We start from the raw sequence: 57671 nt of genomic DNA, 5'->3' as shown, positions 1-57671 counted from the left end.
CAGGAAGCAGAAGACCGACCCGGTCTGGCCGAGCCCGGACAGGGTGGCGACCGGGGCGTCGACCGCCGGGGTGCGCAGGCCGCCCTTGACGTTGCCGTGCGCGTCGAGCACGAAGGCGGGCAGCAGGCCGGACGTGTCCACCTGGAGGCGGGGCGCCCGGGGCGGCGCCTGCCCGGTCGCCACCCACCGGTTCAGCCAGTACTGGGCCGTGTTGAGCACGTAGTGCTGCTGGCCGGTGTTGATCGGGGAGGTGCAGCTACCGGCCTCGCCCAGTTCGGTGGGGGGATCGAGCATCAGGTTCAGCTCGCGCAGGGCCGTCTCCCGGGTGCCGGTGTCGCCCCGGCCGACGATGGTGATGTAGCTGTCGGCGTGCGCCGTACCGGCCAGTTCCCAGAGCCGGAAGCGGGCGGTGTCGTCCTGCCGGGCGCCCAGCGAGCCGAACATGACGTCGGTCTCGGTCTCCAGGGACAGGACGGGCACGTCCAGGTCGGTCCGGGAGCGGACGACCGACGGCGGCAGGACGATCTGCTGCGGCGGCTCCGACAGCGGCGCGCCCCGCCCGCCCCGGCTGTGCACGAAGTACCCGTCGTACACGTTCACCAGGGGGTGGACGGCGTTGATGTACGTGGCGAGCCGGAAGCCGGACTGCGACTCGCCCTCACCCAGGACCCTGCGGGGTTCGAGACCACCGAGGACCTTGGCGGCGGAGTCCCGTACGGCCTGGCCGGCCTGGGAGAAGATGTCGTAGGAGTAGCTGTCGCCGGGGTGGGACACGGCCGCGTACCGGGCCGGGTCCAGGGACTTGGTGTTGTTGGCTCCGGCGGCCTGGGCCGAGACGCCGACCCAGGCGTAGCCCTCCCGGATCAGTTCGGTGTGCGAGAAGATCCATTCCGCCCCGGCGTCGGCCCCCGCGGAGACGTTCAGCCATTCGACGACGACGGTCCCGTTGAACCGGGCGGCGTCCGCGGGCCGGTAGACGACGATCCGGGTGGTGTAGGGCGCCGTGGTCGCGGGCTCCGCCTGCCAGCGCCCGTCAGAGCCGAGGGGAACCGCCGCCGTGTAGGAGGCGGCGGTGCCGGAGACGAGGAACTCCGACTGCGTGTAGCCCACGGCACCCAGGTCGAAGGTGGTGGTCCCGGGCAGCACGATGGCGCCGTTCCCACCGGTCACCGGGCCGGTCACGGTCGGGCTGGCCGCCGAGGGGGCCGGCCGCCCCCCGGCCTGCGCACCGGCCGCCGGGGCGGCCCCGAGCAGCGCGAGGGGGAGGGCCGTCACCGCCACGACCAGTGCGACCAATCTTCGTCCGAGCGGGGTCGGGGACATGCGTCTTGATCTCAAAGCCGCCACCTTTCAGGACGGGCCCGGCCGCGGCGACGCGGCCGGGACAGGTGCCCAGAAGGTAATGCCGGCCAACTTAAGCATCAATAGCGATTCTCACAACTGCCATATGTAATTCTCACAAGCCAAACAAGTGGTTTTTCGCGCCAGATGGAGAACTGCGTGAACTCCTGGGCCGATGTGGCACGCGCCGGAGCCGGGTCCGGCCGGGGCGTGTCGTGAACCCCGGCCGGACCCGGCCGGCGTGCCTCAGGCCCGCCGTCCCAGATGCGCGAGCAGGGCGGTGAAGGGGGCGGCGGCCGGGTCGACGGGCACGGCCGCGGCGAACATGCCGTCCCGGCGCCGGTCGTCGCCGACGGTGTCCCGGGCGAACGCCCAGGCGGCCGCGACGACCTCGTCGTCGGCCGGATACCGCAGGCCCGCCCCCCGGGCGATGTCCCAGCCGTGGACCAGCGATTCGAGCAGGCTGACCGAGGCGAGCGTCGCCCCGCTCGCCGGCCCGGTGATGAAGGGGAACTCCCGGTCGAGCGCGCCGGGCTCGCCGAACACCGCCAGGGAACGCCCGGTCACCGCGCGGAACGCCGTGGCCGGGTCGGCGCCCAGGTGGTCGGTGTCGGCCTGGTACTGGGCGTCGACCTCGGCGGGATCGACGGTCTCGCCCGCGGCGATCCGGGCGATCAGCAGCAGCGCGCCGGTCAGGTGGTCGGCGGCCTGGCGCACGGTCCAGCCGGTGCAGGCGCTCGGCGCCGCCCAGCCGTCCGCGGTGATCCGCCCGATCAGTTCGGCCGTCGTGTCGTGGCTGCGGCGGAGCAGCCGGACCACGTCCGCGGAACCGGCGATGGTACGGGCATCCATGTGATCTCTCCTGGGTTCGGGCCGCGGCGCGGCCGTCCACCCCCTACAGATCCCGGGCCGCCCGCCGACTCATCGGTGCCACCCGGGGAAGGCCGAACCGGTCGAAGACGTCGGCGTCGGCAAAACCGATGATCTCGGCCACACCCGCCGGCTCGATCGTCAGGACCATGACGCCGTAGCCGTGGCAGGCGCCCGTGGTGTCGGGCAGGTAGGCGGCCAGCGCGGGCTGGCGATTGGCCGCGGTCTCGACCAGCCGGATCCGGTCGAGCCGCCCCTCGGCGGGCACAGTGGCGAAGAACTCGGTGACCGCCGCGCGCCCGACGACCTCCAGGGGCTCGGGCGGCATCCGCAGGATCGCGTCCTCGCGCAGCAGGGCCGCCAGCGCGCCGAGGTCGCGGTGCTCCCAGGAGTGGACGAACCGCCGGACGATCTCCTGCTCGTAGGAGGTCAGTGCCCGTTGCCGCGGTGCCGCGTGGGCGCGCAGCGTGGCCCGGCCGCGCTGCAGGGCGCTGTTGACGGCGGGAACGCTGCTGCCGAGGTAGTCGGCGACCTCGGCGGCGCTCCAGCACAGCACCTCGCGCAGCAGGACCACCGCGCGCTGGGTGGCCGGCAGCAGTTGCAGGGCCGCCACGAACGCCAGCGCCACCGCCTCGCGCCGCTCCACCACCACGGCCGGGTCGAGCTCGTCCAGCCACCGGTCGGGGTAGGGCTGCAGATGCCCGACCTCGGCCACGGTGGCGGGCGCGCGGCCACGCCGCTCGATGGCCTTCAGGCAGGTCGTCGTGGCGATCCGGTGCAGCCAGTGCCGCAGCGGCGCCCGGCCCGCATAGGTGTGCAGGCCGCGCCAGGCCCGCACCATCGTCTCCTGCAGGGCCTCCTCGGCCTCGTCGAGCGAGCCGAGCATCCGGTAGCAGTGCAGGTGCAACGCCCGGCGATGCGGTGCCAGCAGCGCGCCGAACGCCGCCTCGTCGCCGGACCGCGCGGCGGCGAGCAGCCCCACCGCCGGCTCGGCCACGTCCACGCCCGCCACCCTAGCGACCGGCGGGTTATCCACCCATGCGGTTGTGCAGCGCTCGCAGCGGCTCCGGCAGGGTACGGCGCACGTCGACCAGGTGCGCGACCATGGTGCGGGCGGACGGGTGGTAGCGGGTCATCTGCGGCGCGGTGCGTTCCGCCGACAGCAGCCGCTTCAGCGCGGGCCGCATCGCGGGTTCCCGCCCCGCCCCCGCCGCCGTCCGAAACGGAGACGGTCGATCGACCGATGAATCAGAACAGGTCCGCCAATAACGCCACAACGGTAGGACCTGCTGACTCAGGGTGGGCGCGGGCAAGGGGGACGAGGGTGGTTTCCGGCGGTACGAGGCCCAAACCCCGGCCTCCCGCTTCGGCCAGGCGGTGGTTCCAGGAACGGACCTCCGACTACCCTCACGAGCAGGAAGCGCTCGACTACATCGAGCGATTAGTACCGAAGAACGAGCCGTACCGGGCCTGGGCGACCTTCTCGTTCACCGCGCGGTCCGGGCGCGTCAACGAGTGCGACCTGTTCCTGGTCACGCCGAGCGGGCTGCACCTCGTCGAGTTGAAGGCGCACCCGGGGCGGGTCGTCAACAACGGGCGGACGTGGCGGTTCCACACGCCGCACAAGCAGATCCTCACGATCCGGTCCAGCCCGTTGCACCTGACGGACCTGAAGTCCAAGGAGCTGAAGGGGCAGCTCGAATGGGCGGCCCGGCAGCTCGGCCTGACCGGGCTCGTCATCCCCCGGATCGAACCGTCGGTCTTCCTCACCGACCCGAACCTGCTGTGCGAGCTGGACGAGGTCCAGCGGACCCGGGTGTTCGGGCGGGAGCCCGGCTCGGGGCTCCCGACGTTCCTCGACGGGATCCTGCTCAAGTCGCCGCCGCGGAACGCCCAGCCGATCCCGGCCCGGCTGTCGCAGCAGCTCCCGCAACTGCTGAAGAAGATCGGGATCTCGCAGTCGCAGCGGCACCTGCGGTTCGGTGACGACTGGCAGCTGGAGCCCGACGTCCTCGACGCCGGGCCGACCTGGGAGGACCGGTTCGCCCGCAAGTCCGGCATCGTCTCCGAGGAGGGCCGGGTCCGGATCTACCTGGTGAACCTCCAGGCGACCGACGAGGACCGGGCGTCGGTGAACCGGGCGGCGCTGCGCGAGTACCAGGTGCTGCAGGGCATCGCCCACCCGGGCATCGCCCAGGCGATCGACCTGCGCGACCACATGGGCGGGCCGGCGATCCTGTTCCGGCACCGGCAGAGCGACCTGCGGCTGGACTCGTACCTGGACGTCCACGGCCCGTCGCTGTCCCCCGAGACCAGGCTCGACCTGGTGCGGCAGCTCGCCGAGGCCGTCCGCTACGCCCACGGCCGCTCCCTCTACCACCGCGCGCTGTCGGCGCGGTCGGTGTACGTCGCCGCGCACGCCGACGGCTCCGACCCGATCCTGCGGATCGTCGACTGGCAGACGGCCGCCCGGGACTTCGACACCACGACCAGCCGCTCCTCCCTCGGCAACAGCCCGGTCGCCGACGACCACGTCGAGGACTCCGCCCAGGTCTACCTCGCGCCCGAGTTCGACAACGACTTTCCCGACCCCGTCGAGCTCGACGTCTTCGGGCTCGGCGCCGTCTCCTACCTGATCCTCACCGGCCAGCCCCCTGCGGTCGACCGGGCCACCCTCATCGACCGGATCACCGCCGACCGCGGCCTGCATCCGTTCGCGGTCGCCGAGGGCCTGTCCACCGACCTCGACGACCTGGTCTTCAGGGCGACGCAGGGCGAGGTCACCGACCGTCTCGAATCGGCCGAGCGGTTCCTGGAGGAACTCGACCGGGCCGCGCTGCCGGTCGAGGAGGCGGCCGCCACCTGGGCGGGCGGCGACCCGCTGGCGGCCGAGCCCGGCACGGTGATCGACGGTGACGCCCTCGGCGCCTGGACCGTGGAGCGGGTTCTCGGCACCGGCTCGACCGGCCGGGCCTTCCTCGTGACCCGCCCCGTCGAGGACGAGGACGGCGACGCCTCCCGGGAACGCCGCGTGTTCAAGATCGCCCTCAACGAGGACCGGGCCGCCGCGCAGCTCCGCAAGGAGGCGCAGCTGCTCGACCAGGTCGGCGGCGGCGCGATCGTCCGGCTGCTGGCCGGCCCCCGCGAGCTGAACGACCGCACCGTCCTGGACCTGGAGTACGCGGGCGACCGGTCCCTGCGCACCTGGCTGGACACCGAGGGCAAGCTCACCTACCACCAGCTCAACCAGTTCGGCGCGGACCTGTTCCGGGCGCTGGACCAGCTCGCCGGCAAGGGCCTGCGGCACCGCGACATCAAGCCCGAGAACCTGGGCGTCTTCCAGCGGGTCGACCGGGTCTGGGAGCTGAAGCTGTTCGACTTCTCCCACGCCGCCGCCTCCGACCGGGACGTCCGCACCGGCACCCGCGGCTACCTGGACCCCTTCATCGGCACCACCCGGCGGCCCGCCTTCGACGACCACGCGGAACGGTACGCCGCCGCCGTCACCCTGCACGAAATGTCCACCAAGGAGCGCCCGACCTGGGGCGACGGCCAGTCCGACCCCAAGGTCATCGACGACCCGTGCCCGAAGCTGTCGGCGGACCTGTTCGAACCGGCGCTCCGCGACGGCCTGACCGCCTTCTTCCGGCGCGCCCTGCACCGCGAGGTCGCCGAGCGGTTCGACACGTTCCGGATGATGGAGGAGGCCTGGCGCGAGATCTTCCGGGCCGCCGACGCCACCGCCCCGCCCGGCGCCCACTCCGACGAGACCCTGGAGGAGCAGCGCGAGTCCGCGGCCGAGGCCGCCACGCTGGAGACGAACCTGCGCGAGTCGGGCCTGTCGCCGCGCGCCGTCTCGGTCGCCGACGGCTTCAACGCCACCACCGTCGACCAGCTGCTGAAGGTCGCCCCGCACGAGCTCGCCCGGGCCCGGGGCGCGGGCTCGAACGTCCGCCGCGAGCTGCTGCGCCGCCACAAGCAGTGGACCGCGGCCCTGCTGTCGCCCACCGAGCCGCCGCCCGTCCGGGAGGACGCGCCCGCGACGCTCACCAGGTCCGGCTTCGACGCCCGGCTGCGCGTGGACGAGCTGGCGCGCCTGCTCACCCCCGCCCCCGGCCGACGGGGTTCCAAGACCCCGAAGGTCATCCGGCTGACGCTCGGCCTGCCCGTCGACGACGCCGAGCCGTTCCCCTCCTGGCCGACCGGGACGGAGATCGCAGACCGGCTCGACATGACGTCCGCCGGCGTCTACCAGGCCCAGGGCAAGAGCTACAAGCTGTGGTTCGAGGCCCCCTGGCTGCGCAGCGTCCGCGACGACCTGGTCGCGGTCCTCGCCGCGGCGGGCCGGATCATGACCGCCACCGAGCTGGCCGCCGCGTTCCGGGTCCGCCGCGGCGGCGCGGACGGCTCCCAGGAGCAGGCGCTGGCGCAGGCCACCACGGTCATCCGCGCCGCGATCCTCGCCGAGACCTGGTCCGGCGCCGACCGCCCGGCCGACGACGAGCCGCGGCTGGAGGTCACCCGGCTGCGCGGCCACGTCCTGGTCAGCCTCGAGTCGCTGCCGGGCACCGACGACCCGAGCCCCCGCGAGCTGTCCGACTACGCGGTCAAGCTCGCCGGCGAGGCCGACCGGCTCGTCGCCGCCGACCCGCTCCCCGGCAAGTCCGAGGTCACCCGCGCCCTGCGCGAGGTCGCCGCCCCGGCGGGCATGCCCGCCCTGGCCGAGACCCGCCTGCTGTCCCTGGCCGCGGCGGTCTCCGGCACGGCCGTGGCGTCCCCCCGCCTCGACCTCTACCCCCGCGACCTCGACCTGGTCCGCGCCCTGCGCATCTCCCAGGCCGCCGCCGGCGCGCGCCCCGACCGCGGCATCAAGCACGCCGCGCTGCTGGACCGGCTGCGCGCCTGGTTCCCCGACCTGGCGGCGCTCGACCCCGAGCCGACCTACTTCGACCTGGAGGAGGCGCTCCGCGAGGCCGGCTTCCAGTTCTCCTACGACCCGAAGTCCACCGAGTTCCGCCCGCCGGCGCCCAGCCCGCAGTGGACGTCCACCGGCACCGACCTGCTGTCGGGCCCCCTCGCCCCCGCCGACACCGTCCCCGAGCACCTGCGCCGCCCCGCCCACCGCACCGCGGCCAACCTCGCGCGGGCCCTGGCGGAGGGCGGTTTCGTGGCCCTGACCGTCGACCAGCGCCACCTGCCCGGCACCGCCGGCCTGCTCGCCCGCACCCACCCCGTGGCCGAGGTGGACGTCACCGCGGCCTTCCTCGACCAGATGCGGGCCCTGGCCGAGGAGAACTCCCAACCCTGGCCCGGGCTGCTCCGCGCCGACGAGAAGTACGCCCGCACCGCGGTGATCCCGGCTGGCCTGCGCTCGTACGTCTCCCTGGCCTGGGAGCGCACCACCGCCGCGATCACGGCCCTGGCCGACGCCCCCCGCAAGATCCTCCTGCTGCACAACGCGGGCCTGCTCGCCCGCTACCACGAGGACGGCGGCCACCGGACCCTCGTCTCCCTGCAGCAGGCCGCCCGCGGCCCGGAAAGCCTGCCGTACGGCCTGTGGCTGCTCTGCCCGTCCGAGGCCCCGAAGTCGATCCCCCACCTGGACGGACGGACCGTCGAGGCGATCGACGCCTCCGAGTGGTCCGTCCTCGACCGCCCCTACCTCGACACCCTCCGAAAGGCCTGACACGTGGCCCGCCGCAAGTCCGCAGAGCGCACCCTTGTCACCGACCTCCGCCACCAGGTGACGCTCCTGGTCGACGACCTCCGCGCCCGCTCGGACACCGACGAGTCCCTTCGGGACAAGCTGGTCGAAGAGCACCAGCGGGCCCTGAAGGCCGAGCGCATCGCGGTCAACTACACCGACTGGCGCGAGGACCGGCTGACCCAGATCGCCGTCGCCTGGATCCTCGGCACGGTCTTCGTCCGCTACTGCGAGGACAACGAGCTCGTCGAGCACCCGTGGATCTCCGGCCCCGGCGACCGCCTCAAGGACGCCGAGGACCGGCACGCGGCGTACTTCCGCGCCCACCCCGAGAAGAACGACCGCGACTGGCTGCTGGCCGCCTTCGACCACCTCTCCGCCGCCCACCCGGCGGTGGCGGGCCTGTTCGACCGGGCCCACAACCCGCTCTGGGAGGCCGACCCCGGCTACGAGGCCGCCGCGGACCTGCTGAAGTTCTGGCGCACCCCCGGCGCCGACGGAGAGATCCCCTACACCTTCCGGGGCGCGGACACCCGCTTCCTCGGCGACCTCTACCAGCACCTCAGCGACCACGCCCAGAAGACCTACGCGCTGCTCCAGACCCCCGAGTTCGTCGAGGAGTTCATCCTCGACCTCACCCTCACCCCCGCGCTGGACGAGTTCGGCCTCCAGCCGGTCTGGCCGCACACCCCCGCCAAGTGGACCGGCCCCGTCAACGACGACGGCGAGGCCATCGGCCTGCGCACCATCGACCCCGCCTGCGGCTCCGGCCACTTCCTGCTCGGCCTGTTCCACCGCGTCCTGGCCGCCTGGGCGGAGCGGGCCCCGGCCCTGCCCCGCTGGGACCTCGTCCGCTTAACCCTCCACTCGGTCCACGGCTGCGACAAGAACCCCTTCGCCGCCGCCATCGCCCGCTTCCGCCTCCTGATCGCCGCTCTCGACGCCGCCGGCGAGAAGCGCCTGGACCAGGCCCCCGCGTTCCCCATCAACATCGCGGTGGGCGACTCCCTGATCCACGGCCGTGACGCCTTGGGCGTCCAAGGGGACCTCCTGGAAACAGGAGAGCATTTCCATTTCGCAACCGAAGACGTAAAGAGATACATCGAGACCTGTGATGCGTTGGGGCTCGGAAGTTATCACGCCGTCGTTGGAAATCCTCCATATATTATCGTCAGAGACAAGCAGGAGAGCGATAACTACCGGCGCTATTATCCCGACGCCTGCGGTGGCGCATACGCGCTCTCCGCACCCTTTGCCCAGCGAATTTTCGACCTAGCGACTCGTTCCACTGACCCTAGTATCGCAGCAGGCTTTACAGGCCAAATAACCGCCAACTCATTCATGAAGCGAGAGTTCGGCAAAAAGCTCATCGAACGCTTCTTCCCCAAGATTCGCCTCACTCATGTGATAGATACCTCCGGAGCATGGATTCCCGGGCACGGAACACCCACGGCCATCCTCGCAGGTCGAAATAGTTTTCCCGACCAAAGCACGACGATTCGCGCGGTTCTCAGTGTTCGAGGAGAACCAGGTCAGCCCGATAACGCCGCCGATGGTTTTGTTTGGACTGCAATCGTCAATCAGGTCGATAGGCCTGGATCAGAATCGCCATGGGTCACCGTCTCCGATCTTCCACGCCCTACCCTGGCAAAGCACCCCTGGTCGCTGAGTGGGGGTGGCGCAGGCGAATTGTTCAACCATCTCGAAGGCGCTTCAGCATCCAAGCTCAGAACAATTGCATCCGAAACTGGCTTTGGTGCCACCACGAAGGAGGATGGCGCATACCTTCTGGGCGATGGAACCCTCCGCAGAGCAGGAGTTCCAACTGCTCAGCGCAAACCCTTTATCGAAGGCGTCATGGTCAGGGACTATGCCATCAGCCCGGAAGCAACGTTTGCGCTCTGGCCCTACCACGAGGAAACCCTGGAAGCCGAGGAGCTGGCGCCTATCCAGGCCCTCCTGTGGCCCTATCGGACCAACCTTTCCCATCGAACAGTCTTCGGCAGGCACCAAGAAGACCGGGGACTAACTTGGTTCGAATACTCAGAATTCGCCGCCAGACGTTTCCGGCTCCCCTTCTCGATCACATTTGCCTTCGTGGCGACGCACAACCACTTCGTACTCGATCGCGGCGGCAAGGTGTTCAACAGGTCTGCGCCTGTCATCAAGTTGCCGGAATCCGCAAGCGAGGATGACCACCTCGGGCTGCTCGGCCTGCTGAACTCGTCAACGGCCTGCTTCTGGCTGAAGCAAGTCAGCCAAGACAAGGGCAACCGAGGTGGCGAAAGAGGAACCGGTCGTTATGCATGGGAAAGCTTTTTCGAGTTCACAGGCACCAAGATTCAAAATTTTCCGGTGCCCACGAAACTCCCACTTTCCCTCAGTAAAGAACTCGATCAACTAGCCACACACCTTGCATCGGCCGAGCCTTCCTCCGTGATCGCAAAATCAACCCCCACTCGCGAATCGCTAGAGGCCGCAAAGCGCGAGTACACCAAAGCCCTCTGTCAGATGATCGCGCTCCAAGAAGAACTTGACTGGCACGTCTACGGGATCTACGGCATCCTCAGCGAGAGCGATCTGACAATAGCCATTAGCCCTGCAAACGAGCATCCACAAGATATTGCACTGGGTGAGCGGGCATTCGAAATCGTTCAAGCACGGCATGGTGCCGATGATGAGGCCGTCCGACAGTGGTATGTCCGGCATGGATCGAAGCCAATCCTCGATATCCCTGAAGCCTGGCCCTCCGAGTACGCAAAAGTCGTCCAAGCCCGTATTGATCTGATCGAGCAGCGGCCTAACGACATCGGCCTGTTGGAGCGGCCAGAGTACAAGCGGCGGTGGTCGACGGAACCTTGGGAGGCCAAGGAGCGGACGGCGCTGGTGGCGTGGATTCTTGATCGGTGTGAGCGGGAGGAGCTGTGGTTCGTCCGGCGGGACGGGCTGCTGCACCCGAGGACGATGACCGTCGGCGAGCTGGCCGACCGGTTCCGGGACGACGAGGATATGAACGGCGTGGCGCGGCTGTACGCCACCGACCACCTCGGGAAGCGGGACCTGCCCCTTGCCGGGATCCTCGCGGCGGTGCTGAAGGACGAGCACGTCCCCTACCTGGCCGCGCTGCGGTACAAGGACTCGGGGCTGCGGAAGCGGGCCGAGTGGGAAAAGACGTGGGAGCTGCAGCGGCAGGAGGACCGGGAGGGGCGCAGGCTCAGGATCCCGGTGCCGCCGAAGTACGCGTCGGCGGACTTCCGCAAGCCCGCCTACTGGTCGCACCGGGGGAAGCTGGACGTCCCCAAGGAGCGGTTCGTCTCGTACCCGGGCGCGGCGCGGCACTCCGACGACCCGCTGCTGCTGGGGTGGGCCGGCTGGGACCACAAGGACCAGGCGCAGGCGCTCGTCAACCTGGTCAACGACCGGGCCGAGGAGCAGTGGGTGAGCGCGCGGATCGTGCCGCTGCTGGCGGGGCTGGCGGAGGTCATGCCCTGGGTGCGGCAGTGGCACGGTGAGTACGACGCGGAGTGGGAGGGGAACCCGGCCGAGGAGTTCGGGACCTTCCTGGAGACGCAACTGTCGCGGCACCAGGTCTCCGCGCGGGCGCTGCGGGAGTGGCGGCCGTCGAAGGAGTTCCTGAAGGGAGCGAAGGCATGAGCAACCCGGCGGAACTCGTCCTGAAGGACATCCTCGACATCCCCGAGTCGGTGCACGCGGGGCAGTTCAAGGTGGAGCTGTCCGGCGGGTTCGACGCGACCCGGGAACTCGTCGGCAAGTACGTCGTCACCGACCAGTTGCAGGACGCCTTCCGCAGGGCCCTCGCGCAGGTCCGGGACGCCCTGCAGGGCAACGAGTCGCTCGCCGCCTACCTGCACGGGTCGTTCGGGTCCGGCAAGTCGCACTTCATGACCGTCCTGCACGCCGTGCTCGACGGGCACGACGCCGTCGTCGACGGGAGCAAGCCGAAGCTGCGGGAGGTGTACGCCGAGCACGCCGGCTGGCTGCGCGGCAAGAAGTTCATGATGGTGCCGTACCACCTGGTGGGCGCCACCGACCTCGACTCGAAGATCCTCGGCGGGTACGCGGCCGCCGCGCAGCGCCTCGGGCTGCCCACGCCCCCGGTGTACCGGTCGGACGCGCTGCTCGACGACGCCAGGAGGCAGCGGAAGTTCCTCAAGGACGACGCGCGGTTCGTCGCGTGGCTCGGTACCGGCGCCCCCGCGGAGGCCGACCCCGACGACGTCGCGCCCATCGGCGGGGTCTCCGGCTGGACCGGCGCGAGCCTCGACGCCGCGTTCGACGCGCCCCCGGGCTCGCCCGAGCGGGAGGCGCTCGTCACCGCCCTGCTCTCCGGGCCGCTGGCGTCCTACGCGGCGGGGCAGCGCGGCGCCAGGGACGCCTTCCTCCCGCTGGAGAACGGGCTCGCGGTGATGAGCCGCCACGCCAGGCAGCACGGTTTCGACGGGCTCGTCCTGTTCATCGACGAGCTGATCCTCTGGCTCCAGGCGCACATGTCCAACCAGGAGATGGTCAACGACGAGGTCAGCAAGCTGGTGAAGCTGATCGAGTCCGAGGACCCCGAGCGCGGCGTGCCGATCGTCTCCTTCATCTCCCGGCAGCGCGACCTCACCCAGCTCGTCGGCGACGACGTGATGGGGGCGGAGGTCAAGAACCTCGAACGGCAGGTCGCCTACCTCGCCGGCCGGTTCCAGGTCATCAGCCTCGAGGACCGCAACCTGCCCGCCATCATCAAGGAGCGCGTCCTCAAGCCGCGCCCGGGGATGGCGGGCCGGCTCGACGCCGCGTTCTCCGACGTCGAGTCCAACCACCCGCTCGTCAAGGACGTCCTCCTCGACAGCCAGGGCGCGACCCACGCCGACTGGCGGGACTTCCGCGACGTCTACCCGCTGTCCCCCGCCCTGCTGAACGTGCTCGTCGCGCTGTCGGGCGCGCTCCAGCGGGAGCGGACCGGGCTCAAGCTGCTCAGCGAGATGCTGCGGCTGCGCCGCGACGACCTGAAGGTCGGCCAGATCATCCCCCTCGGCGACCTGTGGGACGTGCTGTCGTCCGGTATCGGCGAGGCGTTCTCCGACCGGCTCCGGCACGAGGCCGAGGCGGCCACCCGGTTCCACGCGCGGGTCCGCGCCAACCTCCTGGAGGAGTACGGCTCCGAGGACGACGACCGGTTCAGGGCCGACGACCGGCTGGTGAAGACCCTCATCCTGTCGGCGCTCGCCCCCGACGTCACCGCGCTCACCCGGCTGACCGGAGCCCGGCTCGCGGCGCTCAACCTCGGCTCGGTGCGGTCGCGGGCGACCCCCGTCGGCGACCTCGTCGGCTCCCGGCTCAAGCGGCTGATCTCCAGCGGGTTCGGCGAGATCCGCGCCGACGGCGACCTCGACCCCGTCTTCACGCTCCACCTGACCGACCTGAACGTCGAACCGATCCTCGACCTGGTCGGCGGGCAGGACCACGCGGGCGCCCGCCGCATCTGGATCAAGGAGAAGCTGTGGGAGTGCCTGGGCGTCAAGGACAGCGGGGCGTTCGTCTGCGAGCGTGAGCTCGTCTGGCGGGGCAGCAGGCGCACCGCCGAGTTCGTGTTCGAGAACGTCCGGGACGCCCAGGCGCTGCGCGACGAGCAGTTCACGCCGTCCGTCGAGGGCCGGATCCGGTTCGTCATCGACTACCCCTTCGACGTCCAGGGCAAGTACCCCAGCGACGACGCCCAGCGGGTCGAGGACCTCAGGCGCGCCGGCCACGAGGCCGACACCCTCGTCTGGCTGCCCGACCACCTCTCCGCCCAGCGGGAGAAGCAGCTCGGCCGGCTACTGAAGATCAACTATCTGCTGGAGCGGGACCGGCTGCGCGACTACACCGGGGACAAGTCCTCCGACGAGCAGGCGCGCATCGCCTCCTACCTCGCCGCCCAGCAGGACACCCTCACCAACGAGCTGACGGTCGTCCTGCAGCAGCTCTACGGGGTCAGCAGCGGCGCCGAGGGCAACGTGGGCGTCGAGGTCCTCGACGGCAAGCACGTGCTGTCCCTCAACCCCGCCCACCCCGACCCGAGGCTGGAGGGCGGCGGCGGGTTCGAGTTCAACCTCGAGAAGATGGCCGACGGGCTGTTCTCCGTCCGCTACCCCAGGCACCCCGACTTCGACACGGCGGGCAACCGCAAGGCCGTCACCCCGGCCGAGCTGAAGACCGCGCTGCGCTGGATCACCCAGGCGATGGAGGACGGCGAGCGGCGCGTGGTCGTCGACCGCGACAAGCTGCCGCTGCTGCGCCGGATCGTCCACCCGCTCGAACTCGGCCAGGTCCACGACGGGCCGCTGAACGTCGGCACCGACTGGCTGCGGCGGATCGAGCAGCAGGCCGCCCAGCACGGGGTCACCGGCGACTACCAGGTCGAGGACATCCGCGGCTGGATCGAGGACCTCGGCTGGACGGGCATGGACCGGCTCGTCGGCAACCTGGTCATCGCCACCTACGCGCTGCTGTCCGACCGGGCCTGGGTGTACCAGGGGAGGCCGGAGCCGACCCCGGAACTCGACAGGATCGGTGCGGGCTGGGTCCTGCAGGACCAGGCGAAACCGTCCGACGCCGAGTACGCCGCCGCCCGCACCCGGCTGGCGAAGATCTTCGGGAAGACCGCGCCCGAGCAGCCCTTCGCCCGCAACGTCGGCAAACTCGCCGACACGTTGCGCGACCGGATCGACCGGATCGAAAAGCCCGTCCTCGACGTCCTGCACGAGTTGGACGGCAACGCCACCGCGCTCGGCCTCGCCCACGACGCGCCCCGGCTCGCGGTCGCCCGGCAGGCCGCCGGGCTGATGGCGGAACTCTCGGCCGCCAGGGAGGACTCCACCGCCCTCGCCCGGAAGCTGGCGACCGCCGCCTGCGAGGCGTCCGACGAGGAACTCGGCTCGGCGATCGTGAGCGCTCCGGGCGTCGCCGAAGCCCTCCGGGGCGTCACCTGGTCGCTGCTCGAACCGTTGCGCGGGTTCGCGGGCCGCGAGGACGACATCGGCAGGTCCGCGCGCACCCTGGTGGACAGGCTCGCGGAGACGGCCAACGCCCAGGAGTTCGCACGGCCGCTCGCCCCCGTGCTGACCGCGACGGTCGCCACGGCCGTCACGTTGATCACGCGGGCGGGGAAGCAGGCCGCGGAGCTCCCGCCGCCGCCTCCTCCACCGCCCCCGCCGGTCCGGCCCGAGGACACGTCCACCACCCCCGACCAGACCAGCCTCACCGACGACGGCTCCCCGCCGGTGTCGCGGGCGCCCCGGCGCCGCACCGTCCGCCAGGCGGGCCTCGACGGCCAGTTCGACGCGGTCCGCGCCGACGTCCGCGCCTACCTCGACGACCATCCCGGCGCCGAGGTCGAGATCGTCTGGCAACCGGTGGACCGGACCTGATGGCCACCGTCGTCGACCGGCGCATCCTGGAGGCGCTGCTGGAGACCGAGCTGGCCCGCCGGCCCGGCCACCGGCTGGTGCTGGTCCACGGCAGCTACGACCCCGCCTCGCCCGCCCGGTTCGCGGTGCGGATCGGCGACGAGCAGCGCCGGATCGAGGTCACCGACCAGCCGTCCGTGCTCGGGGTGGTCGACGCCTGGCAGCGGCACCGGCACGGCGACGGCACCGGCACCCTGGTCATCACCACGACCGCGCCGACCGGCCAGCTCGGCTGGGACCTGCGGGCGCACGCCCTCGGCCGCACCACCCTGACCGTCTCCCTCGATGAGATCATCCGCCGGCGGTTCGGCGCGGCCGAGATCGACCCCCGGATCAGGAAGTCGGCCTGGCTGGTCGAGGCGCTGCTCGCCGCGGAACCGGCCGGCGGGTGGCGCGAGTCCGGCGCGACCGCCGAGTGGCGGCGCAGCGGCGGGCGGCTGCTGAGCCTGGACGCCGCGGTGCGCGCCCTGGTCGAGGCGCGGTTCGGGATGGGCCGCGCGCTCGACCTCGACGCGCTGCTGGCCTGGTCGCGCAGCCCCGCGGGCCCGGCGCGCTTCCTCGAACTGGGCGAGCGGGAACGCGAGGGCCTGACCGAGTGGCTGCGCCGCAACGTCGGCGAAGCCACCGGGGTCCTGCTGTCCCTGGTCGTGGACGGGCGGGCCACCGACGCGATGGCGCTCGGGATCATCGGCGCCGTCCTCACCGACCCGGGCGCGCCGCAGAACGCGACGCTCGCGGTCGGCGGGCTGTTCGGCCCGGTGGCGACCCGCTCGGAGGAGCATCTCAAGGCGTTCAGCACCGCGGTGCAGGGCACCCTCGCCCGCTGGATCAGCGAGGCCGAGACCGACCGGTCGGAGCGCCAGGAGGCCCAGGGCCGCGTCCGGGCCGTGCTGGAACGGGCCGACGACCTCGCCAGGGCGGCCGGGATCGGCGCGGCGCTCGGCGGGAACCCGTTCCTGCCCTCGGGGCTGACGGCGCGGCTGCACGCCCTCGCCGACGCCCTCGGCCGGGACACCGCCGCCGCCGAGGCCGCGCTGCGGGAACTCTCCGCCCACCGACTCGCCGAGCTGCACCGCGACCGCGTCGAGGTGGCGCGGATGGCGGTGCGGATCCGGCGGTGGCTCGACTCCGACCCCGACCTGGCGGTCCCGTCGGTGGCGGCGGGCGTCCGGAACCACCTGACGTCGTGGGGGTGGGTCGACCGGGCGCTCGCGCTGCTGTGGACCGGCGACCCGGCCAGCGACCCGGTGGCCTGGCGCGCCTACCACGCGCTGATCGCCGAGGCGCGGGCCCGGCGCGCGGAGCTGGACGAGCGGTTCGCGGACCGGGTCGTGTCCTGGGCGGCGCACGCCCAGTCCGTCGCGTCCGGCGGCTGCCTGCTGATCGAGGACGTCCTCAAGGAGGTCGCGCGGCCCCTGTGCACAGCACGGCCGCCGCTCGTGCTCGTCCTGGACGGCATGAGCTCCGCGGTCGCCGCGGAGCTCGGCGCGGAGCTCGGCCGGGGCGGCTGGCTGGAGGTCTCCGCCGCCCAGGGCGCGCGCCGCGCCGCCGTCGCGATGATCCCGTCGCTGACCCGGATCAGCCGGGCCTCGCTGCTCGGCGGGGAACCCGCGGCCGGCGGGCAGAACGTCGAGGCCGCCGGGTTCGCGGCGTTCTGGAAACGGCACCGCAGGGAAGGCCTGCTGTTCCACAAGGCCGACATCGCCGGAACGGCGGGACAGCGGCTCGCCCAGCCGCTGATGGACGCGCTCGCCGGGGACGCCGTGGTCGGCGCCGTCCTCAACACGATCGACGACGCGCTCGACCACGGGCGGGCCCAGGCCACCTGGCGGCTGTCCGACATCGCCCACCTCACCGAACTGCTGAACGCCGCGCGCGCCTACGGGCGTCCGGTGGTGATCGTGTCCGACCACGGGCACGTGCTCGACCGGAACGACCGCCCGCCGGCGCCCGGCGGCACCGGCTCCGCCCGGTGGCGGACCGGCGCGCCCGGTGCCGGGGAGGTCTCGGTGACCGGGCCGCGCGTCCTCGAAGGCGGTGGGACCGTGACGGTCCCGTGGCAGGAGGAGATCCGGTACACGCCGCGCAAGGACGGCTACCACGGCGGGGTGTCCCTCGCCGAGCTGACCGTTCCCGTGCTCACCGTGCTGCCGTCGGCCGACCTGATGCCGTCGGGCTGGTCGGTGCTGTCCCCCGAGGCGGTCACCCCCCGGTGGTGGAACTCCGGAACGTCGGGGGCCGCCCAGGCGTCCTTCACCTACGAACCACGGGCCGAGGGGCCGCTGTTCGACGTCCGCGCGGGTCTCGGCCGGCAGGTCGTCGCCTCGGAACGCTACGCGGGGCAGAAGCGGTTCGTCCGGCGCGCCCCCGACAGGGACCAGGTCGCCGCGGTCATCGACGCGCTGGCCGGGGCCGACGGGAACCGGATGTCGCCCGCCGCGGTCGCCTCCGCCGCCGGCGGGCGCCCGCCGCGGGACGCCGCGCTGTTCGTCACCGCGCTGGAACGGCTGCTGAACGTGGAGGGCTACCCGGTGCTCGGCCTCATCGACGCGGGCCGGACCGTCCGGCTCGACGTCGACCTGCTGCGCGAGCAGTTCGGCGTATGAGCGCGGCACCGGCCGTCAGCGCCGCCCGGCGGCGCGAGGTGATCGACGCCCTGCGCCGCGGGACCGTGCCGCAGGCCGGGCTCGACCTGTTCGCGGTCGGCCTCGACCGGTTCGCCGGGGCGCTCGACGAGGAACTGGCGGTCGTCGCGAAGGGCGGGGCGGCGTTCCACGCCGTCCGCGGCGAGTACGGGGCCGGCAAGACCTTCTTCGCCCGCTGGCTGGGCGAACGCGCCAAGCGGGCCGGGCTGGCCGTCGCGGAGATCCAGATCTCCGAGACCGAGACGCCGCTGCACCGGCTGGAGACGGTGTACCGCCGGCTGACCGAGCGGCTCGTCACCGCCACCCACCAGCCGAGCGCGCTGCGCCCGGTCGTCGACGGCTGGTTCTACGCGCTCGAGGAGGAGGTCCTCGACGACGCGGGAGACCTCGACGACGCGGCGCTGGCCGTCGCGGTCGAGGACCTCATGGAACGGCGGCTGGCCGAGGTGGCGCGGACGACCCCGGCGTTCTCGGCGGCGCTGCGCGGCTACCGGCGGGCCCGGAACACCGGCGACGGCGCCACGGCCGAAGCGCTGATCGCCTGGCTGGGCGGGCAGAGGTCGGTCGCGGCGGCCGCCAAGCGGGCCGCCGGGGTGCGCGGCGACCTGGACCACTTCGCGGCCCTCGGCTTCCTCCAGGGGCTGCTGACGGTGCTGCGGGACAGCGGGCATCCGGGCCTGCTGCTGGTCCTCGACGAGATCGAAACCCTGCAGCGGGTGCGGAGCGACGTCCGGGAGAAGGGGCTGAACGCGCTCCGGCAACTGCTGGACGAGATCGACAACGGACGGTTCCCCGGGCTCTTCCTCCTGATCACCGGGACGCCCGCGTTCTTCGACGGGCAGCAGGGCGCGCAGCGGCTGCCCCCGCTCGCGCAGCGGCTCGCGACCGACTTCACCACCGACCCCCGGTTCGACTCGCCGCGCGCCGTCCAGTTGCGGCTCACCGGGTTCGACCTGCCGCGGCTCGGCGAACTCGGCCGTGCCGTCCGCGACCTGTACGCCGCCGGTGCCGGCGACTCCGAGCGGGTCATGAGCGTCGTCGACGACGCCTACGTGGCGGAGTTGGCGGCGGCCGTCACCGGGGGGCTCGGCGGCAAGGTCGGGCTCGCGCCCCGCGTGTTCCTGCGCAAGCTCGTCTCCGACGTCCTGGACCGGGTGGCGGAGTTCGACGACTTCGACCCGCGCCGGCACTACGCGTTGACGATCTCCGGATCCGAGCTGACCGAGACCGAGCGGAACGCCGCCTCCGCCGGCGAGATCGACCTCGACCTGTGAACGAGCTGTCGCCGGTCCTGGTGCACCACATCGTGAACACCCTGGGCTGGCGGTCCCTGCGGCCGCTCCAGCAGGAGGCGGTCGCACCGGTCATGGCCGGTTCGGACGCCCTGCTGCTCGCGCCGACGGCGGGGGGCAAGACCGAGGCGGCGGTCTTCCCGCTGCTGTCGGCGATGGAGCGGGGGCGCTGGTCCGGGCTGTCGGTCCTGTACGTCTGCCCGCTCAAGGCGCTGCTCAACAACCTGCTGCCCAGGCTGGAGGGCTACTGCGGCTGGGTGGGCAGGCGGGTCGCGCTGTGGCACGGGGACGTCACGTCGGCCCGGCGGCGGGCCATGCTCCGTGATCCGCCGGACGTCCTGCTCACCACGCCCGAGTCCCTCGAAGCCATGCTGGTCAGCGTCAACGTCGACCACACGCGGCTGTTCGCCGGGTTGCGCGCCGTCGTCGTCGACGAAGTCCACGCCTTCGCCGGGGACGACCGGGGCTGGCATCTCCTCGCCGTCCTCGAACGGCTCTCCCGGGTCGCGGGCCGTCCGATCCAGCGGGTCGGGTTGTCGGCGACCGTCGGGAATCCCGGCGAGCTGCTGGAGTGGTTGCAGGGCTCGGGACGCGGAAGCCGTCCCGCCGCGGTGGTCGCCCCGGCCCTCACCGCTTCCGCCGCTTCCCCGCCGGGCGAGATCGAACTGGACTACGTCGGTTCCGTGGCGAACGCCGCCACGATCATCGCGGCGCTCCACCGCGGGGAGAAGCGGCTGGTCTTCTGCGACTCCCGGCAACTCGTCGAAGAGCTGGGCGCCGCCCTGCGCGCCCGGGGCGTGACCACCTTCCTGTCCCACGCGTCGCTGGCCGTGGACGAGCGGCGGCGCGCCGAAGAGGCGTTCGCGTCGGGGCGTGACTGCGTCATCGTCTCCACGAGCACGCTCGAACTCGGCATCGACGTCGGTGACCTCGACCGCGTCATCCAGATCAACGCGCCCGGCACCGTCGCGGCGTTCCTCCAGCGGCTCGGCCGCACCGGACGCCGCCCCGGCTCCGCGCGCAACTGCCTCTTCCTCGCACTCGACCTCGACTCCCTGGTGTCCGCGGCGGCACTGCTCCTGCTGTGGAGCCGTGGCCACGTCGAACCGGTCACCGCGCCCCCCGAGCCCCGGCACATCGTCGCCCAGCAGGTGCTGGGGCTCAGCCTCCAGGACCACAAGATCGGCAGCGGCCTGTGGGGCGACGCCTGGAACGGGCTGGCCCCGTTCGACCGGAGCGCGGCACCGATCGTCGCCCACCTGCTGGAAGAGGGGTTCCTGGAACGGGACGGCGAGTTCCTGTTCGTCGGCCCCGCGGCCGAAGCCCGCTTCGGCCGGCGCCACTTCATGGACATGACGGCGGTCTTCACCGCCCCGCCGGAGTTCACCGTCCTGTACGGCCGCCAGGAGATCGGCCGCACCGACCCGATGCTCCTCACCGAGAAGCTCGACGGCCCGCGCGTGCTCCTGCTGGCGGGACGGAACTGGAAGGTCACCTGGATCGACTGGAAGCGCCGCCGCTGCTTCGTCGAGCCCTCCGACCTCAGGGGCAGGGCCCGCTGGTTCTCCCCCGCCCTCACCGGAGCCTCGTTCGACTTCACCCGGGCCTGCCGCGAAGTCCTCCTCGGGGCCGACCCGCCCGTCGCGCTCACCCGGCGCGCCGTCACCCACCTGGCCGAGGCCAGGGAGAACGCGCCGGCGACCGTCCACCCCGGCGGAACCGTCATCAGGCGCGACGGCACCGACACGCGCTGGTGGACCTGGGCGGGTTTCCGGGCCAACGCCGTGCTGGCCGCGACCCTCGGCGGCCTCACCGACGAGGTCCAGCGCGTCGACGACACCTGGGTCCGGCTGCGTTCCGACCTCACCCCGCAGCTGTGGAGATCCGGCACCGCGGACGCCGCCGACCGCCTCACCCTCCCCGATGTCGACGAGCGCGCGCTGCGAGGTCTCAAGTTCAGTGAAGCTCTCCCGCGCCGCCTCGCCATCGGCGCCCTCGCGGCCCGGCTGTCCGACCTCACGGGCGCCGGACAGGTGCTCCGCGAACCTGTCCGGATCGACATCGACCAGTAGATGCCAGTGGGACCTCCACGTGTCTCACTCGGCCGAGCCCGGGACGACCAGGCCCGACTCGTAGGCGACCACCACCGCCTGGGCGCGGTCGCGCAGGCCGAGCTTGGCGAAGATGCGGGCCACGTGGGTCTTGACCGTCGCCTCGCTGAGCTGGAGCCGGGCGGCCAGCTCCGCGTTGGACAGGCCGCCGCCGACCAGGCGCAGCACCTCCCGCTCCCGCGGGGTCAGGTCGTCCAGGCCCTGCGGCTCCGGGCGCGGGCGGGCGAACCGCTCGACCAGGCGGCGGGTGATGGAGGGGGCGAGCAGCGCGTCGCCGGTCGCGACCAGCCGCACCGACGCCACCAGGTGCTCCGGCGTGACGTCCTTCAGCAGGAACCCGCTGGCGCCCGCCGCGAGCGCGGCGTACACGTACCGGTCCAGGTCGAAGGTGGTCAGCATCAGCACCCGGCACGCCGGGTCGGCGGCGAGGACCCGGCGGGCGGCCTCCAGGCCGTCGATGCCGGGCATCCGGATGTCCATCAGCACCACGTCCGGCCGCAGCCGCCGCGCGGCGGCCACCGCCTCCAACCCGTCGGCGGCCTCCCCGGCCACCTCGATCCCGGCCCGGCTGAGGATCATCCGGAACCCGCCGCGCACCAGCGTCTGGTCGTCGGCGATCAGCACTCTGGTCATGGCCGCTCCAGCGGGATGCGCGCCCGCACCCGGTAACCGCCGCCCAGCCGGCGGCGCGCGTCCAGGTCACCGCCGTACAGCGCGACCCGCTCGCGCAGCCCGGCCAGGCCCCGGCCGCCCGCGCCCTCCGCCGGGGCGGGGCCCGTCCCGGTGAGCACGCTCGGGCCGGTGTTGAGCACCTCCAGCCGCAGGTTCCGCGCCCCGTAGCCCACCCGCACCTCCGCTCGCGCCCCGGCCGCGCCGTGTTTCAGCGCGTTGGTCAGCGCCTCCTGGACGACCCGGTACCCGGTCGCGTCGATCCCGGCGGGCAGCGGCCGGGGCTCGCCGGTCACCGTCACGTCCACCGGCAGGCCCGCGAACGCGACCCGGTCCACCAGGGTGCCCAGATGCGCCAGCGACGGCTGCGGGGCGAGCGCGTCGCCGTCCGGGGCGGGGGCGAGCACCCCGAGCAGGTGCCGTAGCTCGGTCATCGCCTCCCGCCCGGTCCGCTCCACCGCCAGCAGCGCCTCCTCGGCCTCCTCGACTTCACCGTCGAGGCCGTGCCGGGCCGCGCCCGCCTGCACCACCATGACGCTGACGCTGTGGCTGACGATGTCGTGCAGGTCCCGGGCCACCCGGGCCCGCTCCTCCTCGACGGCCCGCCGCGCGGCGGCCTCGCGCTCGCGTTCCACCAGCCAGGTCCGCGCGCCCAGTTCGGCGCGGCGCCGGCGCCGCTCCCACAGCGCCCACAGGCACGGGACCGCCACAAGCAGGGGCGCGATCCACGCGGGCAGCATCCCTTCATCCTGGACCGAACCCGGACGGAACGCATCATCCTGGCGGGCCACGGCGCTACATCCCTCGGATGACCCCGCCGCCTTCTTACATCCAGGGCCCGACGCGCGGGCCGCCGTCCGGCTTCTACCGTCACGGCCATGGAACTGATGGTCCAGCTGAAGGACGTGCGCAAGGAGTACGGCGAAACCGCCGCGCTCGCCGGGGTGAGCCTCGACATCAAGGCCGGTGAGGCCATCGCGGTGATGGGCCCGTCAGGATCGGGCAAATCCACCCTCCTCAACATGGTCGCGGGCCTGGACCGGCCCACCTCCGGCACGGTGGTGGTGCGCGGCGAGGACATCACGAAGATGGGCGAGGCCGCGCTCGCCAAGTACCGGCGCCGCCGCATCGGCATGGTCTTCCAGTTCTTCAACCTGCTCGACGACCTGCCGGTGCTGGAGAACGTGATGCTGGCCGCCCAGCTGCTCGGCACCCCGCGCAGGCAGGCGCGGGCCCGGGCGATGGAACTGCTCGACGAGCTGGGCGTCGCCGACCGCCGCAACGCCTACCCGGTGGTGCTGTCCGGCGGGGAGCGGCAGCGCGTCGGCGTCGCCCGCGCCCTGATGAACCGGCCCGCCCTGCTGCTGGCCGACGAGCCGACCGGCGCGCTCGACTCGCGGGCCGGGGAGCAGGTCATGGACCTCCTCCTGGACCTGCACCAGATCGGCCAGACCCTGCTCATCGTCACCCACGACGAGCGGCTGGCCACCCGGTGCGCCGACCGGGTCGTCGCGTTCGAGGACGGCCGGGTCGCCGCCGAGGTGACCCGGTGAGGGCGGTGTGGCGGGCCGCGCGGTTCGCGGTGCGGCGGCGCCGGATGCAGACGTCCATCATCGCGCTGGTGCTGCTGCTGTCCACCGCGACGGTCGTGCTGGCGCTGGGCCTGCTCGCCACCGTGGACGGCCCCTACGACCGGGCGTTCGCCCAGCAGCGCGGCGCGCACCTGACCGTCACCTACGACCCGGCAAAGGCGACGCCCGCGCAGGTGGCGGCGACGGCGTCCCGGCCCGGGGTGACGGCGGCGGGCGGGCCCCACCCCGCGCAGGTCATGAACGTCGCCGAGCCCGACCGGCCGGGGCCGGGGGTGCTCCCGCCCGGCCCCGTCACGATCACCGCACGGGCCGCCGGCGCCGGCGACACGGTGGACCGGGTGGCGCTCAAGAGCGGCCGGTGGGCCACCGCCCCCGGCGAAATCGTGCTGGGCGGCTCCTACACGCGGCTCCCCTTCGACCCGGTCGGACGGCAGGTGACCTTCGACGACGGGCGCGCCTTCACCATCGTCGGCGTCGGCCGGTCGATCACCCAGTCCGCCCAGGCGTGGGTGGCGCCGGGGCAGCTGACCGCCCCCGACGGCCTGCAGATGCTCTACCGGCTCGCCGACCCGGCCGCCCCCGCCGGCACGATCACCGCGGGCCTGCCGGTGACCGCGAGCCAGAACCACCTCGCGTCCCGCGACAAGGCCACCGAGGACGGGAAGGTCTCGATCCCGTTCCTCGTCGCGTTCGGGATCGCCGGGCTGATCGTCTCGGTGCTCATCATCGGCAACGTGGTCAGCGGCGCGGTCGTGTCGGGGTACCGGCACATCGGCGTCCTCAAGGCCCTCGGGTTCACTCCCGCCCAGGTCACCGGCGTGTACCTGGTGATGGTCGCGGTGCCGGGGGTGCTGGGCGGCCTCGCCGGGATCGCGCTCGGCAACGCCCTGGCCGGCGGCGTCATCTCCGCAACGAACGAGTCACTCGACCTGCCGGCCGCCAGCGGCGTCTCGATCGGGGTGGACGTCCTGGCCCTCGCCGGCGTACTCGCGATCGTCGTCCTCACCGCGCTGGTGCCGGCCGTCCGCGCGGGCCGGATCCCCGCGGCGGTCGCGATCAGTGCGGGCAGCGTGTCGCGGCGCGGCCGGGCCCTGCGGGTGCAGCGGGCACTGGCCCGAACGCGGCTGCCGCGCCCGGTCAGCCTGGGCCTGGGCCTGCCGTTCGCCCGGCCCGGCCGGACCGCCCTGACCATCAGCGCCATCGCGTTCGGGGTGGCGGCGGTGACGTTCGCCACCGGACTCAACCGGACCCTCACCTCCTACTTCGCCGACGCGGAACTCACCGAGACCGTCCACGTCATCGTCCCCCTCGAACCCGGCCGGACCGTCTCGCTGGCCGGCCGGCCCGGCACCGCGAAGGTCGCGGTCTCCCGGTTCGAGCAGGTCCACGTGCCGGGGTTCGACCGGGCGGTGCACGTGAAGGGCTACCAGGGGGACGTCACCGACCGGCACGGCCACCGGCTGGTGCACGGCCGCTGGCTGGCCGGGCCGGGCGAGGCCGTCGTGGGCGACCCGTTCCTGAAGGCGGGCGGCAAGAAGATCGGCGACACCATGACCCTGTCCAAGGGCGGCAAGAAGGTCACGCTGCGCATCGTCGGGACGGCCCTCGTGGACGGCGGCGACAGCGTCCTCACCGACTGGGCGTCCCTCACCGCGCTCCGCGACGACACGGCGGCGGCCCCCGGCGGCCCGGGCCGCATGAACATCTCCTTCATGGAGGTCACCCTCACTCCCGGCACCTCCCCCGAGGACTACGCCGCCGCGCTCAACGCGGAGGGCGTGCAGGGCGCCCATTCGGCCGCCGAGGGCGCCGAAATCGGCATGGTGATCATCATCGGCCTCATCTCCCTGCTGACGCTGGGGCTGGCCACGGTCGCCGGGCTCGGGGTGTTCAACACGGTCATCCTCAACACCCGGGACCGGGCGCGCGACTTCGGCGTCCTGAAGTCGCTGGGCGCGACACCGCGGCAGGTCCTGACGGTCGTGCTCGCCTCGATGGCCGCGCTCGGCCTGGTCGGCGGGCTCATCGGGGTACCGCTGGGCATCGCCGCCTACCGCGTGGTGATGCCGGCCATGACCGAGACCGGCGACCTCGTCCTCCCCTACGGCTTCACCGAGATCTTCCCCTGGCCGCTACTGGCACTGGCCGTCCTGGCGGGCGTCGCGATCGCCCTGCTCGGCGCCCTGATCCCGGCGGGCCGCGCGGCCCGCATCAGGACGGCGGCGGTCCTGCACTCGGAATGACCCGACCCGCGTCCCGCGGCCGTTCTTCGGCGGCCGCGGGACGGCCGCGGAACCACTCTCGGTACCATCAGTGGTACCAGCTTGCCATCCCGGACGAGGAGCCTGACATGGCCTTCGCAGCACGCCTTCCCGAGGAACTGGACGCCTGGCTCGACGAGGTCGCCACGGCCGAGCAGCGCTCCAAGAACGCGGTCCTGATCACCGCGCTGGAGGAGTACCGGCAGCGGCGCGAACTCGCCCACGTGCTGGAACTCGCCGACGAGACCGCCCGCGAACACCGCAGCCTGCTGGACCGGCTGGGCGACGCGTGAGCATGCGCTACCTGACGGCCGAGGAGATCATCGCCATCGGACGCCGGGTGGTGGGCGAGGGCCTCAACGTCCGCGACTTCGGGCTGGTCGCGTCCGCCGCCGCCCGGCCCGCCACCGTGACGTTCGGCATGGACCCCTACCCGACCCTGCTGGACAAGGCCGCGGCCCTGCTGCACTCACTCACCACGTCCCACCCCTTCACCGACGGGAACAAGCGGGTCGCCTTCGCCGCGTCCGACATCTTCATCAAGCTCAACGGCGCGCGCTTCGACCCCGCCGCCGAGGAGGAGCTGTTCGTCACCGTCCTGGACATCGCGACGCACGTCCTCGACGACGTCCCGGCCATCCTCAAGCGCATCGAACCGCTGATCCGTGCCAGCGGCTGAGGGCGGGAAGCACGGTAAGTGACCATTCTTGAAGCACGGTCCCGGATCGACACGCTGGCCGACCGGTTGGCCGCCGCCGACGACCTGACCGACCCTCGATGGCGGGACGCGCTGCACGCCGTCCCCCGGCACCTGTTCGTTCCCGACCGAGCCTGGCAGGCGCCCGACCCGGGTAGGACTCCCCGCCTGGTGGACCGGGCCGCCGACCCCGAAGAGTGGTGGGAAGCCGCCTACGCGGACGCTCCGGTGATCACCCAGTTCGACGACGGCGCCGGAGAGCCCGGCTCGGGCCGGTGGACCTCCTCGCTGTCGGCCCCCGGGATCGTGCTCCGCTTCCTGGAACTGCTGGGGCTGCGCGACCACGACCGGGTACTGGAGATCGGGACCGGGACCGGCTGGACCGCAGCCCTCCTGTCGCACCGCCTGGGCGCGGGCAACGTCACCTCGGTGGAGATCGACCCGTCGGTCGCCGCGCGGGCCGCCGCCAACCTCGGAGCGGCCGGGTTCGGCCCGCGGCTGGTCACCGGGAACGGCGAGGCCGGGCATCCGCCCGGCGCCCCCTACGACAAGGTGCACGTCACCTGCGGTGTCACCTGGATTCCACAGACATGGGTGGAGCAGGTCCGGCCCGGCGGGACCATCGCCTTCCCCTGGATGCCCGAGTGGGCCGGCGGGCACATCGCCCGGCTGACCGTGACCGGCGACGGCCGGGCGATCGGTTCCTTCCACGGCGGCGCGTCGTACATGATGCTCCGATCCCAGCGCGGCACCCCGCCCCCCATCGCGGCAACGGACGGCGGCGGGCGGGAGTCCGCCACCCGGATCGACCCGCGCACCATCCTCGGCGACTCCCACGGTGCCGACCTCGCCATCACCGCCCGGCTCCCGGACGTGATGGACGCCGAGCACACCACCGGCGACGGCCGGTACGCCCTCGTCCTCGCCGACACCGCCGGGACGTCCTGGGCACGGGTCGAGCACCGGCCCGGCGCCCGCGACAACCTCGTCGTCCAGGCCGGACCCCGGAACCTGTGGGACGAGGTCGCCGACGCGTACCTGCGGTGGGTGGGCCTGGGCTCCCCCGACCGCTCCCGGTTCGGCATGACCGCCGGCCCCGACGGCCAGCGCATCTGGCTCGACCGCCCGAAGAACGTGATCGAGCCGATGACCATGCCACCGTCCTGATCGCCGCGGCAGGTTCGGCGGGTACGTGACGGGCTTCTCTGGGACAATCGGCGGAAACCATCCCCGAGGTTCGGCCGGTGGAGAGCGATGGCAGGCAGACTCCGGCGGGGCCGTCCCGCCGTCGGCCAGTCCGTCACGCACTCCCGTGTCGGCAGGGACCTCATCCAGAACTTCACCGTCGAGAACGTCACCGCCGAGCCGGTGCAGCCGCTCGACGGGGCGGTGGAACTGCTCGCCGAGGCGGTCGGCGGGCGGCTGCGGCGGGAGACCGGGTACCGCGACATCTGGCGGCCCGCCCCGCTGTCGGTGCGGGTCCGTTCCACCGAGCGGCCGGTGCAGGCGCTGCCGGAGGTCCTGCTGGGCGGGACGGTGCCCGGGCGGCCGACCCGGTTACGGTTGCGCGGCGACGCCGGGGAGATCGCCGACCTGTTCCGCGGCCTGCCGCACCGGCAGCTCGTCATCCTGGGCGAACCCGGGGCCGGGAAGACGATCCTGGCCATGCTCCTCGCCCTCGACCTGCTCGATGACCGCGCTCCGGACGCGCCCGTGCCGGTGTTCTTCTCGCTGTCGTCGTGGAACCCCGAGGTACGGCTCGCCGACTGGATGGCCGACCGCCTCCTGGCGGACTTCCCCGACCTGCGGGAGCGGTACGGTCACGGCATCGCACAGCGGCTGCTGGACGCCGGGCTCGTCCTGCCGGTGCTCGACGGCCTCGACGAGGCCGGCCGGAGTTCCCGGAACCTCGTCAAACGCCTGGACTCGGCCTTCACCCGCCGTAGGGGCTTCGTGCTGACGTGCCGCACCGGCGAGTACTACACCACCGTCGAGGAGTCGGGGGAACCGCTGAGCCGGGCCGTGGCGGTGGAGATCGAGCCGGTCACCGCGGAGACCGGCGCCGCCTACCTGCGCGACGTGCTGGCCGACGCGCCCCGCTGGCGGCCGGTACTCGACCGGCTGCGCGCCGAGCCGGACGGCCCGCTGGCCACGGCCCTGGCGACACCGCTGATGCTGTACCTCTTCCGCGTCACCTACACGGAACCCGAGAACGACCCGGCCGAACTGCTCGACGAGTCCCGTTCGGCGACGCCGGCGCCCTGGAGCGTCACCTGCTCGACGCGTTCATCCCGGCCGCCTACTCCGAGCACCGGGATTCGCCCTACACGCCCCGGCAGGCCCGGCGGTGGCTCGGCACGCTGGCGCACGGGCCGCGTGACCTGCAGTGGTGGAACCTCACCTCCGGATCCGCGCACGGCTGCGCGGCGCTGATCCTCGCGGCCGGCTCCGGGTGGCTCAACCATCTCGTCCTCGGCCCGGTCTTCGGCCTGGTCATCGGGGTGGTCGGCTTCTTCGCCTACGTCAAGGCGCACAAGGGACTCGTCGCCGACCGGGTCGAGGTCGGCACCGGCGGGCGCACCTTGGGGATCCGCACCCAGTTACGGGTCTACCGGGCCCTGGCGACGTTCCTCGCGACCGGCGCCGGTGTGCTGACCGGCGGGCTCGTGGGCGCCGGGCTCGGCGGCGGGCTGGGCACGGATCCGGACACCGTGTGGCGCTACGCGGTGGGCTACGGCCTGCTGTTCGGCTCGACGACACTGATCACCACGGCCTGGGGGGCGTTCTTCCTCACCCGGATCGAGCTCGCGCTCAGCCGGCGGCTTCCGCTGCGCCTGCTGAGGTTCCTGGAGGACGCCCATCGGCAGGGAGTGCTGCGGCAGCCCGGAACGGCGTACCAGTTCCGGCACGCCCTGCTGCAGGACCGCCTCGGCGAGGCCGGCGGTTCCAGCCCGTTCCGGGCCACGTCCCACCAGGGCGACGGGAACGCGGCCCCGCCTTTGAGGATGTTCGGCAGGCTGCTCTACGTGCCGCTGTTACGGCTCGCCGTCCAGATCGCCATCGTGGTCCTGCCCGCGCTGCTTCTGGCGGTACTGCCGGTGGGCGAGAACTTCGACTACCGGTCCGGATACGAACCCGGGCTGAGGAGCGAGAGCGGGGGCTCCTCCATGCGCAGCTACACCTGGTACTGGGACGTGCCGCCCGCGGCGGGGGTCACCAGCAGGCTCCGCACCAATGACGCCCCCTTCATGAAGCTCGCCTACGGGAACCTTCGCGGAACCCTGTCGGTGAAGGGATGTCCGACCGCCGCCATCGAGATGACGGTGGTCACCGACGCGTCACCGGTGCGTTCGGTCCAAGTGCTGGACGGGCGCCGCCGCACCGCTGCCAGTGCCCTCGAATGGCGGCTTCCCCGGCGGTTCGACGAACTCTCCGTCACCTTCCGCCGCCTCGACTCCGCGCCCTGCAAGGCCAGGGTCGAATGGCGGAATCCCCAGCTCACGGTCGACCAGGTCTTCCATTTCCGGAGCCATTTCGGCTGAGCCGTCCGCTCAGGACGGCGGCCCCTGCTCCTGGACGAGGTCACCACCGGCCTCGGAGTCGGTGACGGACTGCTCACCGGACCCGCGCATGGTCTGCCTGATCGACCCGCCCACCCTGTTGCCGGCGGACCGCTGGGCTCCCGCGGGGCCCCGCTCGGAAACGGTGAGCCACGCCTGCAGGCCACCGCCGAGCAGGACCAGCACGCCGGCCGCCGCACCCCAGGCCGCGGTCCAGTGCTGGGTGAGGACACCCGTGGCCACGTTGACCAGCGCCGCCACCGCGACGGTGCCCGCCGCCGCCAGCGCTCGTGCGGTACCTCGGCTCATCGCCGCCCTCCCGGGGCCGATCCGACCGGGCCTTCGCCCCAGTATGGGCCTTCGTTCCGGCGCGGACCGGCGATCCGCCGCACCGGGCGGATTTCGGCTCCCCGGCCGCGCGGCGCGCCGGGCCCGGTCATGTCCAGGTCACCCCGCGCTCGATGACCTCGGCCGGGACAAGTAGGTCGCCGATGAAGCCGGCGCCCCTTGCCCCGCATCGTCGCGGATCCCTTTTCCGCCGTCCCGGGCATGTTCGCCGTGCGGTGGTTTCCGGGCTGCACGCCCGCGTCACCCGAGCAGGGCCCATACGACTTTTCCGTGGGGTGTGGGGGTGTGGCCGCATTCGGTGGCCAGGGCGGTGACGATGTGCAGCCCCCGGCCGGAGAGGCTGTCGGCCGTGAGCCGCCTGGTGCGGGGGACGCCGGGCGAGGAGTCTTCCACCTCGATCAGCAGCCTGCCCCCGTCCAGGCGCGCCCGCAGCTCGATCGGCCGGTCCGGCCGGGACGCCCGCGCAGCGTTGGTGACGAGCTCGGAGACGATGAGGACGGCATCCTCCACAAGGTGTGGACAACCCGCCGCCTCCAGGTGCCGCCGCACCCGGTCCCGCGCGATCCCCACGGACGCGGCGGCGGGCGCGAGCCGCACCCGCAACGGCATGAGGATCACGACGCGACCCCCGCCCTGACCTGACTGGCACGCCCGCCGCATCCTTGGCGCGGAATAGCCTTATTGCCCGATTCGGGAATTTCGATAGGAAATGTCCTGCACATTGGCACTCCCTGGTCCCACGAGGCAGCAAATCGTGCGTGCCTCGTTTTCCGATTTCAGGGACAAGGATCTGCCCGCTGGGGACACTTATCGCGTCTCGAAAAGACATTGAAGACGCCGAGGAGGCGGGATGGCACTCAGGGAGTTACTCGATCCGGACAACTCGCTGTGGGACTGGGTGGCCGTTGACCTGCACTTCTACCGCACCAAGCACGGACTCTCCTGCGCCCAACTCGGGCTGCACCTCAAGGTCAACCGACAAGCCGTCTCCAACATGGAGGCTGGCCGGGTCCGTCTCGACCAGACCAAGGCCAAGATCCTTGATGAACTCTGGAATCTCAACGACCACTTCCAACGACTCGTTCGCTACGCGAAGGCCGGCCATGACTCCAACTGGTTCAAGGCGCATCTAAAGTATGAGGCCAAGGCATCAGAGATCAGGGTCTACGAGCGTTCGGTGATTCCTGGGCTTCTACAGATCGAGGAATACGCCCGCGCGCTCTTCGCCCAGGGTGGTGCCAAGGATGTTGAAGACTCCGTCCGAGCACGGTTGGCGCGGCAAGAGGCGCTGAACAGGCCCGATCCTCCGCTGCTGTGGGTTCTTCTGGATGAAGACGTCGTAGACCGTGTGGTCGGAGGCGCCGCCGTGATGCGCAGGCAACTCTCCCGGCTTCTGGAGGTGTCTTCCCAGCCCAATGTGATGCTCAGAGTGGTGCCCAGGTCAGTCGGATTCCACCTGGGCCTCGAAGGATCATTCAAGGTCATGACTGTGGGACGCGAGACAGTCGCCTACGTCGAGGCGTGCGGGGGTGGGAGACTGGTCAAAGACCCTGCAGAGGTACATATGTACGGAATACGGTATGACCGGATCGGGACCGATGCCCTTTCCCGTGACTCTTCACGTGTCCTCATCAGCCGAGTATTGGAGTCGATGGATGAGCGTCCAAGTGATGTGGCGGAAATCGAGCCGTAGCGGCGGAAGCTCCGGGCAGACGGACTGCGTCGAAGTCGCTGCGCTCACCGGCAGCATCGGCATCCGCGACAGCAAGGCCCCTGAAGCGGGGCACCTCCGCCTCAGCAACGAAGACTTCGCTGCTCTGATCGCCAGCGTGAAGCACAACGAGCCCAGCGCCTGAGTACTTGATCAAGCAACTCATGGGGAGTCCCGCGATGAACACCCCCGAATGGCGGAAATCAAGCCGTAGCGGCCCGATCGACGACACCGACTGCGTCGAACTGGCCCGCCTCCCCGGCGCCATCGGCATCCGCGACAGCAAGGCCCCCGAAGCGGGGCACCTCCGCCTCAGCAACGAAAGCTTCGCCGCCCTGATCGCCAGCGTGAAGCACGGTGAACCCAACTCCTGAACAGCCGGATCAACCGCACTACCTGTAGAACTCTCACGAGACCTGATCCGCAAAACACGGAGACGAGATGATCCAGTGGCGCAAGTCCAGCCATAGCAACACCAGCGGCGGAGACTGTGTTGAGATCGCCGCGTTCCCTGGCACCATCGGCATCCGCGACAGCAAAGCCCCTGAAGCGGGGCACCTCCGCCTCAGCAACGAAGACTTCGCTGCTCTGATCGCCAGCGTGAAGCACAACGAGCCCAGCGCCTGAGTACTTGATCAAGCAACTCATGGGGAGTCCCGCGATGAACACCCCCGAATGGCGGAAATCAAGCCGTAGCGGCGGAATAGAGAACAGTGACTGCGTGGAACTTGCCCGCCTTCCCAACGTCATCGGCATCCGCGACAGCAAGGCTCCCCAGGATGGATACCTGTCCCTCTCACCCGAGAGCTTTGCGCACCTGATCGCCAGGTTGAAGCGCGATGAATCCAGCACCTGATCCAGGTGCGGCGGTGATCGTTGAGGATAGGTGGGGCTGCAGCCCCACCTATCCTCAACGATCACCGGACCTTTTCTGACAGCGGTTCGTTCGGGTGGCTTAGGTGTGGTCGTCCGTGTGGGGCTTTTCAGGTCAGCGGGCCTGATGGGGTGTGAAGACGAAGGTCGAGCTGCCGTCGTCCAGTCTGATGGTCAAGGCGGCGTCCAGGGCCACGGTGAGGCGGGTGAGCAGGGGCAGAGTCGGTGCGGAGTCGCCGCCTTCGACGTTGGAGATCTGCGGCTGGGTCATGCCCGCGCGGCAGGCCAGTTCGGACTGGGAGAGGCCGAGGGCGGTGCGGTGGCCGTAGACGGCCTGCCCGAGCGCCAAGGCGTGTCCGGCCTCCACGTAGGCGGGGGACTCCTCGACCGTTCCCTCTCGGAGCGTCTTGATGCGCCGGGTCTTCCACTGGGAGTGGTTCACTGCTCAACCTGCCAAAGAGCGCTCACGCACGATCGTACAGAGATCAATACGGCAGAGCTCGGGGAACAGCCGTCTCCACCGGATCGGCCGTACGAAACTAGCGTGTGCCGAAGGCCGGGCACATGCGAACCTGACGACTTCGCCCGCAGGGAACACCGATCGTCGGAGGCGCATGGTGTCGAAGGATCTCGCCGAACTGCTGCGGTCCTTCCCTGACGATGAACTGCTCCTCATACCTGACGACGTCGATGCCGAGGCTCGGAACAACATGACCGCCTACGGTTTCGATCCCGCCCGGTTCGATCTCGTGCCGGTCGCACATGCCCTCAGCACGGTCGGAGAACGGCTTCGCGAACGTTTCGCCGACGCGCCCGGCCCCGTCACCTTCTACGCCTGGTACGACGAGCAGGCCGGGCAACTGCGCTGCTCGGTGGCCTCGGCGCAGCCTGCCGAGCTTCCCTTCCGCGGTCTCTTCCGCCCGGTGGACCGCCCTGAAGAGGTTCTCGACCGCATGGCGGCCGACCGGCACCCGGGGTTCGTGATCTGGGACGGGCTGCGGAACGCCACCGAGATCCCCGACGAACCTGTCGAGTATCGCTTCCCGGTCTTCGCCGTCCAGGTCAAGACACCCTGACCGAGCCGCGGCAGCCCGGCCTGGGCGGCGACCGGCGGTCGGCACGTCATCGGTACCGCGGAAGCGGCCGGCCTCGGGTGCCCGCGCCGTGGAGGGGCGGGGCGGCCGAGGCCGGCCGGTTCCGGGTTGCGGTCCGGGGCGGTCAGGTGGTCAGGGACTCCCAGAAGGCGCAGTTGCTCTGCTCGTAGGTGTCCACCAGGCGGATGCCGTCCGTGCCGCGCTCGCCGGGGGCGAGGCTGAGCACGTCGCCGGTGGAGCGGTAGGCGGGCCAGCGGGGGGCGCCGTGGGCCTTCGGGCGGCCGGTGTGGGCGAACGAGGTCCAGTAGCCGACCATGGCGTCCGACAGGCGTTGCTGTTTGGCGTCCAGTTCACCGAGCAGGCCGGGGAACAGGTAGGTCAGCTCCGTCGCGTGCTGGGCGCCCTCCTCGTAGTCGGGGACCTCGATCAGGGGCGGGGCGTTCCGGTCGGCGAACTGGTAGGCGTACACCGGGACCCCGGTCTTCTCGAACAGCTTGAACCCGGTCTGGGTCAGGCAGCTCGACAGGCCGCCGCCGAAGTGGGTCTGCATCGTGGCCAGGCCGATCCGCAGGTCGGGGTAGTCCGCGGCGGGGTAGCGCGCGAGGACCTTGTCGGCGTTCGCCCCGTAGGTGGTGCGGACGATCTGCTCGTACTGCGCCACCGTGATGGGCCTGGGGTAGGTCCCGGCGACGTAGACCCGCATCTCGTCCAGGGTGTTGCCGTGCATGATCGGCACGCGGTGGAGCTTGCCCTGCTCCAGGGCGTCGCGGGGGCGTAGCGGCAGCACGTGGTCGCCGCCCGTGACGGGGCCGGCGCCCATGCCGGTGGACAGGAAAGTGTCCACCAGCGTCTTGGCCGGCAGCGCGCGCAGGCACGCGGCCGTCCCGGCGGGGGTGGTCTCCTCACCGCAGCCCACGGCCCCGGCGAAGTTCTGCGCGTTGGCCTCCGCCGTGGGCGCGGTGTGCGAGGGGGACGCGCACGTGCCGCTCTGCGGGATGGCCTTGTGGAACAGGCCCCTGGCCGGCGGTGAGGCGAGGTTGGCGCAGGTGTCCGCGGAGCCGGCGGACTCGCCGAAGAGGGTCACGTTGCGCGGGTCGCCGCCGAAGGCGGTGATGTTGCGCTGCACCCAGCGCAGCGCGGCCTGCTGGTCGAGCAGCCCGTAGTTGCCCGCCTGGTAGCGCCGCTGGTCGCCGGCCTCGAACGCGGGGTGCGCCAGCCAGCCGAGCGCGCCGAGACGGTAGTGGATCGTGACGACGACGACGTTCCCGTCCACCGCGAGCTTGGCCCCGTTGTAGCTGGAGCCGTTCCCGGTGGTGTTGCCGCCGCCGTGCAGCCACACCATGACGGGCAGCCTGGCGTGGCCCTTTCCGTGGCGGTCGCGGCGGTCCGGGGTCGTGACGTTCAGGTAGAGGCAGTCCTCCTCGTACGTGGCCGTGCCGCCGTACGCGGGGGCGGGCTGGGCGCACTGGCTGCGCGGAGCCGTCCCGTCGAGGACGCCCCGCCACGGGTCCGCCGGCCGGGGCTCGGTCCACCGCAGCTTCCCGACCGGGGGCTTGGCGTACGGGATGCCCTGGAACAACCGGTGGTCCTCCCGGACCAGGCCCCGCACCGTCCCCTTGTCGGTCCGGACGACGGCCGAGGACCCGGATTCGGGCGGTTTGGTGTGGGCGACGGCCGGTACGGCGGCGGCCATCGACAGGACGGACAGGACGGATGTGAGCAGTGCGATGCGCACGGGTCTCATGGAACCTCTTTTCCTGGTGGAGTCCGGCGGTCTCCCAAGAGCACACAACATAGAATCGTTTTCTAGAACACTCTTCAAGTACTTCTTCCACCCCACCGGCCGCGGCCACGTCAGAGGCGTTTCAGCGGGTTTTCAGGAGGGCTCGCCATGATGGGCGGGTCGGGTCCCGAGACGGCCCGTGTGAAGGGGGCCCGGATGAAGTTCTCGCTGTTCTACCCGGTGACGGTCGGGTCGGCCGACCGGCTCGGGACCGGGCTGCTCGGGCTGGAACCACAGCTGTACGGGTCGGCGATCGCCGAGTTGCGGGAGCAGGCCGTCGCCGCGGACGAAACCGGCTGGCACTCGCTGATGCTCGCCGAGCGGCACTTCGAGGTCGAGGGATACCAGGTGACGCCGAACCCGCTGCTGCTGAACGTCTACCTGGCGCAGCACACGGCGCGGCTGCGGCACGGGCAGCTGGGGCTGGCGGTGCCGACCTGGAACCCGCTGCGGCTGGCCGAGGACATCGCGGTCGCCGACCACCTCACCGGCGGGCGGCTGGACGTGGGGCTCAGCCACGCCGTCCCGGCCCGGGCGGGCGGCGTGCTGGGGCAGCACCACAGGGGCGCCGAAAACCGCGAGATCTTCGAGGAATGGTTCGAGGTGATGCGGATGGCGTGGACCGAGGAGCTGTGGTCCTACGAGGGCGCCCACATCCAGGTCCCGCCGCCGGGCATCGCCTGGCGGCACCCGGTCTCCGAGCGGCTGGGCGCGGGCGTCGAGGACGGCGCACTCACCCGGATCGGGACGGTGCCGCGCCCCCTCCAGTCCCCGCACCCGCCGCTCTACACGGTGCTGACCGGAGGGGACGAGACCGTCGAGTGGGCCGCCCGGGTGGGCAGCACCCTGGTGACCACGGCAACCGAGCCGGGACGGATCCGGCGGGTGGCCGAAACCTACGCCGAGGCCGCCAACCGGCACGGCCGCAACGTCTACCTGAACCGGTGGGAGCCCGGCGGCGGCATCGCGCTGTGCCGGTTCCTCGCCGTCGCCCCCACTCACGAGGAGGCGCTGCGCACCGGCCGGCAGGCCCTGCCCTACGTCCGCGACTGGCTCGCCGGGTTCGGCCTCTTCGACGGCCGGCCCCGCACGCTGGACGAACTCGTCGCCGACGGCGCGATGCTCCTGGGCACCCCGGAGCGGGTGGGCGAGCAGGTGCGGTGCCTCGCCGACGAGCACGGCATCGACCACCTGATCTTCGTCGCCTGCACGGGCTCCGCCGACCACGGCCGCATGCTGGAGACGATCGCCGCCTTCGGGGAGGAGATCATCGGCCGGTTGAGCCCCGCCTAGGTCGTCGCCGGGAGACGCGGGGCGTGCAACCGGGCCGCGCGCCCAGCGTCCAATCCTTGTTCTGCACGGCGAGGAGAGGGCGCGCATGGACAGGGTGAGGTCGATCGGCGTGGCCGCGGTCGCGGTCGCGGGTGCCGTGGCGGTCCCGGCGGCGCTGCTGCCCGGGGAGGTCGCGGTCGCGATCCTCGGCGGCGCGTTGCTGCTCGGCGTCGCGACGATGGCGGTCTGCCTGGTCATGCTGCGGGTGGTGGGACGCTCGCGGGTGCCGCCCCAGCACGGCACCGTGGACGTGGGCGGGGCACCCGAACCTGCCGTGATCTTCGGCGTAGCGCGCGGGCGCCTCGTCCTCGGCGCGGCCCTGCTCGCGGCCACGGTGCCGATGGCGCTCTTCATGGGCGGCGCCCCGCTGATCGTGGGGCTCGCCGCCCTGGACTCGGGCGAGTCCGGGTGGGGCGGCTTCCTGCTGGGGCAGGCGGCGCCGGCGGCGCTGTTCCTGGGGGCCGGGGTCTACCTCCTCGACCGCACGCTCGCGGCCTGGCGGGATCTGCGCCGGCCCGCGCACGTCGCCTGCACGCCCACCGTGCTGCGGCTCGAACTGCCGGAACACCGGGACGACATCCCCTGGGGGGACATCCTGTCCGTCCAGTTCAGCGAGCGGAGGATCGCCGTCGCGGTGGTGGACGGGTCGCAGGTGTGGACGCGGCTGGGGCGGCGCGCCGGACGGAACATGCGCAACCACGGGTTCCCGATCGTGGCCTCGGCGCTGGGCATCGACCCCGACCTGCTCGGCCAGGAGATGCGGCGGTGGCTCGACCCCGAGCCACCGTCCTAGCGGGCCGCCCCGGCGAGGCTGCCGGCCGGCAGGACTCAGCGGGTCGTCTCGGTGCGGCCGGCGAGGCGTTCGACCAGGGCCGGGACGTCCTGCAACCGGCCCATGGTGTGCGCCCGCTCGAAGGGTTCGGCGCCGAGCCGGTCCGCGAGCGCGGCCCGGGTTCCGGTCAGGGCCGGGCGTTCACACGCGGGGACCGCCGCGCCCATCTCGTCCCGGAGCCGGGCGGCCGTCCCGAGGAGGGCGGCGGCCAGCGGGGCGTCGCGGGCGGTGAGGGCGCCCGCGAGCGCGTCGAGGACGCTCGCCAGCCGCCACCGGTCGCCCAGCTCGTGGTGCAGTTTCAGGCTGGTGACCAGGCGGCGCAGCGCCTGCCGGTCGCGGCCGAGCCGCAGGTCCACCAGGGCGAGCAGGTTCTCGGCCCAGGCGATGCCCTCCCGGAACCGGATCCCGAACGAGATGACCAGGGCCTCGTGCAAGTGGCGGGCGGCGGCGTCGGGGTCCCCCGCGTAGTACGCGGCGGCACCGAGGTCGATCCGGCACCAGGCCAGCCGTTCGCGGTCGCCGTTCGGCCCGAAGTGGTGGACGGCCTGCCCGGAGTAGCGGACGGCCGCGTCCCCGTCGCCGGAGAGCCAGGACACGAACCCCAGTAACTGCAGCGCGTGCCCCACCGCCCACCGGTCGCCGCCCCGCTCGGCCGCGGCCAGCGACCGCCGGGCGAGGTCCAGCGCCCGGTCGTAGTGCCCCAGCTCGCGGGCGATCGCGCCGAGCAGGGCGCGGGCCTGTGCCACGCCGGCGGGGTCGTCCTCCCGGGTGTACAGCTCCAGGGCCTGCCGGGCGTGGCCGTCGGCCTCCCGGTAGTCGCATTCGAGGGCGGCGAGCCGGGCCAGCGCCCACAGCGCCTTGGCCCGGGTGCGGGGCGGTACGCCGGGCGGGCAGGCCGCGAGCGCGGACGAGAGCCAGGCCCGGCCCTCCGCGTAGCCGCCGCACAGGTAGTGGTAGCGCCACAGGGCCGCGGCCAGCCGCAGCGCGCCGTCCGGGTCGTTGCCGGTCAGCCAGGTCAGGGCGGCCCGGACGTCCTCGTGCCGCTCGGCGATCCGCACCACCTGGGCGCCCAGGTGCGGGCCCTGCAACCGCTGCTCGAACCGCTCCGCCCAGCCCTGGTGGTGCCGGGCGTGGGCGCGGCGCGCCTGGACGTGCTCGCCGGGGCGGGCCGCGAGGCGGTCCAGCGCGTACTCGCGGATGGCGGGGAGCAGCCGGTAGCGCGTCCCGGTGGCCGTCCGCTCGACCTTCACCAGCGACTTGTCGACCAGCCGGCCCAGCGTCTCCAGCCGCGGCGTCTCCGGGTGCACGGCCCCGGCCGCCTCCAGGGAGAAGGTGCCGCTGAACACGCTGTACCGGCGCAGCGCCCGCCGCTCCTCGGCGGCGAGCAGGCGGTAGCTCCACTCGACGGTCGCCCGCAGCGCCCGGTGCTGCGGGCGGGCCCCGCGCGGGCCGTCGGTCAGCACCGCGAACGGGTCGCGGAGCCGCTGCGCGATCTCCGGCAGGGTGAACATCCGGGCCCGGGCGGCGGCCAGTTCGATGGCCAGCGGCAGCCCGTGGCAGCGGGCGCAGATCGTGGCGACGGCGCGCGCGTCCGCGGCGGGCAGTTCCGCCACCGGCCCGAGCCCGGCCCGGTCCGCGAACAGGACGGCCGCGGCGTGCCCGGCAAGGTCGGCGCCCGACCGCACCAGGGCGGGCGGCGGGACGCACAGCTCCGGTATCGGCCGGAGCACCTCCCCGGACACCCGCAGCGCCTCCTGGCTGGTGGCGAGGACCCGCAGCCGCGGGCAGCGCCCGAGCAGCCCGCCGATGATCCGCGCGCACTCCCCGGCCAGGTGCTCGCAGTTGTCGACGACCATGAGGAGCCGGTCGCGGCCGACCCGCCGGGCGAGCTCGCCGAGGTCCGGGAGCTGGTGCATGCCGAGCGCCTCGGCGATCGCCGCCACGACGCCCGCCCCGTCGTGCAGCGGTGCGAGGTCGACGAACGCGACGTCCTCGGCGGGCCGTGCCGCCGCGATCGCCAGCCGGGTCTTGCCGACCCCACCGGGTCCGGTGAGGGTCACCAGCCGGTGCGCGGCCACCAGCTCCCGGATCTCGGCGATCTCGCTTTCCCGGCCGATCAGCGTGCTGACCTGCTGGGGGACGGTCGAGGGCCGGAGGTCCGCGACGGCCCGGCCGGCCGGCAGGCGCAGCAGTTCCCGGGCGCTCGTCACCCCGCGCAGGACGCCCGCCTCGACCTGCCGCAACCCCTCGCCCGGGTCGAGCCCGAGCTCCTCGACCAGGCCGTGGCGGGCCCGCCGGTAGGCGTTCAGCGCGTCGCTCGTCCGGCCGCCGAGGTGCAGCGCGACGATCAGCAGTTCCCACAGCCGCTCCCGCAGCGGGTGCTCCGCCACCAGGCGTTCGAGTTCCCCCACCCCGGTCTCCGGCAGGCCCAGGGCCAGCCGGGACGCGAACAGCCCCTCGTGCGCCTGGAGCCGCAGTTCGTGCAGGTAGTCCACCTCGGCGAGCGCCCAGCCGTGCACCGGGCAGTCGGCCAGGGCCTCGCCCCGCCACAGCGTCAGGGCCGTCTCCAGCAGCCGCGCCGACTCGGCGTACCGGCCCTCGGTGACGTACTTCAGGCCGTCCCCGACCAGTTCCTCGAACCGGACCCGGTCCACCCGGGCGGCGTCCGCGGCCAGCAGGTACCCCGGTTCCCGGCGCTGGATGAGCCGCCCCTCGCCCTGCCCCGGCAGCAGGGCGGCCAGCTTCGCGATGTGGCTGTGCAGGGTGCGGACCGCGGTCGGCGGCGGGTCCTCGCCCCACAGCGCGTCCACCAGCCCGTCGACCGTGACCATCGTGCCCACCCGCAGCGCGAGCAGGGCGAGCAGGCTGCGGCGCCGTGGCGGCAGCTCGACGGACCGGCCGGCGCGCCGCACGTCGAGCGGCCCGAGCACGTCGATGTTCCATTCGCCGGGCTGAATCGCGTTGTCCCCCCGGACGGCGTACCGTACCGCCGACGACCCGTTCATGGCGTCATGGTAACTGCGCAAATTATGGCGTATTTCGCTAAGTCAGCACGGCTTCAGCGTCGCATCAGCGGCCCATTCGACAATCAAGCTGGGATTCTTCGGCCTTTTCCCGGAAGGGAGCCGAATGTCACCGGAAATCTCTGGGCGAAAGAGGTAATCTCTCAGCAGTTCCGTCGACGGCTGGTGGGGAAGCGATGTCGGTCCTCGTGCGGTTGCTGGGGCCGGTGGACGTCACGGTGGACGACGAGGTCCGGCCGGTGCCCGGGCTCAGGCGCAAGGCCGTCCTGGCCAGGCTGGCGCTGCGCCCGGGAGACGTGGTGGGCGTCGACCGGCTCATCGACGCGGTGTGGGACGGCGAGCCCCCGGCCACGGCGGTGAACTCGCTGCAGAGCCATGTCTCCTACCTGCGCCGCCTCCTCGGCGCCCCGGAGGCGATCGTGGCCCGGCCACCGGGTTACGTCCTCGGCGCGCCGGCGACCGACCTGCGGCTGGCCGAGAACCTGATCGAGCGGGGCCGCGGCGTCGCGGAACCCGCCGAGCGGCTGGCCGTGCTGGAGCGGGCCCTCGGGCTGTGGCGCGGGCAACCCCTGGCGGACGTCGCCGAGCTGTCCTGGTTCGGCCGGGAGGCCGAACGGCTGGAGCGGATGCGCCGGGCCGCCGAGCACGCGGCGCTGGAATGCCGGCTGGCGCTCGGCCGGCACGCCGAGCTGGTGCCCGAACTGGAGGAACTGACCCGCGGCCACCGGTTCGACGAGGACCTGCACGGCCAGCTGATGGTCGCGCTGTACCGCAGCGGCAGGCAGGCCGACGCGCTGGCGGTCTTCCGCACGCTGCGCGGCCGGCTGCGCGACGAGCTCGGCATCGACCCGAGCGGCCCGCTGCGCGACCTGGAGGCCGCGGTCCTGCGCCAGGACCCCGGCCTGGACCCGGTGCCCGTCCGGGCGGCGGGCGGCGGCGGGGCGGTCCTGGTCGAGCGGGTCGAGGAGACCGGCCTCATCGACCGGGCGCTGGACCGAACCGTGCACGACGGCGCGGGCCGGATCCTGGTCTTCGAGGGCCCGGCGGGCATCGGGAAGACCAGCCTGCTCGACCACGCGCGCAAGCGGGCGGCGGCCGTGGGGTTCACCGTGATCGCGGCCCGCAGCACCGACCTGGAGACCGACTACGCCTGGGGCTGCGCGCACCAGCTCTTCCAGCGCTACGCCGAGGCGGACGAGGTGCTCTCCCCCGCCGCGAGCGGCCCGGTCGCCGGCGAGTACGCGATCATCAGCGCGCTGTACCGGCTGACCGGCGACCTGGCGGCCCGGAACCCGCTGATGATCGTCATCGACGACCTGCACTGGGCGGACGCGACGTCGGCGCAGTTCCTGGCCTACCTGGCCACCCGCCTGGACGCCCTGCGGGCCGTCCTCGTCATCGGCATCAGGCCGGGCCACGCCCGCATCGGCCGCCTCACCTCGGCCATCGCCGGGCTGCCGCACACCACCACCCGGACGCTCCAGCCGCTCAGCCCGGCGGGCTGCGGGGAACTGCTCGCCAGGATGACCGACTCCGAACCGGACGCGGAGGTCGCCGGCCGGTACCACGCGCTGACCCGCGGCAACCCGTTCCTGCTGCGCGAGCTCGCCCAGGAGCTGGGCGGCGACGACCCCGCGCCGGCGGAGGGCTCGCCCAGCGTCACCCGGTACGTCGTCCGGCAGCTGCGGTACCTGCCGCCCGCGTCGCTCACCGCAGCGCGGGCCCTGGCCGTCCTCGGCGACGAGGCCGGCAGCGGGCCGCTCGCGCAGCTCGCCGGGGTCGCGCCGCGGGAGGCGCTGGACGCGCTGGCTCCCCTGGTGTCCGGCCAGCTCGTGACCGCCGAGGGGATACCCGTCCGGTTCTCCTTCGGCCACCCGCTGATCCGCGCGGCCGTCTACGACGCCATCCCCGTGGCCGAGCGGACCGGCCTGCACCTGCACGCCGCCCGGCTGCACGCGCACGACCCGATCAAGGCGGCCAGCCACCTGCTGCGGGTCCCGCCCGGCCTCGACGCGCCGGACCCCGTGGCGGTCCTGGGCGAGGCGGCGGAGCTCAGCCTGGCGCGCGGCTCGGTCAACGGCGCGGTCGCCTTCCTGCGCCGGATCCTGGAGGAGGACCTCGGCGACCGGCGGGCCGACATGCTGACCCGGCTCGGGATGGCCGAGGCCCTGGTGGACAGCGACCGGGCCATCGAGCGCCTGTCGGAGGCGCTGGCGGTGCAGCCCGACCCCGAGCGGCGGGCGCAGATCTCCTACTTCCTCGCCAGCACCCTCTGGCTGACCAGCCGGCCGAGGGACGCCGCCCGGGTGTGCCAGGCGTCGCTCGAACGCGAGAGCGGGACCTCCGCCGACGCGCGGCAGGCCCTACAGGGGTGCGTGGCGATGCTCTCCTACGGGGCCCGGAACGGCTCCGACCTCGTCGCCCTGCTCGACGGCTACGCGACCCAGGAGATCGACGACTCCCTGGGCGGCCTGGCGCTGGAGGCCGGGCTGGCCCTGCACGACACCCACCAGAACCGGCGGGAGGCCGCCGAGCGGCGGGCGCTGAACGTCATCGAGGGCGACCGGCTGATCGGCCACCCGATGGCCGAACCGCTGCTGACCTGCGCCTGGTACGCGCTGCGCCCCTGCGACTCGCCGCGCATGCTGGCATCCGTCGAGACCGCGATCGACCACAGCCGCCGGACCGGCTCGCTGCGCGGCCTCGCGCCCTCCCACTACTTCCGGGCCGAGCTCATGTACACGCAGGGCCGGCTGGCCGAGGCGCTGGACGACGCCCGCCAGGCCTCGGAGATCTCCGTCTACGCCATGATCGGTATCGGGGAGCTGTTCAACGCGGACGTGCTCCTGAAGGCGCTGGTGGCCACCGGCCGGACCGAGGAGGCGGCGGCCGTCCTGGGCCGGGTGAAGGCCGCGCAGCCGCCGGGCGTCACGTCGATCCTCTACGCGCACGGGGAGATCGCCGTCCACCTCGCCCGCGGCGACGTCCGGCGCGCGTTCGAGGTCGCCCTGGCGACCCGGGACGACTGCCGGTCGCGGCCGCTGGTCAACCCGCTGGTGACCGACTGGCGCGCGCCGCTGGTGCGGTGCCTGGTCTCGCTCGGCCGGGTGGCGGAGGCCCGGGACGTCGCCGCGGACCTGCTCGCCGTCGCGACGGCCTGGGACACCCCCCGGGCGGTCGGCCGCGCGCTCCGGTTCGCCGCCTCGGCCGAGTCCGGGCCGCGCGAACTCGAACTGCTGGACGAGTCCATCCGCCTGCTGGACCGCACCCAGGCGAACTTCGAGCGCGCCACGTCCCTGCACGCGTTCGGGGACGCGCTGCGCCGGGCCGGCCACCTCCAGGACGCGCGGGCCCGGCTGGAGGCGGCGCTGGAACTCGCGGCCTTCTGCGGCGCCCACCCGCTGGAGCGCGGCGTCCGGGCGGCCCTCCGTGACCTGGGCGGCCCCGAGCCGGCGGGCGCGGCCGCCCTGACCCCGATCGAGCGCAAAGTGTCCGAACTGGCCCGCGACCTTTCCGAGCGGGAGATCGCCGAGTCCCTGCACCTGACACCGGCCGCCGTGCGCGAGCACCTCGCGGCCGCCCAGCGGAAGCGGCCACCGGCCGCCGAGCCGTCGCCCCTGCCCTGAACCTCCGGATCAGCGGAGTTCGGAGCGGTTCCGTGGCCATCGCCGCGGACGTGTCAGCCCGCGCGCGTCGAACCGACGATCATCAGTGGGCCGTCGGCGGACGAGCCGGAGCCCAGCCAGACGACGTCCCGGGGCGGGTCCGGGACGGGGGCCCACCGGCCGCCGTCGAAACGCGCCAGGTCGCCGCGGCCACCCGCCACCCAGACCTGGCCGGTGGGGCCGGCCGCCACCGTGTTCACCGCGGGAAAGGGCGGGTCGACCGCCGTCCAGGCGGTGCCGTCCCAGTGCAGCAGCAGGCCGCCGCCCGCCGCCCAGACATCGGTGGCGGACAGCGCCGCGAGGCTGGTCAGCGGGCGGTCGGCGGCCCCCGTGGGCAGCGCCGGGCGGGTCCAGCCGCGCCCGTCCCAGTGCAGGATCAGCGGCCGGCGGCGGGAGCGGCCGGCGGACTCGCCCGCCGCCCACAGCCGGCCGCCGGCCGCCGCGACCGCGTGCAGCCGGCCCGCCACGCTCCCGGGCAGGTCCACCGGTGACCAGCCGGAGCCGTCCCAGCGCGCCACGAAAGCCCGTGGGCCGCGGCGGTCGAAGGCGTGCCCCACCGCCCAGGCGGCGTCCGGTGCGGGCATCGCGACGGAGGTCAGCACCCGGCCGGCGGGCAGGCCGGACGCCGCCGTCCACCGTGCCCCGTCCCAGTGCAGGGCCACCGGCGTCTCGGTGCCGGCCAGCCGGTCGTAGTGGCCCCCGACCGCGATCGCCGCGGCCGGGGACGCGGCGTCGACCCCGAGGAGGGCGGCGCCGACGGCGGCGGCCGGTGCGGGCGGCGGCCGGGAGGGCGTCCAGTCCCTCCCGGCCCGGTGCCAGAGCACCGGCCCGCCCGCCGACTGGCCCACCGCCCAGGCCAGGTCGGCCGAGGCGGGGGCGACGTCGTTGAGCAGGGTGTCGCCGTCGGCGGGCGGGTCGGCGCGGGTCCAGGCGGGTTCCGCCCCGGGGCGGACGATGGCGACCACCGGTCTGGTGGTCGCCGTGCGCCGGGCGGGTCCGGTCACTTCCCATGGCATGTCTCGGCGTCCCGACCTGTCGGCCGTTACCTGGCGGGGGCCAGGCAGAGCACGTAGCCGTCGCCGCCGGTCTCGCCCTTCCAGAAGGCGGTCTCGACGCCCGGGAAGGGCCGGCAGATGGACCGCGAGGAGGCGCTGAACTCGGCCTGGGTCTTGTCCTCCACCTTGCCGACGACCTTGTAGGCGCTGTCGGGGCTGGTGCACTCGACCACCCTGACGCTGTCGCCGGTTCCGCGGGCGATGCAGTCGCCCACGGTGGCGGTGTCCGGGTCGCTCTGCCGGGCGAAGTAGCCGGCGACGGCGATGAGCGCGACGATGACGCCTATCACGATCAGTCCGACCACCGTCCCGCGGTTGCCGCCGCGGGCCCGGGCGGGCTGCTGCGGCGGGCCGGCGTACTGCGGTTGCGGCGGGCCTTGCATGTAGGGATCGCTCATGGTTGTTCCCCCGGGGGTTCTCGGCTTCGGGCGAGGTCGCCTCTTGGTACCGAGCCCCGGTTGCCGCACGGTTGCCGGGCCGGTGGGCTCACCGGACCGCCGGGTCCGGCCTCCCGTCTCCGGTCCCGCCGGCCAGGCGGTCGGCGTGCAGGGCGAGCAGCATTTCGAACCGCCACTCCGGGTCGTGCAGCCGGTCGCCGAAGAGCCCTTCGATCTGGCGCATCCGGTAGCGGACGGTCTGCGGGTGGACCGACAGCCGGACGGCGACCTCGGGGTAGGAGCCGCCGCTGGTCAGCCAGGTGAGCAGGGTTTCGGCCAGGCGCTCGCGCTGCTCGGGCTTCAGGGCGGTGAAGGCCGGCAGGTGCCGCCGGACCAGCTGTCGCGCCACGTCCTCGTCGCCGAGCAGCAGCAGGGCCGGCAGGTGGTCGGCGCAGTGGACGCCGGCGGCCCCCTCCTGGAGCAGCCCGCGCTGCACCAGGGCCAGGGACCGGCGGGCCAGCCGCAGCGAGGTCCGGGCCTGCCGGAGGGGGACGGTGGTGCCGATGGTGAACCGGGTGTCGCGCAGGCCCCTGCGGAGCATGCGCAGGCGGCCGGGGCCGTCGGGGTCGGGGACCAGCAGGCAGGGGTCGGGGCGGGTCAGGTCCACCAGCACGTCGGATTCGAGGGCGGGGGGCAGCCGGTGCCCGGTGTGCCAGGACTCGTCCAGGGCCACGCAGGCGACGGTGCGCGGCAGGCGCCACTGCGCGGCGCGGGCGAGCTCGACGAGGGCGTCCATGTCGGTGGCGGGTTCGGCGAGCAGGGCTTCCAGCAGGTGCTTGCGCCTGCTCTGCTGAGAGTCGGCGCTGTCGGCCGACAGCTCGGTGTAGGCCGACAGGGAGTGCGCGCAGACCTTGTTGGTGACCTCGAAGAGGAGGTCGGTGAGCAGGCAGATCTGCTCGGCCGAGGCGCCGACCTCGTGGCCGATGTGGGTGAAGCGGCGCCAGGCGATCTGGGTGCTGACCCGGAAGGCGTTCTGCAGCGAGTCGAGGCTGATGTCCTGGTGGAAGGCGTCCCGGCCCAGCTCCCGGCACAGGGCCACCCGCTCCTGGCGGGGCAGCCGGGGGGCCACCAGTTGCTCGAACAGCAGGCGTATCCGCTCGTTGGCGGCGTTCCGGACGGCCGGCTCGCGGCGGCCGTTGATGACGCGCTCGATCTGCGGGATCGACCGCGCGACCCCCTCGACCATCTCCGCGGCGAGGAGGGGCAGCTCCGCCTGGACGCATCTGACGAAGGCGGGGTCCCGGGTGAGCGGGGCGACGGTCGAGGCGGCAGGGGTGTCAGTGGGGGCGGACGTGCTGGGTAGTCCGATCATTCCGACCTCGGCAGGCGTCGAAGCTCCGTTGATCGTGCCCATCGGCACGGCCGCCGGGTGGGATGCGCGTCCAGGGCCGGCGGACTCGCGAGTGCCGTCAGGTTAACCCCGCGTTTCTCGGCGGTCAACGAATCGCCGGTGGCACGCCGAGCGCCGCGTTGTGCGCCCGTCGATGGGCTTTGACCTGGGGTTATCCGGGCCGAGGGCGGTTTCGGCCGGGCCACCGCACTGCCGATTTGGGGAATCTTATATGAGATATACTGTAAAAGTTGTGCGATTTTCACCACTCTGATGGGCGGCGCTTCCCCGTGCGGCGGCGTTGATCCGGGCCCGTCGCCTCGTCCCGAGGCGGTCCCGTTCCGTCGCGCTTTCCGGGCCGATGGTGACGCTGGGCTAGTACTGCGGTGACAATCCGGACATTCCACAACGCTCACAGTCCCTACAAGCCCCGCTTTCCGGGTCACGCCTACATTCCTCCGGCAGAACGGTTCGCACAGGCGCCGGTCCCATCAGCCGGGACGGAGTGAGGTGGCTTGGTGTCCATGACCGATCCCTCCCGCGCGTTCTCCCCTCGCGACCCCCGTGACACGACACGCGTGGTGGTGACCGGCATGGGCGTCAAGAGCCCCGCCGGGAACACCGTCGAGGACGCCTACGCCACCGTGCTGTCGGGCAAGCCCCAGGCCGCGGTGATCCCCGAGTTCCTCGACCTGGGGCTGCCCGTCACCATCGGCTGCCCGGTGCAGGGCTTCGCCCCGGAGGAGTACTTCTCCAGGGCCGAACGGCGGCAACTCGACCGCACCGCGCAGCTCGGGGTCGCCGCCGCCGCCGACGCCGTCGCCGACTCGGGCCCCGGCCACACCGGCGACCCCACCCGCTCCGGCGTCTACGTGGGCAGCGGGGGCGTGAGCCTGGCGGCCGCCATGGCACTGGCCGACCCCTGGCTCGCCGGCCCCCGGGCCAAGGTCCCCGTCACCACCGTGCCGCTGCTCATGCCGAACTCGACGGCCGCCCGGATCGCGATCCGGCACGGGATGCACGGGCCCTGCCTGACGGTCTCGGCCGCCTGCGCGAGCGGCGCGATGGCCATCGGCGAGGCGGTCCAGGCGATCCGCGCGGGCGGCGTGGACCGCGCGGTCGCGGGCGGGACCGACGCGCTCCTCGCCCCGTTCTTCATCGCGGCCTTCGCCCGGCTGGGCGCGCTGTCGCGGCGCAACGAGGCGCCCTCCGCGGCGAGCCGCCCGTTCGACGACGACCGGGACGGCTTCGTGATGGGGGAGGGCGCCGCGTTCCTCGTCCTGGAGCGCGCCGAGGACGCCGCGGCCCGCGGTGCCCGCGTCTACGGCGAGATCACCGGCTACACGGCGACCACCGACGGTTCCCACATCGTCAGCCCGGAACAGGACGGGATCCCGCTCGCCCGCGCGATGCGGGCCGCGCTGGGCCAGGCCGGGCTCCGCCCCGAGGACGTCGGGCACGTGAACTCCCACGGCAGCTCGACCCTGGCCGGCGACCAGGCCGAGGCGAACGCCCTCCGCGCCGTCTTCGGCGCCGGGACGACCCCGCCGATCACCGCGCTCAAGGGCGTCACCGGCTACCTGCTCGGCGCCGGCGGGGCGTTCGAGGCGGCGATCGCGCTGCGCTGCGCCCAGGACGGGCTCGTCCCGCCCGTCCCCAACTTCGGCGGCGGCCCGGAGGCCACGGGGCTGGACGTCGTCACCACCGGCCCGCGCCGGGTGCCGCCGGGGCCGGTGCTGTCGTGCTCCGTCGGCTTCGGCGGCCACAACGCGGCGCTCGTCCTGTCCCCCGGCCGCCCCGGGCGACCCTGGTCGCCGTCCCCCGACATCACCACCATCAGCGTCGGCGGCGTGCTGCGCAGGACGCTGGAGCACTCCGAGCCGCAGCCCTGACGCCGCCGACCGGGACGCACGGAAGCGGGATCGCCGTCCAAGCTCCGCGGGCGCCGGCCGGTGGTCAGGTCAGGCGGGCCGCGATCCCGTCCAGCACGACGTCCAGGCCGAGGAGGAACCCGTCCTCGAAGTCGGCGTTGTCGAGCTGGGCGTGCCGGGTCAGCACCGGGTAGCGGTCGGCGCTCCGGGCGATGTGCTCCTCGGCGGCGCGGCGCAGTTCCGCCTCCGCCGCGGCGTCGCGGTGGCGGGAGCGCCAGGCCAGCTCGGTGAGGACGAAGCCGTTCACGTAGCTGGACAGCGCGCTCACCGCGCCGAGCAGGCCCGGGCCCGCCAGGCCCGCCCCGTGCAGGACGGCGTAGACGCGCTCGGAGCGGGCGAGCGCGTCCGGCCCCAGCAGCGGGCGGGTGCCGAGGAGGGCGGGGATCCACGGGTGGCGCCGCATGACCTGCCGGCTCTGCGACATGAGCCGGGTGAGCGTGGCCCGCCAGTCCGCCCCGGCGGCGTCGTCCAGGTCGATCTCGCTCAGGGCCGCGTCCAGGGCCAGGTCCAGGACGTCCTCCTTGGCCGCCACGTACCCGTAGATCGACATCGTTCCGCAGCCCAGCCGTGCGGCCAGGGCCCGCATGGAGAACCCCGCGACGCCCTCGGCGTCCAGCAGTGCCACGGCCGCCGCGACGATGCGCTCGCGGGACAGCCGCGGCCGGCCCTCCGGCTGCTCCGGCCGGAACCAGATCGCCATGGACGGCCCCCTTTCGTACGGCGTACGGAAAACCGTACAGCTAGCTTGACCGCACTTTCCTCCCCCCGAGAAAGGCAGCGGCGATGGCCGAGCCGACCCGCCTGTTGAAAACTCCGAACGTCCGCTGGTACCTGGGCGGGCTGGTGCTCTCGCTGCTGGCGAGCACCGCGCTGACGCTCGTCGCGGGCATCTGGGTGAAGACCCTGACCGGCAGCAGTTCCCTGGCCGCCCTGGCGACGTTCTGCGCCTGGCTGCCCCAGTTGCTGGCACCCGCGATCGGGGTGGCCGTCGACCGGGTGCGCCGCCGCGCCCTGCTGGTGGCGACCAACCTGGCGATGGTCCCGGTGCTGGCCCCGCTGCTCCTGGTACGCGGACCCGACGAAACCTGGATGATCTTCATCGTCATGGCGCTGTACGGGGTGTCCTTCACCCTCATCGGGGCCGCCGAACCGGCGCTGCTGGCGAGCATGCTCGAACCCGGCCAGTTGGGGCGCGTCAACGGGCTGCGCATGTCGCTGCAGGAGGGCATGAAGCTGGTCGCCCCGCTGATCGGCGCCGGGCTGTTCGGGCTCGCCGGCGGCCCGGCGGTCGCCGCCACGTGCATGCTGTGCTTCGCGGCGGCGGCCGGGCTCACCGCCCGCATCCGGGTCCGGGAGGCCGGGCCTGCCGGTGCGCGGGCGTCGTGGCGGTCGGAGATGGCGGCCGGGCTGCGCCACCTCGCCGCCCGGCCGGCCGTCCGGTCCCTGGTCGCGGGCTGTTCCGTCGTGATGCTGGCATTCGGGTTCATCGAGGCCGCCGCGTACTCGCTGGTCGCGGACGGGCTGCACCGGCCCCCGCAGTTCCTCGGCGTCGTGGCGGCCCTGACCGGCGCGGGCACCATCGCCGGGGGCCTGCTGGCGCCCAGGGTCATGGCCCGCCTCGGCGAGCCCCGGCTGACCGCGGCCGGCGTCTTCGTGTTCGCCGCGGGCGCCGCGCTGCTGAGCACCGGCCGGCTGCCGGCCGTCGTCGCCGGAGCGGTACTGAACGGGGCGGGCGTCCCCTGGCTCGTCATCGGAGTGATCACCTTCATCCAGCGGACCACCCCCACCGCGCTGCTCGGCCGCGTCCTGGCCACCGTCAACGCCCTGCTCTTCACCCCCACCACCCTCGGCATCGCCATCGGCGCGGGCCTGGTCTCGGTGCTCTCCTACCGCACACTGCTACTGACGATCACCGGGATCACCCTGTGCGCCGGCGCCTACCTGATCAGAACGCTGCCCGCACCACCCTCCCCCACCGAACCACCTTCCTGAGGGTCAGGGAGGCCGGGGCGGTCAGTCGCGGGTGGTGAAGGAGCGGAGGAAGAAGGTGAGGTTGGCTGGGCGTTCGGCGAGACGGCGCATGAAGTAGCCGTACCAGTCCGAGCCGTAGGGCACGTAGGCGCGGACCTTCCGGCCCTCCTCGGCCGCCAGGCGGCGCTGCTCGGCGGTGCGGATGCCGTAGAGCATCTGGAACTCGTAGGAATCGGGGGTGCGGCCGTGCCGCTCGGCCAGCCGCCGGGTCAGGTCGATGATCCGCGGGTCGTGGGAGCCGATCATCGGGTAGCCGTCCCCGGCCATGAGGACGGCCAGGCACCGCGCGTACGCCCGGTCCACGTCGGCCTTGCGCTGGTGCGCCACCGCGGGCGGCTCCTTGTAGGCGCCCTTGACCAGCCGGACCCGCGAACCCTCGGCGGTCAGCGTCCGCACGTCCCGTTCGGTGCGGAACAGGGCGGCCTGGAGGACCGCGCCGGTGCGGGGGAAGTCGCGGCGCAGCACGGACAGGATCGCCAGGGTGGAGTCGACGGTGGTGTGGTCCTCCATGTCGAGGGTGACCGTGGTGCCGATCGCCGCGGCGGCTTCGCACACCGCGCGGGCCCCGGCCAGGGCCAGGTCGTGGCCGCCCGGCAGCGACTGGCCGAACGCCGACAGCTTCACCGAGACCTCGGCCCGGTCGCCGAGCCCCTCGGCACCCAGCGCGGCGAGCAGTTCGAGGTAGGCGTCCCGGGTGCGGTGCGCCTGGGCCGGGTCGGTGACGTCCTCGCCCAGGTGGTCGAGGGTGACGTCGATGCCCTGGGCGGTGAGCGCCCGGACGGCCGCCAGCGCGTCGGGCAGCGCGTCGCCGGCGATGAAGCGGTCGACGACGGGCCGGGTCATCGGGGTGTGGCCGACGAACCGGCGCATCCGGTCGCTGCGCGAGGCGGTGAGCAGCAGAGGTCCTAGCATCGGTGACCTCCCAGGTGAAGCGGTATGTCCTCGCTTCGAAAGCTAGAAGCCGCGCCCCGCGGGCGCCATCGACAGCGGTCACGACCCGGGCCGGCCCGCCTTGTACATTCGTATGAGTGGCGGACTATCAGCGTCTGGTGGACGAGGTGTCGGCGCTGCTGCGCGCACCGGTGACGCTGGAGGACCGGGAGTTCGCCCTCATCGCCTTCAGCTCGCACGAGGACGAGGCCGATCCGGTGCGCACCCGTTCGATCCTGCACCGCCGCTCGTCCGCGCAGGTGCGGGCCTGGTTCGAGGGGTTCGGGATCGCCCGCGCGGCCGGTCCGGTGCGCACCCCCGCCGACCCCGGCACCGGGGTGCGCGCCCGGCTGTGCCTGCCCGCCCGGCACGCCGGCGGCACCTACGGCTACCTGTGGGTCCTGGACGACGGCGCCGTCGAGCCCGCCGACCCGCGGGTGGCCCGGGCCATGGCCCTGGCGGCCCGGGCCGGCGAGCTGCTGGCCGCCGACGCGTGGCTCGGGGAGGCCGCGCCGCGGGCGTTCGCACGGTTGCTGTCGGCGTCCGCCGGGGAGCGCGCCGACGGTGCCCGGATGCTCACCGACCTGCGGCATCCCGTCGCCTCGGCTCCCGTCGCCGCGGTCCTGGTGACTCCCGCGCCGGGCCCGGCCCGGGTCCCGCACGGCGTGCTGGCCCACCGGGTCCGGAACGGCATGGCGCTCCTCGTGCCGCTGCCGGATCCCGACGACACCGCTCCCGCGCGGGCCGCCGCCACCCGCCTGCTCGGTTCGCGCGAACCGCTCGCGGGGGTGGGCGGAGGCCGGGCGGAGTTGCAGGAGGCGGTGGAGTCCTGGCGGGAGGCCCGGCTGGCGGTACGGGCCGCCCGGGTCGAGCCCCGGTTCGCCCCGGTGGCCTGCTGGGACGACCTCGGCGCGCTCCGGATGGTCGGCGTGCTGCCCGCGGCGGCGCCCGGGGCGCCCGCCGACCCGGTGCTGCGCCCGCTGCTGGCAAAGCCGCACGCCGACCTGCTGCGCACCGCCGAGGCCTACCTGGAGCACGCCGGCCAGGTCCAGCCGGCCGCCGCCGCCCTGTCGGTGCACCGGCAGACGCTGTACTACCGGCTGTCCCGGATCGAGGCGCTCACCGGCCTGGACCTGGGCTCCGGCGAAGACCGTCTCCTGCTGCACCTGGCCGTCCGGGCGTTCCGCCTGGCCGCCGTCCCCGACCTCACCTCCTGACGGCCCGGAGATCGCTCGCCGGGCCGCCGTACGGAGGTGGATCCGGCTCCGGTGATCAGTCGACGAGCGCGCCGCAGGAGATGTTGACCTGGGTGGAGGTCAGGGTGCGGGCGTGGTCGGAGACCAGGAACGCGGCCACCCGCCCCACGTCGGCCAGGGTCGCGGTGCGCCCGAGCAGGGTGGCGTCCGCCATCTGCTGCTTGATGGGCGCAATCTCCGGGGTGTCGGGCATGCCCTCCGAGACGCCGCCGGTACGCATCGACAGCACCCGCACCGAGTGCGGGCCGAGCTCGCACGCCCACTGCCGGCGCATCGCCTCGATCATCTCGCAGCCGACCTGCACGGTCCCGAGGCCGGGCGAGGAGTTGGTGCTGTCGGAGCCGCCGAAGTTCAGGATCACCCCGGACCCCTGCTTGACCATGTGCCGGGCGGCCGCCTGGGTGGTCAGCAGGAACGTCCGGGCGACCTTCTCCATCGACCTCGCGAAACCCTCGACGGGCATCTCGATCAGGGGCGTGAAGATGGCATCGTGCGAGATGACGTTGACCGAGACGTCCACGCCACCGGCGACCTCGGCGACCGAGTCCACCCAGCCGTTGACGGCGGTCTCGTCGAGGGCGTCGACGACGGCGGTCTCGGCCAGGCCGCCGGCCTGCCGGATGTCCTCGGCCACCGCGTCGAGCTTGGCCGCGGTGCGCCCGGCGAGGAACACCCGCGCCCCCTCGGCGGCGAAGGCGCGCGCCATCGCACCGCCGATGCTGCCCCCACCGCCGTAGATCACGGCCGTCTTGTTCTCCAGAAGCATGTCGTCCTCCGTCAGTCGGTTTCGATGCACCCGAAGCTAGGACTGGCGCGGCACGGCCCGCATCGGTCGGGCGACGGGCGTTCGGGAACCGCCGATCATCGGCGTCCGGGCAGGTGGGCGGGCCCGCCACCGGACGGGCGGGCACGACCGGCGGCCATGCCCGGCTAAGTCGGTTGACGGATACGGCTCACAGCTCCAGCCGGGCGAGTTCCATCCGCCGGGTGACGCCGACCTTCGGGAACGCCCGGTACAGGTGGTGGCCGACCGTGCGGGGGCTCAGGTAGAGCTGGGCGCCGATCTCCCGGTTGCTGAGGCCGGCCGCGGCCAGCCGCACCACCTGCAGTTCCTGCGGTGTCAGCCGGTTGAGGACGTCCGCGTCGTGGGCGCGCGCGACCGGCCGGTCCCCGAGCACCTCCAGCTCGGCCCGGGCCCGCTCGGCCCAGCCCTCGGCGCCGAGCCGGGCGAAGGCGTCCCGGGCCAGGACCAGTTGCTCGCGGGCCTCCGGGCGGCGGCGCCGGCGGCGCAGCCACGCGCCGTGGGCCAGCCGGGTGCGGGCGGCGTCGTAGGAGCGGTGGGGGTGCCGGGCCAGCGCGGCGGCGTAGTGCCCGTCCGCCTCGTCCCCCTCGTCCAGCAGCGCCCGGCAGCGCAGGGCCAGGGCCGCCGCCACCGGGCTCGCGGTCGGCTCGGCCCAGGCCGCAAAGGCGGCGAACCGGTCCCGGGCCAGGTCCGGCCGGCCGGCGCGCAGCGCGGCCTCCACCAGGTCCGGGACGGCCCGCAGGAGGAGGTCGTGCCGGGCCGGCCCGGTGCACACCGCGTCGAGGTGCTCGACGGCCGCGGCGGCGCGCCCGGCGGCGAGGTCGAGCAGGCCCAACCCCCAGGACGCCAGCGCGGCGTTGGTGGGGTGCAGGTCGGCGTGCCCGAGCACCTCGGCGGCGAGCGACCGGCACCGGGCCTCGTCCCCGGACACCGCCGCCAGCCAGGCCGACACCCCTTTCATCGCGGTCACCTGCATGTCCATGCCGAGGTCGGCGGCCAGCGACATCCCCTCCGCCGCGGACGCCGCCGCGCCCCGCAGGTCGCCCTCCCAGAACGCGGCGATCGCCAGCGGCTCCAGCACGTACGGGAGCCAGCCGAGCGCGCCCTGCCCCCTGGCCTCGGCGGCCAGCGCCGACAGCAGCGCCAGTGCGCCCGCGTCGTCGGCCACCAGCAGTGCCGCGAACCCGGCGATGACGCGTTCGACGAAGTCCTCGATGGCTCCGGTGCGCGCGTCCGCCACCAGCGCGATCATCGGGGCGGCGGCCTGCCCGGGATGCCCCGCGGCGAGCCGCCCGTAGCCGATGAGGCCCGCCGCGACCCGGGCGGGCGGCGACCCAGGCGGCAGGCGGACGGATTCGAGTAGTTCGACGGCGCGCCGGAGCAGGTCGTGGGCGCAGGCGTCCCGGGCGGACCAGACGGCCTCGGTCAGCATGGACACGGCCCGCTCCGGGTCGGTCCCGGCGACGAGCGCCGCCGCCTCCAGCGCGAGCGCCGCGTCCGCGACCGGCGAGGTGCGCTCGTACTCCACCTGCGCCCGGACGTAGACGGCCTCGGCGACGACGGCGGGCTCGTCGGTGAGGGACGCCACCTCGGTGGCCAGCCGGGTCGCCCGGTCGGGCTGGCCGGCGTCGTAGGCCGCCCGCGCGGCGTGGACGATCCGGCGGGCCTTGCCGGCCCGGTCGGTGCTGAGCCGGGCCGCGCGCTCGTAGGCGGCGGCGACCGCGGCCGTCCCGCCGCGGTGCCCGGCCCGGCGCGCGGCCCGCTCCAGTTCGGCCGCCGCCTTCTCGTCCGGGCCGGTCACGGCGGCGGCCAGGTGCCAGGCCCGGCGGTCGGCGTCCTCGGCGGCGGTCAGCACCCCGGCGAGGGCGTCGTGCGCGGCGATCCGCTGGTGGTGGGCCGCGTTCTGGTAGGTGACCGCCCGGATCAGCGGGTGCCGGAACCTGATCTCGTCCCCGGACAGCACGACGAGCCTGGCCTCCTCGGCCGGGCCGAGGTCGGCCGCGTGCGCGCCGAGTACGTCGGCGGCGCGCAGCACGACGCCCAGGTCGGTGGTGCCGGCCGCGGCGGCCACCACCAGCAGCAGGCGGGTGGCCGGTGGCAGCCCCGCGAGCCGGCCGCGGAAGGAGTCCTGGATCCGGGCGGTGACCCGCAGCGGGCCGACCTGGGACGGGCCGGCGCCCCCCTCGGCGCGCAGCGCGTCCGCGAGTTCGGTGAGGGCGAGCGGGTTGCCCTCGGCCTCGTCCATCAGGCGCTCCCGCACCGGGACGGTCAGGCCGGGCAGCCGGGCGTCCAGCAGGTCCGCGGCGGTGGCGCGGTCCAGCCCGTCGAGCCGCAGGACGTCGATGCCCGGGGTGGGGAACGGCCGGGCCGAGTCGCGGACCGCGAAGAGCATGCAGATCGGGTCGGCGGTGAGCCGCCGGGCCGCGAAGAACAGCGCGTCCGACGACGCCCGGTCCAGCCACTGCGCGTCGTCGACCACGCACAGCAGCGGCCGGTCCCCCGCCAGCTCCGACAGCAGGGTGAGCGTGGCCGCCCCGATCAGGAAACGGTCGTGCACCGGGGCGTCGGCGAGGCCGAACGCGGACCGCAGCGCCGCCGCCTGCTGCCCCGGCAGCGCCGCGAAGCGATCGGCGAACGGGTGCAGCAGCAGGTGCAGCCCGCTGAACGGCAGCTCGCTCTCGGACTCGATCCCCACCCCGCGGACGACCTGCATGTCCCCGGCGTCCGCCATGACCTGGTCGAGCAGCGCGGACTTGCCGATGCCGGCCTCGCCCCGGATCACCAGCGTGCCGCTGCGCCCGGCCCGGGCCGCCGCGAGCAGCCCGGCCACGCGTTCGAGCTCGCCTTCCCGGCCTACCAGCACGCCGCAACGGTAGCAATTCACGACGTTCCCGGCGTGCCATCGCGCGGCACAGCCGAGGGCGAACTCCAAAGTCCCCGGGCCCGGCCTCCTCGGGCCCGGCGGGGCACGAGAAGGCCCCGCCGGGCCGGCGGGGCCGCTCGCTCAGCCGTTGATCTTCTGGACGGCGAACCGCGCGCCCT

General features: G+C 73.2%; 44 protein-coding genes (2 of these 44 cut by a window edge). 25 read left to right on the top strand and 19 right to left on the bottom strand.

Features of this window, described 5'->3' with window-relative positions; genetic code table 11:
* The 4 genes from DPM19_RS22845 to DPM19_RS22830 all read right to left on the bottom strand — a co-directional run.
* Nucleotides 1-1323, bottom strand: the 5' portion of a protein-coding gene (locus tag DPM19_RS22845) for an alpha/beta hydrolase domain-containing protein (protein ID WP_199485232.1). The gene continues 189 nt to the left of window position 1, outside the view; 1323 of the gene's 1512 nt are visible here — the first part of the coding sequence; it begins with the start codon at nucleotides 1321-1323; its stop codon lies off the left edge, out of view.
* 264 nt (nucleotides 1324-1587) lie between these two features.
* A complete protein-coding gene (locus DPM19_RS22840; protein WP_111870043.1) occupies nucleotides 1588-2193 on the bottom strand; it encodes a TIGR03086 family metal-binding protein in 606 nt (201 codons plus the stop codon).
* A gap of 43 nt (nucleotides 2194-2236) precedes the next feature.
* Entirely contained in the window at nucleotides 2237-3214 is a 978-nt protein-coding gene (locus DPM19_RS22835; RefSeq protein WP_158566857.1) for an RNA polymerase subunit sigma-70, read from the bottom strand.
* A 25-nt stretch (nucleotides 3215-3239) separates the two neighbouring features.
* On the bottom strand, nucleotides 3240-3398 hold the full coding sequence (locus tag DPM19_RS22830) for a hypothetical protein (RefSeq protein ID WP_199485231.1): 159 nt from the start codon (nucleotides 3396-3398) through the stop codon (nucleotides 3240-3242).
* 137 nt (nucleotides 3399-3535) lie between these two features.
* On the opposite strand from DPM19_RS22830, the gene pglW reads away from it, so the two are divergent.
* Genes pglW through DPM19_RS22800 form a run of 6 tightly spaced genes read left to right on the top strand, consistent with a single transcriptional unit; the run spans nucleotide 3536 to nucleotide 21378 of the window.
* The gene (gene pglW, locus DPM19_RS22825; protein ID WP_199485230.1) at nucleotides 3536-7897 is read left to right on the top strand and encodes a BREX system serine/threonine kinase PglW; all 4362 of its coding nucleotides are present in this window, start codon (nucleotides 3536-3538) and stop codon (nucleotides 7895-7897) included.
* Nucleotides 7898-7900: 3 nt separating this feature from the next.
* Nucleotides 7901-11569 carry a BREX-2 system adenine-specific DNA-methyltransferase PglX gene (pglX, locus tag DPM19_RS22820; RefSeq protein ID WP_111870040.1) on the top strand — a complete coding sequence of 1223 codons (3669 nt, stop codon included), beginning with the start codon at nucleotides 7901-7903 and terminating at the stop codon, nucleotides 11567-11569.
* Entirely contained in the window at nucleotides 11566-15330 is a 3765-nt protein-coding gene (locus tag DPM19_RS22815; RefSeq protein WP_111870039.1) for a DUF6079 family protein, read from the top strand. The genes pglX and DPM19_RS22815 overlap by 4 nt, the downstream gene beginning before the upstream one ends.
* A complete protein-coding gene (pglZ, locus tag DPM19_RS22810) occupies nucleotides 15330-17975 on the top strand; it encodes a BREX-2 system phosphatase PglZ (RefSeq protein ID WP_111870038.1) in 2646 nt (881 codons plus the stop codon). Before DPM19_RS22815 ends, pglZ begins: the two co-directional genes overlap by 1 nt.
* Complete coding sequence (brxD, locus tag DPM19_RS22805) at nucleotides 17972-19288, top strand: BREX system ATP-binding protein BrxD (RefSeq protein WP_111870037.1); 1317 nt, start codon at nucleotides 17972-17974, stop codon at nucleotides 19286-19288. Before pglZ ends, brxD begins: the two co-directional genes overlap by 4 nt.
* Nucleotides 19285-21378: a DEAD/DEAH box helicase gene (locus DPM19_RS22800; protein WP_111870036.1), complete on the top strand. Its 2094-nt coding sequence runs from the start codon at nucleotides 19285-19287 to the stop codon at nucleotides 21376-21378. Before brxD ends, DPM19_RS22800 begins: the two co-directional genes overlap by 4 nt.
* Nucleotides 21379-21402: 24 nt before the next feature.
* Here DPM19_RS22800 and DPM19_RS22795 read toward each other — a convergent pair whose 3' ends face one another.
* Together DPM19_RS22795 and DPM19_RS22790 are read right to left on the bottom strand one after the other, a co-directional pair.
* A complete protein-coding gene (locus tag DPM19_RS22795; protein WP_111870035.1) occupies nucleotides 21403-22050 on the bottom strand; it encodes a response regulator in 648 nt (215 codons plus the stop codon).
* Nucleotides 22047-22826 (bottom strand): sensor histidine kinase, encoded by a 780-nt coding sequence (locus DPM19_RS22790; protein ID WP_111870034.1) that lies wholly within the window; start codon nucleotides 22824-22826, stop codon nucleotides 22047-22049. The genes DPM19_RS22795 and DPM19_RS22790 overlap by 4 nt, the downstream gene beginning before the upstream one ends.
* Before the next feature lie 138 nt (nucleotides 22827-22964).
* On the opposite strand from DPM19_RS22790, the gene DPM19_RS22785 reads away from it, so the two are divergent.
* From DPM19_RS22785 to DPM19_RS22755, 7 genes are all read left to right on the top strand, one after another.
* A complete protein-coding gene (locus DPM19_RS22785) occupies nucleotides 22965-23639 on the top strand; it encodes an ABC transporter ATP-binding protein (RefSeq protein ID WP_111870033.1) in 675 nt (224 codons plus the stop codon).
* A complete protein-coding gene (locus tag DPM19_RS22780; protein WP_146778954.1) occupies nucleotides 23636-25921 on the top strand; it encodes an ABC transporter permease in 2286 nt (761 codons plus the stop codon). Before DPM19_RS22785 ends, DPM19_RS22780 begins: the two co-directional genes overlap by 4 nt.
* Before the next feature lie 107 nt (nucleotides 25922-26028).
* Nucleotides 26029-26232: a ribbon-helix-helix domain-containing protein gene (locus DPM19_RS22775; protein ID WP_111870031.1), complete on the top strand. Its 204-nt coding sequence runs from the start codon at nucleotides 26029-26031 to the stop codon at nucleotides 26230-26232.
* Between the two features lie 2 nt (nucleotides 26233-26234).
* A complete protein-coding gene (locus tag DPM19_RS22770) occupies nucleotides 26235-26618 on the top strand; it encodes a type II toxin-antitoxin system death-on-curing family toxin (RefSeq protein ID WP_111870030.1) in 384 nt (127 codons plus the stop codon).
* An 18-nt stretch (nucleotides 26619-26636) separates the two neighbouring features.
* Nucleotides 26637-27803 (top strand): methyltransferase domain-containing protein, encoded by a 1167-nt coding sequence (locus tag DPM19_RS22765; protein ID WP_233510652.1) that lies wholly within the window; start codon nucleotides 26637-26639, stop codon nucleotides 27801-27803.
* Nucleotides 27804-27890: 87 nt separating this feature from the next.
* The gene (locus DPM19_RS22760; RefSeq protein WP_111870029.1) at nucleotides 27891-29069 is read left to right on the top strand and encodes an NACHT domain-containing protein; all 1179 of its coding nucleotides are present in this window, start codon (nucleotides 27891-27893) and stop codon (nucleotides 29067-29069) included.
* A gap of 68 nt (nucleotides 29070-29137) precedes the next feature.
* Nucleotides 29138-30178, top strand: a complete 1041-nt coding sequence (locus DPM19_RS22755; RefSeq protein ID WP_111870028.1) for a hypothetical protein — start codon at nucleotides 29138-29140, stop codon at nucleotides 30176-30178.
* 9 nt (nucleotides 30179-30187) lie between these two features.
* Here DPM19_RS22755 and DPM19_RS22750 read toward each other — a convergent pair whose 3' ends face one another.
* Together DPM19_RS22750 and DPM19_RS22745 are read right to left on the bottom strand one after the other, a co-directional pair.
* On the bottom strand, nucleotides 30188-30505 hold the full coding sequence (locus DPM19_RS22750) for a hypothetical protein (protein WP_111870027.1): 318 nt from the start codon (nucleotides 30503-30505) through the stop codon (nucleotides 30188-30190).
* 279 nt (nucleotides 30506-30784) lie between these two features.
* Nucleotides 30785-31153 (bottom strand): ATP-binding protein, encoded by a 369-nt coding sequence (locus tag DPM19_RS22745; RefSeq protein WP_233510665.1) that lies wholly within the window; start codon nucleotides 31151-31153, stop codon nucleotides 30785-30787.
* A 241-nt stretch (nucleotides 31154-31394) separates the two neighbouring features.
* Between DPM19_RS22745 and DPM19_RS22740 the strand changes: the two genes are divergently transcribed.
* The 5 genes from DPM19_RS22740 to DPM19_RS22720 all read left to right on the top strand — a co-directional run bounded on the left by DPM19_RS22740 (nucleotide 31395) and on the right by DPM19_RS22720 (nucleotide 33111).
* Nucleotides 31395-32237 (top strand): DUF5753 domain-containing protein, encoded by an 843-nt coding sequence (locus DPM19_RS22740; RefSeq protein WP_111870025.1) that lies wholly within the window; start codon nucleotides 31395-31397, stop codon nucleotides 32235-32237.
* Nucleotides 32200-32400 (top strand): DUF397 domain-containing protein, encoded by a 201-nt coding sequence (locus DPM19_RS22735; protein WP_111870024.1) that lies wholly within the window; start codon nucleotides 32200-32202, stop codon nucleotides 32398-32400. The genes DPM19_RS22740 and DPM19_RS22735 overlap by 38 nt, the downstream gene beginning before the upstream one ends.
* A 34-nt stretch (nucleotides 32401-32434) precedes the next feature.
* Nucleotides 32435-32629 (top strand): DUF397 domain-containing protein, encoded by a 195-nt coding sequence (locus DPM19_RS22730; protein WP_111870023.1) that lies wholly within the window; start codon nucleotides 32435-32437, stop codon nucleotides 32627-32629.
* Between the two features lie 67 nt (nucleotides 32630-32696).
* On the top strand, nucleotides 32697-32882 hold the full coding sequence (locus tag DPM19_RS22725) for a DUF397 domain-containing protein (RefSeq protein ID WP_111870022.1): 186 nt from the start codon (nucleotides 32697-32699) through the stop codon (nucleotides 32880-32882).
* Between the two features lie 34 nt (nucleotides 32883-32916).
* A complete protein-coding gene (locus DPM19_RS22720) occupies nucleotides 32917-33111 on the top strand; it encodes a DUF397 domain-containing protein (RefSeq protein WP_111870160.1) in 195 nt (64 codons plus the stop codon).
* A 132-nt stretch (nucleotides 33112-33243) separates the two neighbouring features.
* Here the strand turns inward: DPM19_RS22720 and DPM19_RS22715 are convergent, their stop codons facing one another.
* On the bottom strand, nucleotides 33244-33570 hold the full coding sequence (locus DPM19_RS22715; RefSeq protein ID WP_111870021.1) for a helix-turn-helix domain-containing protein: 327 nt from the start codon (nucleotides 33568-33570) through the stop codon (nucleotides 33244-33246).
* Between the two features lie 172 nt (nucleotides 33571-33742).
* On the opposite strand from DPM19_RS22715, the gene DPM19_RS22710 reads away from it, so the two are divergent.
* Entirely contained in the window at nucleotides 33743-34204 is a 462-nt protein-coding gene (locus tag DPM19_RS22710) for a hypothetical protein (protein ID WP_111870020.1), read from the top strand.
* Between the two features lie 142 nt (nucleotides 34205-34346).
* Here DPM19_RS22710 and DPM19_RS22705 read toward each other — a convergent pair whose 3' ends face one another.
* A complete protein-coding gene (locus DPM19_RS22705; protein ID WP_158566856.1) occupies nucleotides 34347-35966 on the bottom strand; it encodes a carboxylesterase/lipase family protein in 1620 nt (539 codons plus the stop codon).
* Nucleotides 35967-36161: 195 nt separating this feature from the next.
* Between DPM19_RS22705 and DPM19_RS22700 the strand changes: the two genes are divergently transcribed.
* Both DPM19_RS22700 and DPM19_RS22695 read left to right on the top strand, forming a co-directional pair.
* Entirely contained in the window at nucleotides 36162-37298 is a 1137-nt protein-coding gene (locus tag DPM19_RS22700; protein WP_158566855.1) for an LLM class flavin-dependent oxidoreductase, read from the top strand.
* 85 nt (nucleotides 37299-37383) lie between these two features.
* On the top strand, nucleotides 37384-38130 hold the full coding sequence (locus DPM19_RS22695; protein WP_111870017.1) for a hypothetical protein: 747 nt from the start codon (nucleotides 37384-37386) through the stop codon (nucleotides 38128-38130).
* Between the two features lie 35 nt (nucleotides 38131-38165).
* Here the strand turns inward: DPM19_RS22695 and DPM19_RS22690 are convergent, their stop codons facing one another.
* Nucleotides 38166-41174: an ATP-binding protein gene (locus tag DPM19_RS22690; RefSeq protein WP_111870016.1), complete on the bottom strand. Its 3009-nt coding sequence runs from the start codon at nucleotides 41172-41174 to the stop codon at nucleotides 38166-38168.
* Between the two features lie 194 nt (nucleotides 41175-41368).
* On the opposite strand from DPM19_RS22690, the gene DPM19_RS22685 reads away from it, so the two are divergent.
* Nucleotides 41369-44818: a BTAD domain-containing putative transcriptional regulator gene (locus DPM19_RS22685; protein WP_111870015.1), complete on the top strand. Its 3450-nt coding sequence runs from the start codon at nucleotides 41369-41371 to the stop codon at nucleotides 44816-44818.
* Between the two features lie 53 nt (nucleotides 44819-44871).
* On the opposite strand, the gene DPM19_RS22680 is transcribed toward DPM19_RS22685, so the two are convergent.
* The 3 genes from DPM19_RS22680 to DPM19_RS22670 all read right to left on the bottom strand — a co-directional run bounded on the left by DPM19_RS22680 (nucleotide 44872) and on the right by DPM19_RS22670 (nucleotide 47661).
* Nucleotides 44872-45873, bottom strand: a complete 1002-nt coding sequence (locus DPM19_RS22680) for a WD40/YVTN/BNR-like repeat-containing protein (RefSeq protein WP_146778953.1) — start codon at nucleotides 45871-45873, stop codon at nucleotides 44872-44874.
* A gap of 26 nt (nucleotides 45874-45899) precedes the next feature.
* Complete coding sequence (locus tag DPM19_RS22675) at nucleotides 45900-46310, bottom strand: LppU/SCO3897 family protein (protein WP_111870013.1); 411 nt, start codon at nucleotides 46308-46310, stop codon at nucleotides 45900-45902.
* A gap of 88 nt (nucleotides 46311-46398) precedes the next feature.
* Nucleotides 46399-47661 (bottom strand): PucR family transcriptional regulator, encoded by a 1263-nt coding sequence (locus DPM19_RS22670; protein ID WP_111870012.1) that lies wholly within the window; start codon nucleotides 47659-47661, stop codon nucleotides 46399-46401.
* 542 nt (nucleotides 47662-48203) lie between these two features.
* Here DPM19_RS22670 and DPM19_RS22665 point away from each other — a divergent pair.
* Entirely contained in the window at nucleotides 48204-49571 is a 1368-nt protein-coding gene (locus tag DPM19_RS22665; protein ID WP_111870011.1) for a beta-ketoacyl-[acyl-carrier-protein] synthase family protein, read from the top strand.
* A gap of 64 nt (nucleotides 49572-49635) precedes the next feature.
* On the opposite strand, the gene DPM19_RS22660 is transcribed toward DPM19_RS22665, so the two are convergent.
* Complete coding sequence (locus DPM19_RS22660) at nucleotides 49636-50310, bottom strand: TetR/AcrR family transcriptional regulator (RefSeq protein WP_111870010.1); 675 nt, start codon at nucleotides 50308-50310, stop codon at nucleotides 49636-49638.
* An 83-nt stretch (nucleotides 50311-50393) separates the two neighbouring features.
* Here DPM19_RS22660 and DPM19_RS22655 point away from each other — a divergent pair, with 83 nt between their 5' ends.
* Nucleotides 50394-51602, top strand: a complete 1209-nt coding sequence (locus DPM19_RS22655; protein WP_111870009.1) for an MFS transporter — start codon at nucleotides 50394-50396, stop codon at nucleotides 51600-51602.
* A 21-nt stretch (nucleotides 51603-51623) separates the two neighbouring features.
* On the opposite strand, the gene DPM19_RS22650 is transcribed toward DPM19_RS22655, so the two are convergent.
* Nucleotides 51624-52553 (bottom strand): proline dehydrogenase family protein, encoded by a 930-nt coding sequence (locus tag DPM19_RS22650; protein ID WP_111870008.1) that lies wholly within the window; start codon nucleotides 52551-52553, stop codon nucleotides 51624-51626.
* A 116-nt stretch (nucleotides 52554-52669) separates the two neighbouring features.
* On the opposite strand from DPM19_RS22650, the gene DPM19_RS36975 reads away from it, so the two are divergent.
* Nucleotides 52670-53788, top strand: coding sequence for a PucR family transcriptional regulator (locus DPM19_RS36975; RefSeq protein ID WP_111870007.1), 1119 nt, complete (start codon nucleotides 52670-52672; stop codon nucleotides 53786-53788).
* 55 nt (nucleotides 53789-53843) lie between these two features.
* Here the strand turns inward: DPM19_RS36975 and DPM19_RS22640 are convergent, their stop codons facing one another.
* The 3 genes from DPM19_RS22640 to DPM19_RS22630 form a co-directional block, all read right to left on the bottom strand.
* A complete protein-coding gene (locus DPM19_RS22640; RefSeq protein WP_111870006.1) occupies nucleotides 53844-54593 on the bottom strand; it encodes an SDR family NAD(P)-dependent oxidoreductase in 750 nt (249 codons plus the stop codon).
* Between the two features lie 187 nt (nucleotides 54594-54780).
* On the bottom strand, nucleotides 54781-57492 hold the full coding sequence (locus DPM19_RS22635; protein ID WP_111870005.1) for an ATP-binding protein: 2712 nt from the start codon (nucleotides 57490-57492) through the stop codon (nucleotides 54781-54783).
* Nucleotides 57493-57633: 141 nt separating this feature from the next.
* Nucleotides 57634-57671 carry the 3' end of a cutinase family protein gene (locus tag DPM19_RS22630; RefSeq protein WP_111870004.1) on the bottom strand. It continues 679 nt past the right edge of the window, so the window shows 38 of its 717 coding nt (coding positions 680-717); its start codon lies off the right edge, out of view; its stop codon occupies nucleotides 57634-57636.

This window comes from Actinomadura craniellae (assembly GCF_003289645.1).
GTDB classification, from domain to species: domain Bacteria; phylum Actinomycetota; class Actinomycetes; order Streptosporangiales; family Streptosporangiaceae; genus Actinomadura_D; species Actinomadura_D craniellae.
Note: the sequence above shows the minus strand (reverse complement) of the source record. Positions and strands in the feature narration are given on the sequence as shown.

Excerpts from the sequence above, each read along its gene's own strand:
- brxD (WP_111870037.1), top strand. The coding sequence starts at position 17,972 with ATGAGCGCGGCACCGGCCGTCAGCGCCGCCCGGCGGCGCGAGGTGATC.
- DPM19_RS22740 (WP_111870025.1), top strand. The coding sequence starts at position 31,395 with ATGGCACTCAGGGAGTTACTCGATCCGGACAACTCGCTGTGGGACTGG.
- DPM19_RS22725 (WP_111870022.1), top strand. The coding sequence starts at position 32,697 with ATGATCCAGTGGCGCAAGTCCAGCCATAGCAACACCAGCGGCGGAGAC.
- DPM19_RS22730 (WP_111870023.1), top strand. The coding sequence starts at position 32,435 with ATGAACACCCCCGAATGGCGGAAATCAAGCCGTAGCGGCCCGATCGAC.
- DPM19_RS22710 (WP_111870020.1), top strand. The coding sequence starts at position 33,743 with ATGGTGTCGAAGGATCTCGCCGAACTGCTGCGGTCCTTCCCTGACGAT.
- DPM19_RS22685 (WP_111870015.1), top strand. The coding sequence starts at position 41,369 with ATGTCGGTCCTCGTGCGGTTGCTGGGGCCGGTGGACGTCACGGTGGAC.
- DPM19_RS22680 (WP_146778953.1), bottom strand. The coding sequence starts at position 45,873 with ATGCCATGGGAAGTGACCGGACCCGCCCGGCGCACGGCGACCACCAGA.
- DPM19_RS22660 (WP_111870010.1), bottom strand. The coding sequence starts at position 50,310 with ATGGCGATCTGGTTCCGGCCGGAGCAGCCGGAGGGCCGGCCGCGGCTG.
- DPM19_RS22750 (WP_111870027.1), bottom strand. The coding sequence starts at position 30,505 with ATGAGCCGAGGTACCGCACGAGCGCTGGCGGCGGCGGGCACCGTCGCG.
- DPM19_RS22735 (WP_111870024.1), top strand. The coding sequence starts at position 32,200 with ATGAGCGTCCAAGTGATGTGGCGGAAATCGAGCCGTAGCGGCGGAAGC.
- DPM19_RS22720 (WP_111870160.1), top strand. The coding sequence starts at position 32,917 with ATGAACACCCCCGAATGGCGGAAATCAAGCCGTAGCGGCGGAATAGAG.
- DPM19_RS22775 (WP_111870031.1), top strand. The coding sequence starts at position 26,029 with ATGGCCTTCGCAGCACGCCTTCCCGAGGAACTGGACGCCTGGCTCGAC.
- DPM19_RS22655 (WP_111870009.1), top strand. The coding sequence starts at position 50,394 with ATGGCCGAGCCGACCCGCCTGTTGAAAACTCCGAACGTCCGCTGGTAC.
- DPM19_RS22675 (WP_111870013.1), bottom strand. The coding sequence starts at position 46,310 with ATGAGCGATCCCTACATGCAAGGCCCGCCGCAACCGCAGTACGCCGGC.
- DPM19_RS22830 (WP_199485231.1), bottom strand. The coding sequence starts at position 3,398 with ATGCGGCCCGCGCTGAAGCGGCTGCTGTCGGCGGAACGCACCGCGCCG.
- DPM19_RS22770 (WP_111870030.1), top strand. The coding sequence starts at position 26,235 with ATGCGCTACCTGACGGCCGAGGAGATCATCGCCATCGGACGCCGGGTG.
- DPM19_RS22705 (WP_158566856.1), bottom strand. The coding sequence starts at position 35,966 with ATGAGACCCGTGCGCATCGCACTGCTCACATCCGTCCTGTCCGTCCTG.
- DPM19_RS22795 (WP_111870035.1), bottom strand. The coding sequence starts at position 22,050 with ATGACCAGAGTGCTGATCGCCGACGACCAGACGCTGGTGCGCGGCGGG.
- DPM19_RS22695 (WP_111870017.1), top strand. The coding sequence starts at position 37,384 with ATGGACAGGGTGAGGTCGATCGGCGTGGCCGCGGTCGCGGTCGCGGGT.
- DPM19_RS22650 (WP_111870008.1), bottom strand. The coding sequence starts at position 52,553 with ATGCTAGGACCTCTGCTGCTCACCGCCTCGCGCAGCGACCGGATGCGC.
- DPM19_RS22700 (WP_158566855.1), top strand. The coding sequence starts at position 36,162 with ATGAAGTTCTCGCTGTTCTACCCGGTGACGGTCGGGTCGGCCGACCGG.
- DPM19_RS22785 (WP_111870033.1), top strand. The coding sequence starts at position 22,965 with ATGGAACTGATGGTCCAGCTGAAGGACGTGCGCAAGGAGTACGGCGAA.
- DPM19_RS22840 (WP_111870043.1), bottom strand. The coding sequence starts at position 2,193 with ATGGATGCCCGTACCATCGCCGGTTCCGCGGACGTGGTCCGGCTGCTC.
- DPM19_RS22665 (WP_111870011.1), top strand. The coding sequence starts at position 48,204 with ATGACCGATCCCTCCCGCGCGTTCTCCCCTCGCGACCCCCGTGACACG.
- DPM19_RS22815 (WP_111870039.1), top strand. The coding sequence starts at position 11,566 with ATGAGCAACCCGGCGGAACTCGTCCTGAAGGACATCCTCGACATCCCC.
- DPM19_RS22690 (WP_111870016.1), bottom strand. The coding sequence starts at position 41,174 with ATGAACGGGTCGTCGGCGGTACGGTACGCCGTCCGGGGGGACAACGCG.
- pglZ (WP_111870038.1), top strand. The coding sequence starts at position 15,330 with ATGGCCACCGTCGTCGACCGGCGCATCCTGGAGGCGCTGCTGGAGACC.
- DPM19_RS22790 (WP_111870034.1), bottom strand. The coding sequence starts at position 22,826 with ATGCTGCCCGCGTGGATCGCGCCCCTGCTTGTGGCGGTCCCGTGCCTG.
- DPM19_RS22760 (WP_111870029.1), top strand. The coding sequence starts at position 27,891 with ATGGCAGGCAGACTCCGGCGGGGCCGTCCCGCCGTCGGCCAGTCCGTC.
- DPM19_RS22745 (WP_233510665.1), bottom strand. The coding sequence starts at position 31,153 with ATGCCGTTGCGGGTGCGGCTCGCGCCCGCCGCCGCGTCCGTGGGGATC.
- DPM19_RS22640 (WP_111870006.1), bottom strand. The coding sequence starts at position 54,593 with ATGCTTCTGGAGAACAAGACGGCCGTGATCTACGGCGGTGGGGGCAGC.
- DPM19_RS22670 (WP_111870012.1), bottom strand. The coding sequence starts at position 47,661 with ATGATCGGACTACCCAGCACGTCCGCCCCCACTGACACCCCTGCCGCC.